Source organism: Lactobacillus melliventris, from assembly GCF_013346935.1.
Classification (GTDB): Bacteria; Bacillota; Bacilli; order Lactobacillales; family Lactobacillaceae; genus Lactobacillus.
Genome location: NZ_JAAEEB010000005.1, coordinates 57,672 through 112,143, shown reverse-complemented (window position 1 = coordinate 112,143; position 54,472 = coordinate 57,672). Strand labels below are relative to the sequence as shown.

44 protein-coding genes and 1 pseudogene (1 of these 45 running past the window's edge) are annotated in these 54,472 nt (G+C 37.5%); 17 read left to right on the top strand and 28 right to left on the bottom strand.

Translation table 11 applies throughout. The features are described from left to right. Positions 1–211 precede the first annotated feature (211 nt). Positions 212–661: a MarR family winged helix-turn-helix transcriptional regulator gene (locus GYV61_RS06260; protein ID WP_174795196.1), complete on the bottom strand. Its 450-nt coding sequence runs from the start codon at positions 659–661 to the stop codon at positions 212–214. A 169-nt stretch (positions 662–830) separates the two neighbouring features. Between GYV61_RS06260 and GYV61_RS06255 the strand changes: the two genes are divergently transcribed. Continuing rightward, complete coding sequence (locus tag GYV61_RS06255) at positions 831–2,186, top strand: threonine/serine exporter family protein (protein WP_174795195.1); 1,356 nt, start codon at positions 831–833, stop codon at positions 2,184–2,186. A gap of 178 nt (positions 2,187–2,364) precedes the next feature. Next, positions 2,365–3,384 carry an adenosine deaminase gene (gene add / locus GYV61_RS06250; protein ID WP_174795194.1) on the top strand — a complete coding sequence of 340 codons (1,020 nt, stop codon included), beginning with the start codon at positions 2,365–2,367 and terminating at the stop codon, positions 3,382–3,384. A gap of 42 nt (positions 3,385–3,426) precedes the next feature. On the opposite strand, the gene GYV61_RS06245 is transcribed toward add, so the two are convergent. The 3 genes from GYV61_RS06245 to GYV61_RS06235 are packed head-to-tail and all read right to left on the bottom strand — an operon-like array spanning position 3,427 to position 8,476. Then, positions 3,427–4,917, bottom strand: a complete 1,491-nt coding sequence (locus GYV61_RS06245) for a glycoside hydrolase family 43 protein (RefSeq protein ID WP_174795193.1) — start codon at positions 4,915–4,917, stop codon at positions 3,427–3,429. 27 nt (positions 4,918–4,944) lie between these two features. Then, on the bottom strand, positions 4,945–7,164 hold the full coding sequence (gene bglX / locus GYV61_RS06240; RefSeq protein ID WP_174795192.1) for a beta-glucosidase BglX: 2,220 nt from the start codon (positions 7,162–7,164) through the stop codon (positions 4,945–4,947). 55 nt (positions 7,165–7,219) lie between these two features. Continuing rightward, positions 7,220–8,476, bottom strand: coding sequence for a PTS sugar transporter subunit IIC (locus GYV61_RS06235; RefSeq protein ID WP_110446591.1), 1,257 nt, complete (start codon positions 8,474–8,476; stop codon positions 7,220–7,222). Between the two features lie 136 nt (positions 8,477–8,612). Between GYV61_RS06235 and GYV61_RS06230 the strand changes: the two genes are divergently transcribed. After that, positions 8,613–9,449: a helix-turn-helix domain-containing protein gene (locus GYV61_RS06230; RefSeq protein ID WP_174795191.1), complete on the top strand. Its 837-nt coding sequence runs from the start codon at positions 8,613–8,615 to the stop codon at positions 9,447–9,449. A 107-nt stretch (positions 9,450–9,556) separates the two neighbouring features. Here the strand turns inward: GYV61_RS06230 and GYV61_RS06225 are convergent, their stop codons facing one another. The 6 genes from GYV61_RS06225 to GYV61_RS06200 form a co-directional block, all read right to left on the bottom strand. Beyond that, positions 9,557–11,002 (bottom strand): vinyl phenol reductase, encoded by a 1,446-nt coding sequence (locus GYV61_RS06225; RefSeq protein WP_174795190.1) that lies wholly within the window; start codon positions 11,000–11,002, stop codon positions 9,557–9,559. 67 nt (positions 11,003–11,069) lie between these two features. Further along, the gene (locus tag GYV61_RS06220; RefSeq protein WP_174795189.1) at positions 11,070–12,932 is read right to left on the bottom strand and encodes an FAD-dependent oxidoreductase; all 1,863 of its coding nucleotides are present in this window, start codon (positions 12,930–12,932) and stop codon (positions 11,070–11,072) included. Positions 12,933–12,960: 28 nt separating this feature from the next. Next, positions 12,961–14,187: an MFS transporter gene (locus GYV61_RS06215; protein ID WP_174795188.1), complete on the bottom strand. Its 1,227-nt coding sequence runs from the start codon at positions 14,185–14,187 to the stop codon at positions 12,961–12,963. A 30-nt stretch (positions 14,188–14,217) separates the two neighbouring features. After that, on the bottom strand, positions 14,218–15,702 hold the full coding sequence (locus tag GYV61_RS06210; protein ID WP_174795187.1) for an FAD-dependent oxidoreductase: 1,485 nt from the start codon (positions 15,700–15,702) through the stop codon (positions 14,218–14,220). A 203-nt stretch (positions 15,703–15,905) separates the two neighbouring features. Continuing rightward, positions 15,906–16,817, bottom strand: coding sequence for a LysR family transcriptional regulator (locus GYV61_RS06205; protein WP_174795186.1), 912 nt, complete (start codon positions 16,815–16,817; stop codon positions 15,906–15,908). A 147-nt stretch (positions 16,818–16,964) separates the two neighbouring features. Continuing rightward, positions 16,965–18,767: an FAD-binding protein gene (locus GYV61_RS06200; protein WP_174795185.1), complete on the bottom strand. Its 1,803-nt coding sequence runs from the start codon at positions 18,765–18,767 to the stop codon at positions 16,965–16,967. 198 nt (positions 18,768–18,965) lie between these two features. Here GYV61_RS06200 and GYV61_RS06195 point away from each other — a divergent pair, with 198 nt between their 5' ends. The 5 genes from GYV61_RS06195 (at position 18,966) to lepA (ending at position 23,451) form a co-directional block, all read left to right on the top strand. Further along, a complete protein-coding gene (locus GYV61_RS06195; protein WP_174795184.1) occupies positions 18,966–19,379 on the top strand; it encodes a cupin domain-containing protein in 414 nt (137 codons plus the stop codon). A gap of 2 nt (positions 19,380–19,381) precedes the next feature. Then, complete coding sequence (locus tag GYV61_RS06190; RefSeq protein ID WP_174795183.1) at positions 19,382–19,699, top strand: carboxymuconolactone decarboxylase family protein; 318 nt, start codon at positions 19,382–19,384, stop codon at positions 19,697–19,699. A gap of 190 nt (positions 19,700–19,889) precedes the next feature. Beyond that, on the top strand, positions 19,890–20,858 hold the full coding sequence (locus GYV61_RS06185) for an asparaginase (RefSeq protein WP_174795182.1): 969 nt from the start codon (positions 19,890–19,892) through the stop codon (positions 20,856–20,858). A 90-nt stretch (positions 20,859–20,948) separates the two neighbouring features. Continuing rightward, entirely contained in the window at positions 20,949–21,635 is a 687-nt protein-coding gene (locus tag GYV61_RS06180) for a TetR/AcrR family transcriptional regulator (RefSeq protein WP_194240819.1), read from the top strand. A 1-nt stretch (position 21,636) separates the two neighbouring features. Further along, on the top strand, positions 21,637–23,451 hold the full coding sequence (lepA, locus tag GYV61_RS06175; protein WP_174795181.1) for a translation elongation factor 4: 1,815 nt from the start codon (positions 21,637–21,639) through the stop codon (positions 23,449–23,451). A 135-nt stretch (positions 23,452–23,586) separates the two neighbouring features. Here the strand turns inward: lepA and GYV61_RS06170 are convergent, their stop codons facing one another. The 5 genes from GYV61_RS06170 to GYV61_RS06150 form a co-directional block, all read right to left on the bottom strand. After that, positions 23,587–24,438, bottom strand: a complete 852-nt coding sequence (locus GYV61_RS06170; protein ID WP_174795180.1) for a DUF3037 domain-containing protein — start codon at positions 24,436–24,438, stop codon at positions 23,587–23,589. A gap of 17 nt (positions 24,439–24,455) precedes the next feature. Beyond that, positions 24,456–25,235, bottom strand: coding sequence for a HipA family kinase (locus tag GYV61_RS06165; protein ID WP_174795179.1), 780 nt, complete (start codon positions 25,233–25,235; stop codon positions 24,456–24,458). Between the two features lie 129 nt (positions 25,236–25,364). Continuing rightward, positions 25,365–27,911, bottom strand: a complete 2,547-nt coding sequence (locus GYV61_RS06160; RefSeq protein WP_174795178.1) for a glycoside hydrolase — start codon at positions 27,909–27,911, stop codon at positions 25,365–25,367. Positions 27,912–27,921: 10 nt separating this feature from the next. Next, positions 27,922–28,776: a glucose PTS transporter subunit IIA gene (locus GYV61_RS06155; RefSeq protein ID WP_174795177.1), complete on the bottom strand. Its 855-nt coding sequence runs from the start codon at positions 28,774–28,776 to the stop codon at positions 27,922–27,924. A 54-nt stretch (positions 28,777–28,830) separates the two neighbouring features. Further along, positions 28,831–29,796: a PTS transporter subunit EIIC gene (locus GYV61_RS06150; RefSeq protein ID WP_174795176.1), complete on the bottom strand. Its 966-nt coding sequence runs from the start codon at positions 29,794–29,796 to the stop codon at positions 28,831–28,833. A 110-nt stretch (positions 29,797–29,906) separates the two neighbouring features. On the opposite strand from GYV61_RS06150, the gene GYV61_RS06145 reads away from it, so the two are divergent. From GYV61_RS06145 to GYV61_RS06135, 3 genes and pseudogenes are all read left to right on the top strand, one after another. Further along, the gene (locus GYV61_RS06145) at positions 29,907–30,923 is read left to right on the top strand and encodes an AraC family transcriptional regulator (protein WP_174795175.1); all 1,017 of its coding nucleotides are present in this window, start codon (positions 29,907–29,909) and stop codon (positions 30,921–30,923) included. Positions 30,924–31,385: 462 nt separating this feature from the next. Beyond that, a complete protein-coding gene (locus GYV61_RS06140; protein ID WP_174795174.1) occupies positions 31,386–31,667 on the top strand; it encodes a type II toxin-antitoxin system RelB/DinJ family antitoxin in 282 nt (93 codons plus the stop codon). Then, positions 31,657–31,998: pseudogene (locus GYV61_RS06135) on the top strand (hypothetical protein); the annotation flags it as partial. The gene GYV61_RS06140 and the pseudogene GYV61_RS06135, both read left to right, overlap by 11 nt. 646 nt (positions 31,999–32,644) lie before the next feature. On the opposite strand, the gene GYV61_RS06130 reads toward GYV61_RS06135, so the two are convergent. After that, complete coding sequence (locus tag GYV61_RS06130; RefSeq protein ID WP_110446606.1) at positions 32,645–33,337, bottom strand: 2,3-diphosphoglycerate-dependent phosphoglycerate mutase; 693 nt, start codon at positions 33,335–33,337, stop codon at positions 32,645–32,647. A 158-nt stretch (positions 33,338–33,495) separates the two neighbouring features. On the opposite strand from GYV61_RS06130, the gene GYV61_RS06125 reads away from it, so the two are divergent. The 3 genes from GYV61_RS06125 (at position 33,496) to GYV61_RS06115 (ending at position 36,471) form a co-directional block, all read left to right on the top strand. Continuing rightward, positions 33,496–34,293, top strand: coding sequence for a DUF6612 family protein (locus GYV61_RS06125; protein ID WP_174795173.1), 798 nt, complete (start codon positions 33,496–33,498; stop codon positions 34,291–34,293). A gap of 340 nt (positions 34,294–34,633) precedes the next feature. Continuing rightward, positions 34,634–35,407, top strand: coding sequence for a DUF6612 family protein (locus GYV61_RS06120; protein ID WP_174795172.1), 774 nt, complete (start codon positions 34,634–34,636; stop codon positions 35,405–35,407). 98 nt (positions 35,408–35,505) lie between these two features. Further along, positions 35,506–36,471, top strand: coding sequence for a Gfo/Idh/MocA family protein (locus GYV61_RS06115; protein WP_174795171.1), 966 nt, complete (start codon positions 35,506–35,508; stop codon positions 36,469–36,471). Between the two features lie 142 nt (positions 36,472–36,613). On the opposite strand, the gene GYV61_RS06110 is transcribed toward GYV61_RS06115, so the two are convergent. The 10 genes from GYV61_RS06110 to GYV61_RS06065 all read right to left on the bottom strand — a co-directional run bounded on the left by GYV61_RS06110 (position 36,614) and on the right by GYV61_RS06065 (position 48,429). Further along, positions 36,614–37,420: an SLAP domain-containing protein gene (locus GYV61_RS06110; protein ID WP_174795170.1), complete on the bottom strand. Its 807-nt coding sequence runs from the start codon at positions 37,418–37,420 to the stop codon at positions 36,614–36,616. 228 nt (positions 37,421–37,648) lie between these two features. After that, positions 37,649–39,130 carry an SLAP domain-containing protein gene (locus tag GYV61_RS06105; protein ID WP_174795169.1) on the bottom strand — a complete coding sequence of 494 codons (1,482 nt, stop codon included), beginning with the start codon at positions 39,128–39,130 and terminating at the stop codon, positions 37,649–37,651. A 186-nt stretch (positions 39,131–39,316) separates the two neighbouring features. After that, positions 39,317–41,146 (bottom strand): cation:proton antiporter domain-containing protein, encoded by a 1,830-nt coding sequence (locus GYV61_RS06100; RefSeq protein ID WP_174795168.1) that lies wholly within the window; start codon positions 41,144–41,146, stop codon positions 39,317–39,319. 130 nt (positions 41,147–41,276) lie between these two features. Then, positions 41,277–42,437, bottom strand: coding sequence for an SLAP domain-containing protein (locus GYV61_RS06095; protein ID WP_174795167.1), 1,161 nt, complete (start codon positions 42,435–42,437; stop codon positions 41,277–41,279). 46 nt (positions 42,438–42,483) lie between these two features. Further along, complete coding sequence (locus tag GYV61_RS06090; protein ID WP_174795166.1) at positions 42,484–43,701, bottom strand: glucosaminidase domain-containing protein; 1,218 nt, start codon at positions 43,699–43,701, stop codon at positions 42,484–42,486. A 121-nt stretch (positions 43,702–43,822) separates the two neighbouring features. Next, positions 43,823–44,314, bottom strand: coding sequence for a sigma-70 family RNA polymerase sigma factor (locus GYV61_RS06085; protein ID WP_174795165.1), 492 nt, complete (start codon positions 44,312–44,314; stop codon positions 43,823–43,825). Between the two features lie 235 nt (positions 44,315–44,549). Beyond that, positions 44,550–45,392, bottom strand: coding sequence for a hypothetical protein (locus GYV61_RS06080; RefSeq protein ID WP_174795164.1), 843 nt, complete (start codon positions 45,390–45,392; stop codon positions 44,550–44,552). Positions 45,393–45,525: 133 nt separating this feature from the next. Next, the gene (locus GYV61_RS06075) at positions 45,526–47,388 is read right to left on the bottom strand and encodes an SLAP domain-containing protein (RefSeq protein ID WP_174795163.1); all 1,863 of its coding nucleotides are present in this window, start codon (positions 47,386–47,388) and stop codon (positions 45,526–45,528) included. A gap of 532 nt (positions 47,389–47,920) precedes the next feature. Continuing rightward, the gene (locus tag GYV61_RS06070) at positions 47,921–48,169 is read right to left on the bottom strand and encodes a DUF2922 domain-containing protein (protein WP_046325552.1); all 249 of its coding nucleotides are present in this window, start codon (positions 48,167–48,169) and stop codon (positions 47,921–47,923) included. 41 nt (positions 48,170–48,210) lie between these two features. Beyond that, complete coding sequence (locus GYV61_RS06065) at positions 48,211–48,429, bottom strand: DUF1659 domain-containing protein (protein ID WP_110446619.1); 219 nt, start codon at positions 48,427–48,429, stop codon at positions 48,211–48,213. A gap of 215 nt (positions 48,430–48,644) precedes the next feature. On the opposite strand from GYV61_RS06065, the gene GYV61_RS06060 reads away from it, so the two are divergent. The 3 genes from GYV61_RS06060 to GYV61_RS06050 all read left to right on the top strand — a co-directional run bounded on the left by GYV61_RS06060 (position 48,645) and on the right by GYV61_RS06050 (position 52,383). Beyond that, complete coding sequence (locus GYV61_RS06060) at positions 48,645–49,508, top strand: hypothetical protein (protein ID WP_174795162.1); 864 nt, start codon at positions 48,645–48,647, stop codon at positions 49,506–49,508. Positions 49,509–49,771: 263 nt separating this feature from the next. Then, on the top strand, positions 49,772–50,230 hold the full coding sequence (locus GYV61_RS06055; RefSeq protein WP_110446621.1) for a hypothetical protein: 459 nt from the start codon (positions 49,772–49,774) through the stop codon (positions 50,228–50,230). Positions 50,231–50,352: 122 nt separating this feature from the next. Next, positions 50,353–52,383 (top strand): KUP/HAK/KT family potassium transporter, encoded by a 2,031-nt coding sequence (locus tag GYV61_RS06050; protein ID WP_174795161.1) that lies wholly within the window; start codon positions 50,353–50,355, stop codon positions 52,381–52,383. Between the two features lie 185 nt (positions 52,384–52,568). Here the strand turns inward: GYV61_RS06050 and GYV61_RS06045 are convergent, their stop codons facing one another. Both GYV61_RS06045 and GYV61_RS06040 read right to left on the bottom strand, forming a co-directional pair. After that, positions 52,569–53,816 carry a CPBP family intramembrane glutamic endopeptidase gene (locus GYV61_RS06045; protein WP_174795160.1) on the bottom strand — a complete coding sequence of 416 codons (1,248 nt, stop codon included), beginning with the start codon at positions 53,814–53,816 and terminating at the stop codon, positions 52,569–52,571. Between the two features lie 144 nt (positions 53,817–53,960). Then, positions 53,961–54,472, bottom strand: the 3' portion of a protein-coding gene (locus GYV61_RS06040) for a M13 family metallopeptidase (RefSeq protein ID WP_174795159.1). 1,438 nt of this gene lie beyond the right edge of the window; the window shows 512 of its 1,950 coding nt (coding positions 1,439–1,950); its start codon lies off the right edge, out of view; its stop codon occupies positions 53,961–53,963.

Genomic DNA, 54,472 nt, shown 5'->3' with positions numbered 1-54,472 from the left:
CTGACTTAGCTTAGCAGGGCTGATTTGATAATCATGCCAAAGATGATAGATTTCAATTTTATCTTGTTTAGATAATTTAGACATAAAAATGACCCCCAAATTTGTCCTAAATTTGGGGGTCATATCATTAAAGCTCTTTTTTTATTAGAAATATTTTTGATCATTTTAGTCCCTTCTTTAATGTAGCATGCTACATTTTTGCTAATAATAATTAGAAATTTGCAGAAATTTTATTTAAGACTTGTTCAAGTTCTGAAATTTCTTGCTTTGACAAGTCCTTAGTAATGCGCTTATTAATGTTTGTCATAATTGTCCGGATCTTAAAAATATTTTTGTCAATTAAATTAAAGCCTTCATTTGAAAGTTCTAACACAATTTGCCTTTGATCATTTTCTAAACGCGAAGTAGCAATTAATTTATTTGCTTCTAAGCGTTTAACTATTCCTCGAATTGTAGGATGACTTAGCACAAATGCATCTGCCACTTCTTTTTGGGTAATTTGCCGTGCTTTTGATTCATATAAATAAATCATCAGAGAAATTTGGGCACCTGTTAAAGAATAATCTCTAAATATTTCTGCAAACTGCTTGTTTAATTCCTTTTCAATCAAAGTATTCGCAATTTTAATTTTGGGACCAATTCGGTTCAAAAAAGCTGTCATATAATTTCCTTAGAAGTAAATCTCATACTAATATTTTATCATACTGTAGTATACTACACTTTTTTTGTAATTAACATCTTTTTAAAACTCAATTCTATAAAATTGGTCCAACCACGAGTGTGGTAAAATTAAAACACTATACTAATAACAGAAAGGTCAAAAAGCAGTTATGAAAGACGAACAAGCTCCAGCATCATATCCCAAGATTTCTAGTAAGCATCACATGAAAATTCACTGGAAACAGTTTTTTAAAAGCTCTGATGATACTTTAGTCAAGGATATTACTCTGGTAGAAAAAGGATCTTTAGTCGGCAGAATCGGTATAATGCTGCTGCAATGTGGCACTGGAGCCTGGCGTGTGCGCGATTCGATGAATACCATTGCACGGGCACTCAAAATCACTTGTTCAGCAGACATTGGCTTAGTAACTATTAGCTATACCTGCTTTGATGTTGATAACAAGTCATACTCGCAGACACTTTCTTTGCCAGCTACAGAAGTCAATATGAATAAGTTAAATGAAATGGAAGATTTTGTCCGCAAATTTGAAACTGAAAATGATTATTGGACAATTGGAGCAGTTCACCATAAATTGAATCAAATTGAGCGCCATACTCAAAATTATCCTTTAATCATTTCCGCTTTGAGCGCCGGCCTGGCGTGTGCTAGTTTTATTTTTTTACTTGGTGGTGGCTTGCCAGAAATGTTTTGTACATTTTTAGGCGCTTTGGTTGGTAACTATTTACGTCAACTAATGGGTAAAAAGAAAATTACACTTGTTGCCAAAATAGCTGTCGGTGTGGCGGTTTCCTGCGCGGTGTATTTCCTTTGTTTTAAATTAGGAACAATAATTTGGGGTTGGAGTAGTAATCATGCTTATGGTTATATCGGCTCAATGCTCTACGTCATTCCCGGTTTTCCTTTTATCACTTCTGGTCTTGATATGTCAAAACTTGATATGCGTTCAGGCCTTGAAAGACTGGCCTATGCTATCTTAGTCGTTATGATTGCTGCCATGGTAGGCTGGGGTACGGCTACCATGCTCAACTTATCACCGGGTGCTATGCCAAAACTAAATCTTAATCCGGCTTTACTGACAGTGCTTAGAATAATTGCCAGTTTTTGTGGCGTTTTTGGCTTTTCAATTATGTTTAATGCTAAATTATCAATGGCAACAGTTGCTGCCGTGATTGGTGCTCTGGCAAATACCCTGCGTTTAAGTCTAGTTGAATTTAACCATGTTCCAGCCGCTCTAGCAGCATTCACCGGAGCATTATTAGCAGGACTAATTGCCAGTTTTGTCCGCGATAAAGTTGGTTTTCCCCGTATTGCGATCACTGTTCCCGCAATTGTTATCATGGTTCCCGGCTTATACATGTATCGCGCTGTCTTCAATTTTGGCATTACTAACATTAATGTCGGTGCTTATTGGATTATGGATGCTTTGATGATTATTACTGCCCTGCCAATCGGTTTACTTACCGCCCGCATTTTAACAGATGCAAAATGGCGCCATTGCGACTAAAATACTTAACTAAATTTTTAATTATTTTACCTGACTAGATTTTTAGTTAGGTATTTTATTAGGAACATATATGCTAATATTACTTAATTTGTTCGTTTTTTACTCTATTTTTATTATAAAAATTGTGCTAAACTAAAATAAAAAGCAAAAATTAAGAACATTGTCTAAGGAGGATTACATGAGTTCAGTCGTTACACCAGAATTTACCCGGGGCTTGCCTAAAGCCGAATTGCATTTGCATATCGAAGGAACATTAGAACCGGAATTGAAGTTAAAGTTAGCCAAACGTAATCATGTGGATATAGGACAAACTACAATTGAAGATGTCCAAAAGACTTATAATTACCATGATTTAGCATCATTTCTAGCCGTCTATTATCCAGCCATGAATGTTCTACAAACTGAAGAAGATTTTTACGACTTGGCCTGGTCTTATTTAACTAAAGCTGCCGCCAACAATGTTCGGCATGTAGAACTATTTTTTGACCCCCAAGCTCATACTAGCCGCGGTATCCCCTTCGAAGTTGTACTCAATGGTCTTTATCGAGCTACTGTTGATGCACGGGCATTAAACGTTGACGCTCACCTAATCATGTGCTTTTTACGTGATTTTTCTAAAGAATCTGCTAGAAAGACCCTGCAGGAAGGTCTCAAGTACCGTGATAAGATAATTGGCATTGGACTTGACTCTGATGAGCATAACAATCCGCCACTAAAATTTGCCCGCCAGTTTGAAGACGCAGCTGCGGCTGGACTGCACATCACTACTCACTGCGACATTGATCAAAAAGATTCAATTGAACATATTCGTCAGGCTTTAGAAATTATGGAAGTTGAACGGCTTGATCATGGCACCAACATTGTGGAAGACCCAGACCTGGTTGAACTAGCCGCCAAAAGACAGATTGGCTTAACTTCTTGTCCGTTATCTAACAGCTTTGTTTCACCGGAAATGAAGGGTAAAGAAGTAATCGATCTTTTGAATGCAGGAGTAAAAGTTTCCATTAATTCAGATGACCCTGCTTACTTCAAAGGCTACATCAGTGATAATTATTATGCTTTAGCACAAAAATTTGATCTGTCACAAGATCAAATTGTGCAACTTGCTAAAAATTCTTTTGAGACCTCTTGGATCAGTCAGCGCCAAAAGCAATTATATTTAGCTGAAGTAGACCAATTTGTAGCACAATTTAATTAAGTTTCGACTGTAAATATCACACAAAAAAAGGTAGAGTTTTTTCTACCTTTTTTTGCTACTACGATTTTCATACCTTAAATTAATTGAATTAAATTTAACGTCAGTTTGACCAATTGCTCTTAAACCGATTACTACACCTGTAAAAGGAGAATCACTAACTTCATTAGTAAAATGTCTGGTTAGCATACTGGTTTTAGCAATTTCAGTTTCATTATCCTTTAAAATCACACAATAATTTTCTTGCCTCATTTTTAAAATAAATCTGATTATTTTGCCTTTTAGTTTTACCTTTAGCTTCTGCTCAATTTTCAGGTCGCTATCTCGTTTGCCTATTTGAATTGTATTTTGCTCAGCATTATACAAAACTGCAAAATAATGTGTGTCATCTTTATACACAGTTAATCCGGCTAAACTCGCTCTCAGCTCTTCAGCCTTTAAGCAAAAAGAGAATTCACCGTTAAATTCAGTTTGCGCAAAACCAATAAAAGAAGGTACAAGTCGGCTCACCTGAGACATTTTAAGAGGCAGCATATTGGCCTTTAATGTTAATTTGTTTCTTACAAGCTGGTAATCAGGTAATCCCGCCACAGAAAGCAAATTATCTGCACTAAAGTTTTCCTCACTATGCGACTGCAAATTAGTTTTTAATGGCGTGGCCACATTAACTGTTGCCTTGCCCATTTTTTCATTTTTATTAACTTCAATTTTGTTGGCATCCCAATTGACAGGCAATAAAATTGTCTCACGTCCTAGTAAGGTACGATGAATATGGGGCGGCTGTCTGGTCGCAAGTGCAACCAGACAGAATCTTTCTTCATCTATTTGAACTATATCCGCATGACCAACGCATTGAAGCTCATTTTTATAATTACGGTTTGTCAAAATGGGATTATTTTTTACACTATGGTAAGGCCCATTAATGTTATCAGCAACTTGCATAGTTACCATATGGCCTGAACGAGTTCCTCCTTCTGCTAACAGGAGCCAAAATTTACCATATTGATAATAGATATGAGGGCCTTCAGGATCACGACCCCCAGTGCCATAACTAATTATTTTTTCCTCACTTAATATTTTTCCAGTATCCGGATCTAGCAAAAATTGCATTATTTTACCAGCTTCTGTCATTTGCAGATAACATTTATCATTCAAAAAGATTAAGGAAGGATCAATGCCGACTCCTTCTTTTAGCCAAATAGGCTGCGACCAGCCTTGAGTGGGAGTTCTGGTTTTGACAATAAAAGTGCCTCTGGGTACAAAAGCACAAACAATATAAAAAATACCATCATGAAAACGAATAGTAGGGGCAAAAGCGCCAAGAGAATTTTTAAGATTACTATACGGATAATATTTTGCAGTGCTTTTATCTATCACGTGACTTACCAAGCGCCAATTTAGCAAATCCTTGCTTTGATAGACCGGTAATCCGGGTAGAAACTCAAATGTTGAGGTAACTAAATAGTAGGTATCGCCAACTTTACAAATACTGGGGTCAGGATGAAAACCTCTTAAAACTGGATTTTGATATTTCATAGTTATTCTTTCTTAATTAACTTTTTACTAATCAACTAAGGTAAAACCCTGTGCCAAACAGTCCCGTGAATTACTACCGATATATAGAGAAAATTCTCCGTTTTCTAAAATTTTTTCACCTGTATTATCAAAGAAAGTCAATTGCTTAGGACTAATATTAAAGCTGACTGTTTTTTCTGTATGTGCCTTGATCTCGACCCTCTTAAAATCAATTAGCCTCTTTACCGGCTGCACAATCGTGGCTACTTTGTCGTGCATATAAAGCTGAACTGTTTCCTCACAATTCCAGTCACTATCATTTTTAAGCACTACTTTAGCTACAATTTGTTCATCATGATGCAGTTCTTTTTTATCTAACGTCATCTTTTCATAACTGATATGACCATAAGATAGGCCATAGCCAAATGGATATAGAGGTTCAGCAGGAGCATCCAAATATTTTGATAAAAAGCGGCCAACATGTTGCGAATCATGAACAGGACGGCCAGTTGACAAGTGATTGTAATAAAGCGGTTCTTGTCCTGAACTGTATGGAAACGACATTGTCAGCCTTCCAGAAGGATTGGCTTTGCCGAATAAAATATCAGCAATTGCTGCTCCACCTTCGGTTCCGGGGAACCAGCACTCAAGTATACTGTCAACTTTGTCTTTAACGTTCGTTAACACTAGTGGGCGGCCACTAATAATTAAGAGAACTACTTTTTTACCCAAAGCAGAAATTTTATTGATCAAATCTAACTGATTAGCTGGCAAAGAAAGATTCGTCTTTGAACCCGCTTCTCCGGCTTCAAGAGTACTTTCTCCCATTGCCAAGATCACAACATCTGATTCTTGGGCTGCTTGAAGTGCCGATTTGTTATTATTCTTTTCTTCCTCTTCAGTTGAAATGACCTGAGAAATTGCTTCATCAGAGGGAAAACCCATTTCTTTCAGCATCTGACGACTGCGATTAATATCTGTTCCTTTAGCGGTTTTAATATCGGGCACATAGCGTTTCAATCCCTCATAAATTGAAACGCTGTCTTTAGGTTCACCATGTACAGCCCACATTCCTAGCAAAGAATGTTCGGTACTGTATGGTCCTATCAACGCAAATTTCTCATTTTTGTTAAGTGGTAAAACGTTATTTTTATTTTGGAGCAGTACCACGGCTTCTGTAGCAATTTTTCTGGCCAGATTCCGTTTATCTTCGGATAAAACACTGGCCTTTTCTCTAGCAAGCGATGTTCCCCGATAAGGATCTTCGAACAAACCAAAGTCATTTTTCAATGATAAAACGCGCCAAACGGCTGCATCAATTTTCTTTTCGTCTAATTGACCATTAGTTACCAGCTGCTTTAAACCGTTAGCATAACACGGCGATTTCATATCTATGTCGACAGTAGCATTCAAAGCTTTATAGGATGCATCAACTGTATTTGCAGCAAATCCATGTTTAACCAGTTCATAAATTGAAGCATAATCGGAGATAATGATGCCCTTAAAGCCCCAAGCTTTTCTGAGCAAATTATCTAACAATCTCTTATCTGCAGTTGACGGAACGCCATTTAAAGCTGCCAAAGAAGTCATTGCTAATTTAGCACCAGCTTTTACTGCTGCTTTATAAGCAGGCAAATAATTCTGATAAAGGTTGCTAATTGACATATCAACGGTATTATATTCTCTGCCAGACTCAACTCCACCATAACCGGCAAAGTGCTTAAAGCAGGCTGCTACTCCTTTATTGTCCTCTATTTTTTCCTGAAAACCTTCAACCATTGCTTCAGCATATTTAGAATTTAGGTATGGATCCTCACCGGGAGATTCTAAGACCCTGCCCCATCTGGCATCATGCACGGTATCAAGCATAGGAGCATAAGCAACTTGAATACCAGCAGCTGAAGCTTCATCGGCCGCTGTAGCAAAAGCCTTCTTTATAATTTCTGGGTTCCAAGTTGCACCTAAGCCTAAGGGAATTGGATAAATTGTTTTATAACCATAAATTACATCAGACATAAACATGACAGGAATATGATGCGGCTGTCTGGCCATCTGTTGGTCCTGTACTTTTCGAGTAGCCTCAGCTCCCGCAACGTTGAGCACCGAGCCGGTTAAGTCGACCATTTCCTGTGAAATACCTAATTTATCTCTTGGACCGTATGAAATATCGTTTGCTTGAAAAAATTCCCCTGATAATTGAATTAACTGCCCAATTTTTTCGTCAAGGCTCATTTCCTTCAGCAACAGTTTTAATTGTTTTTCTTCCATAATATATACCTTCTAATGAAAAAGAGGTTGATTGCAACCTCTTCTATTATATAGTCTATTTAGCTGCATTTTGTTCTTGTGCTAAGGCTTTCTTATCGGCTCTTCTAAACCACGGGTACCATAGAATAGGCGAAATTACTAACTGAATCAGTAGAACCAAAATAACAATTGAAATATGTCCCCCTAATAATGCGTGCACGCCCAGTGGCAATCCAAATACTGCCTGAGCACCCGTACATCTGGCAACTATGCCTACTTTGGTTAATAAGCCAGCTATCATGACCACAATAGCATTATTTGTCACAAACGGCACAAAGAAATCAAAATTAAGAACTAATGGAGTACCAAAAATTACAGGCTCAGTAATTCCAAATAAGGCAGGCACAATTGAAATTTTACCCAAAGTCTTATATCTCTGACTCTTAGCAATAAAAAGCATTAGTAAAACTAGACCTAAAGCTGTTCCTCCCCAAGTGTAAAAATTAAAGAAGGCATAGCCATAAATGTTAGGAACAGGACGACCGGCTTTGTATGCTGTTAAGTTTTGCATATCAAGTGCCATCCAGATAGGAACAACAATTGGTGTAATTACATTTGTACCGTGAATACCAAAGAACCAGACTAATTGTTCAATTAAACAAATTAGAACCATAGCCCAGAATGAACCACCAATATGCTGTAAAGGTGCTTGAATAATAGTAAAAATTAGTTGATGAAAACTGCCAAATGGAGTCACACTAAAGCCTAAGGCAACAATTGCAAAGAATACACCTAATAATAAAGTAGGGATTAAAGCGGCAAAAGTATCAGATACCATTGGCGGAACCCCAGCCGGCATTTTAATAGTCCATTTGTGCTGCTTCATGTAAACATATGATCTACCCACAACAATACCAACTATGATTGCTGAAAAAAGACCATCTGCGCCAATCCAGGTAACTGGAATTGCTGCAACATTTTTGATATTTCCAAGTGGTGTAATGATCAAAAATGACATTAACGAAATTATACCTGCGCTGGTGCCGTCATCATCTTTGAGAAACATCTCCGCAATGTGTTTAGCCATCAGAAACGCAACATATAAAGCAATAGCACCAATAGTTACTGAATTGACAAAACCCATAATTTTTGCCAACTGCAACATTTTCCACTTGCTGGCATAAACGGCAATCAAAGTCGCAAAAGACCCGATGATCATCGGCCCTAAGGTAGCCATCATTGCGCCCATAACTGCTTGCAGGTATTTATTATTTCCTACCCTGTCAAACCACGGTTGCATTCTTTGAAAAAACTTTGTCATCTTTTCTTTCATAAAAAACTCCTCCTTTTTGCTCCCGTTATTTCATTAATTATGGTAAAGCGATTTCAGATGTGTTAAAATACATTTTCCAGAGGAAAAAGCTGTAAAATAATGACCTTCCATTATAACATTATGCGAGATGATAACAATGTCCTATATCCAACATGAAAAAATCAGCAATTCTAAAAAGTTGCCTTTTAAAATATTTAATTTTCACGCTCATAATTTGAATAGGGTAATTCCTTTACATTGGCACCAAAGTACTGAAATACTGTACTGTGCTCAGGGTAAACTCGAAGTAAAATTAAAAAATCAAAGCTACTTGTTGGGCAAAAATGATTTTGTGGTAATTAATCCCTATCAAATTCACTCAACAAAAAGCCCACAACAAAACTGGGTATTATGTATTCAATTACCACTGCCTTTTTTAAGCGAGATAACTAATAAAGAATTTTTACATGAATATGTTTTTAACGCTAATTCATGCATTGAAAAGTCAGAGAATGACCAAGAACTAATTGCAACATTTGCCAGCATTATTAGTTTACAAAATAAAAAAAGCAACTTAGTTACTAACCTCAAAATTATGACAGAGGTGATAAACGTCATTCGCATTCTGACTGAATACTATGCTCAAGAAAGTAAAACAATCGAAGAAGAGAGTAACATCAACTTTATAGAAGAGCTTACTAAATTTATATTAAAGAACTACCAGCATGAGTTACGAATCAATGATATTGCGCAACACTTTTGCTATTCAAATGGTTATACTTCAAGGCTAATAAAGAAAAATTTAGGTACTTCCTTTTCCGACCTTTTAAGATTAGTCAGAATTAACAAGGCAATTGATTTGATGAACTCTTCCTCCAAGTCTTGGTTAGAAATCTCTGAATTAACAGGCTTTATGACATATCGTAATTTATATAATGCTTTTTATTCCGTCTACCAAATATCACCTAGTCAATTTAAAAAGCAAAATAAGTAACATATTTTTTCATTTAACCAAAAAAAGACTAACTTATTCAAAACTGAAGTTAGTCTTTTAACTTGGGGGTATTATTTTTTTATTTTTAGGAATTATTTTTGGCTTTTTTATTCCTTAGCCGCAATTGCTTTGATTGCATTACGACCTGAAAAGATACAATAACCTGCATGTGTACCAGGAACATTAACACCATAAGTATCACCATACAGAACAGCAGAACCGTCACCACCAATAGCATATAAGCCTGCAATAGGTCTGCCTTTAGTATCAAGTACTTCATTATTGATATTAACACGAAGGCCGTCACCAGTAGTATAGGCACCAACACCTAATTCAATGGCGTAAAATGGACCCTTGCCATCAACTGGCAACAAATATTTGGCCGGTTTATGAAAATCGGTATCTTCACCGTTTGCCGCCATCTCATTGTAGTGTTTGACGTAAGCAACTAAGTTAGGAGTAGCAATTTCTTGAGCTAGTTCCTCCAGCGTTGCAGCTTTGTGCAAGTACTGGTGACCTTCTTTTTCAGCCTTGGCAATGTCATCACGCAAAGTTGGGTACCTGTCTTCTGGAACAAATGGCTTCATTGACCTTGGGTAAGATTTATCAGTAAAGTCATCCAAAATCTTTTGACTAAAGATGCAGAATACCCGATCTTGGCGGTTCATTGCGTTACCTTCGTTAGCCCAGTTTACAACTGCTGCACTTTCATCGACAAAACGCTCGCCTAATTCATTAACCCACATTTGCGGCTGGTCACAAACTGAACTCCAGATAGCTGTCCCCCATAACTTGAAAGATGGGACAGTCTTATCTTTTAGTTGGCCGCCAAACATCATTGCCATTCCGGTAAAGTATTTTTTAGCGCCCAGCTTCCAGGCCAATCTCAAACCGTCTCCCGTATTTTTACCAGAGTTAACTGGAATAATGTTATCAGGATTTTGATGAGGCGTACTTTCTAATAATTTTTGGTCGTTCAGATAACCACCTGTAGCCAAAACCACGTTTTTAGCAGTAACAACTTGAGTAGTTTTTTCTACTACATTAGTCAGAGTAACATCATAAGTGTGGTCAGCATTTTGTTTTAAGTCAGTTACCCTAGTTAAAGTAAGAATCGTGATGCCCTTTTTCTTAGCGTATGGCTCTAAGCCATTATGAATAGCATCATGACCCCTGCCTTTAAATAAATGCCAGGTCCGGGCACCGGAACCCAGGTTTGCTACCATACCAATTACGGCACCATGGTCTTCAAGCCAAGAAACATTTTTACCGGCATTGTCGATATATTTTTGCCACATTTTGCCGTCTGCCTTGTAATGCGAATAAGTCAGTTCTTCTTTAAGCAAATCTTCCTTGTTCAGAACCGCGTTATCCTTTTTTTGCAGTTCTGAATCAGCAGCAAAAACACCTTCAACATAATTGCCAGTGCCACCAGTTGTTTTACCTTTTTCAACCAGCAAAGTTTGCAAATTATTGTCAACAGCTTCATCTGCGGCAGCAAAGCCAGCAAGACCAGCGCCAACAATTACTACATCATATTTTTCTTGTGTCATATTCTCCTCCTCAAATAAAAAATTAAGTACAAACCAGTTTTTAAAATTTATACCTGATTATATAAAACTATTTACCGGCTTTAGCAGTTTCCGCCGCATCAATTCCGGCTAATCTACCAGAGATATAAGCAAAGCCTAAAGTACCACCTTCAAAGTCAACATAAGCCTTGCCATACATTCCAGATGCATCGGCACCAGCTACGTAAAGGTTAGGCACAGGTTCGCCTTTTGCAGTTAAAGCATGCATTTTTTCATCAATTGTGGCACCGCCAAGAGTTCCAAGGTTACGGGCAATAAATTTCACAGCGTAAAATGGTCCGTTTTCAACCGGAATCATTCTCTTGGTATCAGAGAAGAACAAGTCATCTTCACCCTTCTTCTTAGCGTCATTGTATTGCTCAACCGCTTTTTGCAGATTTTCTTTGTTAACACCCATTTTTTCAGCTAATTCAGTAATTGTATTACCAATAAATACAACGTTAGTTGCAGCCAGCTTATTTAACAGTGCAGTAAAGTCTGTCTTTTCATGTTCATGCTTAATATTTTCTTCAGTATCTGTTGGATAATTAAATTCCATGTAGAACTGGCGATGGTTCTTCCACTTGCCATAGTGATCTTCAATTGCAACTGTCCCACCTTCTTTGATCTTATCGAGCATTGCCTGATCAAAGACAACGAATTCAGTTTGTTGTGGTTGTTCTGACAATTCAGCTCCATGAACAGCAAAGTCTAATGCATGGGTTTCGCTGGCATAACGCTGACCACGATTATTAACACGCAAGTTTGGAAAGTCAGCTAGCGCATTAAGAGGCATCCAGTTGGGGCCGACAAGTTTAACCATTTCACCGATATCTTTATTGCTAAATGTTTGCCAGAAGTAATGAGTTGAGCCGTTGATATGATGAGCGGTTCCTGCATCCCAAGCCATGTTCAAGCCGTCACCGGTATTTTGCAAAACTTGTCCTTGCGTGCTGACATCACCCAAGTATTCCTTGCGCATTTCAGGGTTACCACCAAAGCCACCTGTAGCAATAACAACTTTCTTAGCATTAACGTGAAGAGTTTCTTCGTCGCTTTCAGCAATTAAACCAACAACTTTGCCATCATCTTGCAGCAGTTTTTTGCCAGCAAAGCCAAAGTACATCTTGCCGCCAATTGACTTGAATTTTTCAATCAATTTAGTTACTGCCTTAGTGCCGCCTTCTTGATAGCCATGAAGGGTAGCCGGCATACCAATGTGATCGTAACTGCCGCCAGTACCAGCATCAACCAATTTCATGATTGCGCCGTTTTCATTTAACCAATCAACGGTCTTACCTGATTCATCGATAATGCGGCGCACAAGAATTGAATTCATGTAGCCTTGAGAAGCGTCCATGTATTCGTCATAAAGCCACTTCTTGGAAACGACTGCATCTTGGTCTTTTTGTTGTTGACTGTCTCCTGCAAACATTCCTCCGGCAAACGTACTTGCACCAAGTGGAGAAATAGTTTTTTCAAATAAGGCAACGCTAGCGCCATGTTGCCGCGCAGCTAAAGCAGCTGCCACGCCAGCACCACCGGCACCAACTATGGCGACGTCAACGTCAATAGTTTCTTCTTTCTTACCGGTATTTTGACCACCATTTTCTTTAAGAGCATCGTAGTCAACACCGGCTTTATCAAGGGCTTCTTTTACACCCGCAATAATACCGCGAGAAGTTTCGGAAGCTCCAGAAACAACATCAACATCAACTGATTGCTGGTCAACAATCTTTTGGGCCATCTTCTTAAATGCATTGTCAGCCAAACTGTCTGGCGCATATTTATCCAATGGTTTAACATTAACGATTTTATCTGTGTCAACCTCAACTTCAAGGTTAATTTGACTTTCTTTACCTTGACCCGAGCCAGTGTATTTGCCCGGATTTGCAGTTATTTTTTTGGTCATTACAAAATTCCTTTCAAAATCAAATCAATTATTTACCACGCGGAGCATTTTTAGCAGCATTAGCATCAGGTAAAATACCGATAAAAATTGCTGTCATCATTAAAACAATACCCTGAATGATAAAAGTCAACATAAAGTTACGTCCAGCAATCATTGAGATAATAACTGGGATACAATATGAAAACAGTAACGAAACAGTACCGATCAAACCACCTGCTGAACCTGCATATTTTGGCCCAATTTCAGGGAATGTGATTGGCATTGCCTGCATCAAAGGACCGGTCATCGCACCGAATAATCCACCAAGTACTAAAGAAATGGTCAGTGGCAATCCTAGTGGAATGAACCAAGTAAGTGCAATTAACAGACCGGCAATCAGGGTTACGGTAATCATAATTGGTTTAGCTTTTTTAGCCTTGCCAATTAGTGCAGGACCAAATAATGAACCACAAAGACTACCAATGGTAGCTATAGCAGCGATATTATTTCCTTGAATGGTAGACATTCCTCTTGTGGCAAAAGCTGGTGGCATAATATTAGAGAAAGCTTCACTTGCTCCCATTCCGACACCAACACTGATAGCGACAATCCAAGTCTTTTTACTGTGTGCAGCTTCTTTAAAGAAATCAAGGGATGATTCAGCTTTTCCTTGCTTAACTTGCGGTTGGGGAATTTCTTCACCCTTAGGGGCATCTTTTATGAAAAGCAGCCAGCAAACTGTCAGAACTAATAATAAGCTTGCTGAAAATGTAAAGGCTGCCTTTACGCTTGGAAACAGAGGACTGGTAATACGAGTTAAGATAATACCTACACTAGCCGAAGCGAAGAACACACCCATAGCTAAATTAGTATCCTGCTTAAACCAAATACCAAAAATCTTGATAGTATTCGCATTTAAAAGTGCCATATACACGCCAAACAATAACAACATGATCATCATGGTGACAAAATTGGTGGCAATTATACGGCCATATGCACCGAACAAAGAAATAATAAGTCCTACTGAAACAATTTTCTTAGCACCGAATTTATCTGCAAGTGAACCAGCAGGAATACTTAAGAAAACTGCGACCAACATTGGTGCCATTGCCAAACTTTGAAACTGTGCTGTTGACAGATGCAAAGCCGGAATAATTTGAACAGCTAATGTTGAAATTTGAAATTGAATGTAATTACTCGTTGCATCAAGCAAAGCTACAATCGCTAAAATTACCCATCTATAACTAGAAAGCTTAGGTAACTGTTTTTCATCCATAATAAATTAAAACTCCTTTTGTGATTAAAATTAATTTTCAGCGGCGTATTGTCCAGCTAAACGGCCGAATGTTTGAGCATGGCTGCAAGTAAGACCTGGAACACGGTCTGGGTAACTGCCCCAGAAGAAACCACCACTGGCATTACCAGCCGCATATAAATGAGGAATTGGCTTACCCATCTTATCAATTACTTCCATCTTGGTATTAATACGCAAGCCATCTAGTGTTGCTAGCAGGCGGCCACCCATAATAACACCATAGTATGGCGCTTTATCTACTGGGAATAATCTGAATTTTTCTTTACCAAAATCAGTATCGATGCCCTTGGCACACATCTCGTTGTAGCGTTCAACACTATTAACCAAGTTATCTTTTGGTAAGTTCAGTTTTTCGGCCAATTCTTCAATGGTATCGGCTTTTTGAACCATACCATCATCAATTCTGCGTTGAATCTCAGCCTTATTTTCTTCAGTATTGTAAATACCAGGCCAGCCTAAACGTGAGCAGCCTTGAGTTTTGAACTGGGCCAAGTGATCCATGGTATCTTCTGACCAAATTTGTGCTTCGAGGTATCCCGGTTGTTTAGCCATTGCATTAATATCAAATTGATAAGGCACACTCTCGTTGCCAAAACGTTCACCGTTCAGGTTAACTTTAAGCATAGGATAGGCGCCCATCCAGAAATAGCCGGGACCTTTAAAGTCAATTTGATAATGTTCTTCAGCGTTGGTACCAACAGGAACAGCACCACGATCAAAAATAATTTCTGCTGGTTCTTCATCGCGAGCTGCTCCCACTTTCAGTCCTGCCAGAATACCGGAACCATCATCACGCGGACCATCAGAATAAACGTTCTTCTTGTAGCCAAGCGGATCCCACTTCTTCATTAATTCAACGTTGCCACCATAGCCACCTGTACAAATAATGACACCCTTGGTAGCCTGATACTCCGTTTTTTCACCGCTATCACGAGCGCTGGTAATCACACCGGTTACCGCACCGCTATCATCAGTGACAAGTTCTTCAAGTTTAGTATTGTATTTAAGAGTTACTCCTAACTCCTTAACTTTATCAATCACCCAATCACCATAATGAGCCCAACCATTGTCAGGTGTAGCAATTGCAAGTTCAGTGTTAAAAGCGGTGTTAACAACTGTTTCATAGTAAGCATCCTTTTGCGGTCTCAAGACGCCGCCATTTGGTTTTAGAATGTTATCTTCCAGCCAGTTCGCTGTTTCATCAGCATGATTTGCCCAGGTCCAAAGTAGACGCTCATCAACATTATCTTGGAAAAATAAAGTTAAAAAGTTCATTAATTTAGCTTTATCAACCTTAATACCTGCCCGTTTTTGAGCATTACTATTCAGAGCGGCAAAGAAAGACCGGTAGAGAAATTGTGAACTGCCCTGTTTATCAATTAACAGAACTTTAGCTCCTTTTTCTGCCGCGGCACATGCTGCCATACCACCAGCATTACTGGCACCGGCGATAATTACATCATAAGTATTTTCCATTTTTGTCCCTCACTTTTTAAAACTAATTTCTCAATCGCTTACATGATACTATGAATCAAGTGATTCTTTTCACGCATTTCAGAATTGAAGATTACAAAATGGAATGCAGATATTATGTTTTTGAAAGTTAACGCAAAAAAGCTTGCACTATCAACGTTTATAAGTTGACTGCAAGCTCTACAAAAATCACCTTCTGTTGTGAATTACTTATTTTTATTTTCAAATAAATATTCGTTTATTGCTGACTTCAATGTGCCTACCACTTTTTCAAGTACAGAATCATTGGTAAAGCTTTCCATATATGCAATACCGTAAGGCGAAATCTCATGATAATTAATGGGAATATATTTAATTCCCTCTGTTTGGTAATCTGCAATGAAATTAGGTAAGACACCGTAACCCCAGCCTCCACGAACATAAATATCCATTGCCAAAAAGTCTTGTACAAATTTAATATGATCCATCCCCAATTTATTGATTAGGGCAGTTTGAAAATTTAATTGCACATTTAATGAGCTATTTGGATCAAGTAAAAATAAATCCTGATCGACCAAATCAGAAATATTAATCTCAGCTTTTTCAGCTAATTTAGACCCCTGAGGACATGCTATGACTATTTTACCCCGAACCATTGGTTCAAAATTGATGTCTTCAATGATATCAACATCTTCTCGAGCAATTGCACATAAGTCTACATGATGATTGAGAAGCTCACCAATTGAATTATTAAGAACAAAAACAAATTGAATATTTAAGTTGCTTTCGGATTCCCGCAATTTACGCAAAAAGATTGGTAAGATTTTTTGCTCAAATGGTGTATCACAAACTCCTATCCGCACAAGGGTTTCTGGATCATTCTTCTTACTCTGTAAATAGGCAACGGTGTAGTCCATATCGTCTACTACGTTTCTGGCCACACGATAAAAATATTTGCCGGCGTTTGTTAATGAAATCCGATGATGCGCGCGATTAATTAAAGTTACCCCGATGGTATTTTCAAGATCTTTAATATTTTTAGAAACTGCTGATTGGGAAAAATTTAGCTGCTCAGCTGCGATAGTAAAACTTGAATTATCTATAGCCTTGATAAAACAACGTAATTGAGTAAAATTCATTTTTATTACCTCATTAAAAATCTCAATTTAATTTCTGTATATATTATACTAAAAACTTTTAATATAAAAATACGGGCTTTACTTTATCCAATTTGTTTTAGTGTATACAAAAAGGCCATTTAGCGCAAATGGCCTTTTTAAAAACTGTTACTTTATCTTACTTAGCGCATCATTAACCGCATCTTTGAGACCGCGTGATGAGCTTGAGGCACCGCTGACTGCATCAACATCAACGGTATTTTCCTGAACCATTTTGGCAGGTAAAGTCTTGATAGCTTTTAAGCCGTAGTCATCTGATTCAGCTTGCTTCAAAACTTCAATATTCTTTAAGTTCTTTTGTTCATCAACAGTTACCCGGACAACTATTTCATCACCCATACCTTTAGTTGATTTACCAATATATTGGTTTTCTCCTGTTTCATAGGTTTCATGTTTAAGATCCGAAGTCAAGTGCTTTTCAGGAATAGTAGCACCACTTGCTGCATCAGTTGTTGCAGCAACTTTTGGTTTAGCCGCATTTTCTCCTGCAATCTTGCCCCAAATTAAGCATTCTGCCAAATTATTGCCGCCTTGGTATTGGTTAGCACAGATACCGCCAAGTTCACCTGCAGAATAAAGATTAGGAATCGCTTTACCTCTGGTATCCAAAATTTCGGCATTCTTATTTCTTCTAGGACCACCTTGCGTATTGAGCATAGTTTGTTCTAGTCTGACAGCATAAATTGTGTTACCAGTAAATGCACGTAAAGTTGCTGGCTCTCTTCTAAATTCGGGATCATCTTGCTTTTGACATGCCTTATTGAAACGATTGAGGGTATCAGACAATACTGCCGGTTCAACACCAATTTTCTCGGCTAATTCGGAAACAGAGTCAGCTTTGATAATATTTTCTGTGTATGGTTTGTAATCGCCAATAATTTTATCGCTATCTAATTCATGCTTTTTAGTTTCATCAAAAATCAAGTATGGGTGCTCTTGATTTAGCGGCACTTTCCATTGACCATGATTCTTGATATGGCCGTGGCGGTTTTCTTCTGCTTCATTAAAGTATCTGGTACCGTCATCACCGATAACAAACGAACTACCGCTAGAAACAGCTTCATTTTGAGGCCCTAACATTAAGCGACCGCGTTGTCCTGCTGGTACCGCAAAAGCCATACCATGAAGCAGACCTAAAGATTCATAATTATGTAAATGCCAAAAATCAGCGCCAGCTTCCAGGGCCATTCTCAGACCATCACCTTTGTTGTAAAGGGTGCCTAAAGGTGCCAGTCTTTTGGCACCAATAAAGTCTTCAATCATTCTTTGATTATTTTCAAAACCACCGGTAGTCATGACAACACCATTTTTAGCCTGAACTTTGAGCAATTTGCCATCACGCTTAATCACTACACCGTAAATCTTTTTGGTTTGTGGATCTTGAATTAGTTCTTGCGCAGGTGTGCTGTACAAAACGTCAATTTTGTCTTGCCGTTTCACTACTTGCTCTTTTAAAATCTGCCATAAGGAAGCATCAAACCAATGTTTAGTGACAGTGGTAAAATCGTAGGACTCTGAACCTGGAAATTCTGGAAATTCCCTGAAAGCATAACTTTTGTCAGGGGCATATTCCTTAGCACTATTTGGTTTAACACCTAAATATTTAGAAACATATTCAGGAATGTGTACCATCCCGTCGACATAAGTATCAATCATCTCTTCGTCAAGTTCCATTGGCGCCGTTAGTTTCTGATAATACTTTTTCAACTCATTAAAGTCATTACCCGTACCAATTAATTGGGCAGAATACCGGGTATTACCACCTTCGTGCCCTTCAGGAGCTGCATCAACCAGCAGCACTTTAGCGTCATGATCAGCCGCAAACCGAGCAGCAGTGGCACCAGCACCGCCAAATCCTAAAACAACAACATCATAATTTGCATCCCATGCAAAATCTTTATGATAAATCATATAAATCTCCTTTTTATAAATCGCTTTCATTTATCAAATTAATTTTATCACATTATATTTTTCCAATATATACTATTCAAAAAACAATAGTTATCATTAATAAAACTCATTGAACTCATCTGTTAAAACAACTTGACTTAAAGTTCACGTTAAGGATTAAAGTAATCTTATTAAATCAAATATAAAGGAGTTAAAAAAATGGACGATCATAAAAGTGATGTGCAAGATGGTATTTTTGCTTTAGGTGCCAAAAATACTGCTTATCAAAAATATTTTAAAGGTCAAAGCTATCTGCAGAGTTTAGTCAGTGATCCTAATATTAATGTCAGCGTCTCAAATGTCAGTTTTGAACCCGGTTGTCGCAACAACTGGCATCAGCATATCGGTGGCTTTCAAATTTTACTGGCTACTGCCGGTGTAGGCTGGTATCAAGAAGAAGGTAAGCCAGCACGCAAACTGCACCCAGGAGATGTCGTCGTAGTTCATGACAGCGTCAAACATTGGCACGGAGCTACCAAGAACAGTTGGTTTGCACATATAGCTATTACTGCGGGAACACCTAAATGGCTGGAACCTGTTACAGATGAAGAATATGAGAAGCTGGAGGACTAAAAATGAAAAAACAAACAGCTGGTAGAGATAATTTAGGTGATTTTGCACCTAAATTTGCGGAACTAAATGATGACGTTTTATTTGGGGAAGTCTGGTCAAGAGAAGATAAATTATCTGCACGCGATCGTAGTTTGATTACCTGTGCTGCATTAATGGCACAAGGCGCTTTTCCCCAACTTAAATCACATATGATTATAGGAAAAAAGAATGGTATTACCAAAGACGAAATGGTAGAGTTGATTACCCACCTGGCCTTTTATTGCGGCTGGCCTAAAGCATGGTCAGCATTTGGTCTGGCGCAAGAGGTTTTCACTGATTAAAACTTTTAATATAAACGGTTGGTCTGTTTGCTCATATGACGGCCAAATTTGTCTTAAATTTGTGGTTCATATCACTGCTTGATCTAGCCGCTTTTTATGTCTAAAAACTTTGACCGTTAAAGGTGTCAGCAGCTGAAAATTTATGTTACTCTTGATGGGTATTAAAAGAAATTATGGGAGTATAACGATCATGAGCAAAAAAATTTTAATTTTACACACTGGTGGCACCATTTCAATGTCAGAAGATGAAAATGGCAAAATTAAGCCCAACAGTCAAAACCCATTAGCTGACTTGTCTTTAAACGTTGATGATGACGTGCAGTTAGTTACAGAAGAAATTTTTAATTTACCCTCGCCCCATATGACTCCTGAGCGTATGTTACAGCTCTCCTTGCGTATCCGCCAAGCTGAAGCAGAAGGCTTTTTTGGCGCAGTTGTAACTCACGGCACTGATACTTTGGAAGAGACAGCCTTATTTTTAGATCTAACTATCTCCAGTAAAATGCCTGTAGTAGTAACCGGGGCCATGCGTTCTTCTAACGAAATTGGCAGCGACGGCCTGTACAATTTCAGGACTGCAATTATGGTGGCAAGCTCTGATGCTTCCATTGGTAAAGGTGTTGTAGTAGTCATGAATGATGAAATTCACCCAGCCCGTTATGTCACCAAAACTCACACCACCAACGTAGCTACTTTTCGGACAGCCACTTTTGGTCCAATTGGCGTTGTTTCAGAAGGCCACGTCAATTATGTGCAAACAATTAACCCGCAACAACATTTGCCAATTGACCATGTAATTTCAAATGTCTATTTGGTTAAAGCATACGCTGGAATGGGACCAGAAATTTTGCAAGCTTTAAATAAACCGACAACTAAAGGAATAGTGATTGAAGCTTTAGGTGCCGGCAACATGCCGCCACAAACTCTGCCAGCACTGCAAAAGTTGCTTGATAATAATATTCCGCTGGTATTAGTCTCACGCTGCTTTAATGGTATCGCTGAACCAGTCTATGATTACGAGGGCGGCGGTGTCGGTTTAGCCAAAATGGGTATTATCTTCTGCCGCGGCCTTAATGGCCAAAAGGCCAGAATTAAACTCTTAGTGGGTTTAAGTGCCGGACTTCATGGTGAACAATTAAAGAAATACATTAATAAATAAAATATGTGTTCAAGCCAGCTGCAGGCGTAGCTGGTTTTTTGCTTGCAAAAATTAATGATTATTTGTAAAATGACCGTTGGTCATTATTGAATGAAAGGAGCACAAAATGTCATTATGTATGTCTTAACTCCCAGAGAAAAAGAAGCCAAAAAGCAGCTAATTGCGGCTGCAGCCAGTAAATTATTTCAAAAAAATGATTTTAACCAAATATCCATGGCGCAAATTGCACATGAATCAGGCGTAGCCAAAGGCACACTATTCAATTACTTTAAAACCAAAGAAAACATCTTTATGTATCTGCTGCTTTCTGGTTATCAAGACTACCTCAAAGAAGTACGCCAGCGTTTTCAAAAAGCTGCAAGTATCACTTCTTGGAATGACTTTACTGCTTTTTTATTAGAACAAAATCACCTGTTAATACGTGAAAGGCCCGATTTATTGCGGCTTAACGCATTACGGGGGCCAATTTTAGAAGCAGCGGCTGACAGAGAACAAACTTTGGCCGGTCGGGAAAAACTATATGAAATAAACCAGCAACTGGGACAGGCGATTGCTGCAAGAATTACACTATTAAGCGTTAAACAGGCCAGTCACCTTTTCATTATTCAGAGTGCCATAATTAGCGGTCTCATGAACATGATGAATCTGGACGAATTTCACCACGATCAATTGCCGGTTGATTTTAACGGCTTTCAAATCGACCTCGAACAAGAAGCCAATCAAATAATGTTGTTTTACTTACAAGGATTGCAACAAAAACTGGAGGGAACTAAATAAAATGAAACTCGTGAACATCAGAAATTTTGCCATAATTGCTCATATTGATCATGGTAAATCAACCTTAGCTGACAGAATTATGGAACAAACTGATACTGTGAGCAAAAGGCAGTTAAGTGACCAATTACTCGACAGCATGGAAGTTGAACAAGCTCATGGAGTAACAGTTAAGTCGCGCTCAGTGCGTAACTTTTATCAAGCTGACAATGGGCAGGAATATGAATACAATTTAATCGATACGCCTGGACACGTTGATTTTTCCTACGAAGTCTCTAAAAGCCTCGCCGCCAGCGATGGTGCTATTTTATTAGTTGACGCAACCCAAGGCGTACAAGCACAAACCGTAGCCAACTTACGTTTAGCTTTAAAGCATAACTTGACCATCATTCCGGTGATTAACAAGATTGACAATGCAGCGGCTGACGTTGCGGCAACAGAAGCGCAAATTCGTGCGCTGCGTCCCGAATTCGCAGATGTGGCTATTTTAAAAATTTCTGCTAAAACCGGCGAAAATGTTCACCAAGTACTAGAAGCTATTTATCAAAAAATTCCAGCGCCGCAGGGAAAACCCGCTGCACCTCTTAAAGCCTTAATTTTTGACTCGCAATATGATTCTTACCAGGGAATTATTGCGGACGTCAGACTAATTGACGGCACGTTAAAAAGCCAGCAAAAACTAGAATTAATGCAGAACGGCAGCACATTTAATGCTCAAGCAGTGGGAATCTTCACGCCAGATATGAAGCCAGTAAAGGAATTAAATGCGGGTGAAGTCGGCTATATTGTGACTGGGATTAAGGATGTTGCCAGCGTGCAGGTTGGCGATACCTTAACCGCTGCTGAAAATCCTACTAAAAATGCTATTCCCCACTTTAAGCCGGCGCAGTCAATGGTTTATGCCGGTTTTTATCCTAAAGGAGATACCAGCTATGAGGCTCTAAAGCAGGCTATCAGTAAGCTCGCTCTCAATGATTCAGCCTTTCATTACACCCCCGAACAGTCCGAAGCACTTGATGCCGGCTTTCGTTGCGGCTTCTTAGGTATTTTCCATTTGCAAATCATCCAGGAACGACTGCGCGATGAATATCAGGTCGAAGTGTTGACTACTGCGCCGAATGCTACCTATCACGTTTACCTCAAGCAGCCTCAGCCTAAACAGGAATATCTCACTATCACCAATCCGGCAAAATTTCCTGATTTTTCTGAAATTGATTATGTCACTGAATCATACGTTAAGGCCGTAATTACCACGCCCAATGAATACTTGGGTGCCGTCATGAAATTATGCGACCAGCATTTTGGGGAAATGGTAGACTTGGACAATCAACAAGATTTAGTCACATTAACATACAAACTGCCGGTATCTGAAATTGCCTATGACTTTTTCAACAGTTTAAAGTCAATTACTCATGGCTTTGCGACTCTTGATACGGAATTTTTGGATTATGAACTAGTGGATGTAGTCAAAATTCAAATTCAGATTAATTATGCTGCTGTCGATGCTCTCGATATTATTGTGCCGCGGCAAAAAGCCGATTTAATTGCCCATAAATTAGTTAAAAAATTGAAGTATACTGTGCCGCGGCGTTTATACCCCATGCCTGTGCAAGCAATGGTGGAAAACAAAGCAATTGCCAGAGTTGACGTGCCGCCTTTGCGTAAAAATGCGGCTGTTAATGGCGAAAAACGGAGTATCTCGAAGAAACAGCAACTTTTACGCAGACAAAGTTTAAACAAAAGACAAGCCGTTAAAAGTGACATTAAACTGCCGCAGAGCGTCTTTGATGCCATTTTAAATATTAATGAACCGGATTAGAAAAAATATCTATAAAGCAAACTAAAAGCCTAATATGTTAACACATTTTGGTGTTACTTATTAGGCCTTTGGTTTTAATTGATACCTTTTCTTCAACTCATATGATAATGTTCGAAATCAATTTTAATAACTTTTTTATAGCATTTCTTGAAGAGAAACAATTTGTATATTGGAATTATATTCAGTATTTAGCTGTTTGATTTCATTGTTAAAATCATCAAATACTTCTTGATTTTCCTTGGATTCGTATTTGTCTTTTTTACTAATATCCTCTGATACAATTATTTTTAAATTTTTGATTTTATCATCTTTCACTGCTGTCCTGATGTCAAATAATGAACTTTTTAATTCCTTAGCTCTAACACCATTTTCAGCATAATCAAACGAGGTCACTTTCAAATAATTTTCACCAAGTTTATAGTCAATTATTGACTTAGTATCGAACTTACCCTTTATTTGTGGTTCAGTTAATTCTTTATCCGTATTTTTGCTTTTCAAACTCTTTTTCAATAATCTTTTTGCTGCAGGAGTAGTAATGCGTTTAGATTTTGGACGATCATAATACAGAAAAGTTTTTTCCAAATTTTCCATATCAGTCTTTAAATTTCTCTCATCTGAAACAATGCATGCAACATCTCTAAACTGAAATTCATTAGCAAAATATTCAGTTTTTCGTCTCAAATAGTCAAAAGAATCCTTCTGTAACAAATCATCTTTCGGGAAAAAAACATTTATAGCTTGCTTAGTTAATTTTCCCGTTGTCGGAAAATCAAGATCTTCATGTAAAGCTTCCATAGTAATATCGAAAAAGCTTTTATCCCACTCGTCATCAAATCTAGCAATTCGCTGTTTATTACGTGCAGAAACAAATTTAGACATTTTATAGTTAGGGACATGAAAAGCAATTCCGACATTGAGACACTCGTGCCTAATTTGACTTGGTATATATTGCAAAACTGCATAATAAATGTTAATTTTTTGAGTCATCACTTTCATTCCCTTCATTAAAATTTAAAATGTTTCTTCAAAATGTTAATTATATCTTGATAACGGTCTAATTGAAAATAAATAAATTCTTTTGCTTCTTTTAAATCGCTTCTATCAATTCCCCAGCTTGATGGAATATCATTAAAAAAACTTTCTTTAGTTGCATCAGTAAGGTTCTTTACTTTTCTACTAATTTTAGAAAAAGCATGTTTTCTATTTATTTGAGAAATCATGTTTTTATAGATTGGACCATCTAAAGCATCTAATACCTCTAGTGGTGCCTTCATATCTTGTTCCAAGCTATACTTATCCCAAATTTGTGCAATTCTAAATATTGAGCCAAAATCAATTAGAGTTATTTTTTGGGTTTCCTTTTCGAACAGCCAATTTCCGGGATTTTCACCTCTATCAATGTTCATCAACAATTGATCAACAAACAAAATTCCCGGAAAATCATCTTTATTACTAGCATATCTAAAATAAGTCGGTAGTGCACCAGAAGTAGCTTTTATCCATTTTGAAGCAAAGCACTCTCCCGGTTTTGCATTTATATTTTGTAGCTGTTGATTTGAATCTATAATACTTTGTGGCAAACGAATTATTTTAAAAGCAGGAACTGGTAGTGAAAGTGCCTTAGATACTCGGTACCCAATTAATTCATTGAATAAAGCTTTCCCATTTTGGTATTTATTTTGACATTTCATGACTAACAATTCCGGTGAATTGCCACAATAAACTGTAATAGGTACAGTCGTTCCGATCTTTATTTTATTTTCAACTGATATTACTTTTTCCATAAATTAACCCTAAGTAAACGACGAGGGCATAAGTTTACATTAATACTAATACCTATAAAAATAATAACAAAAAGTTCACATTAAGAAAAGAAACTTTTGAAAATATTTAATTCTTTACCTTTCTTATTTTCAGCCTTGATAGATCTCTAACTTTACTGGCCCGATTAATCCAGCTGGTGGAATAATACCAAATTGGGATTCAGGGTCTTGAATTTTAATGGCCAAGTTATTTACGGTTTCAACTTCAATTTTATTTGGACCTACTTTTAAGAATGCTGTTATAGCAAAAGTTGAGTTTTGCTCAATTGTTCTTCCCACTAATTTGCCATTAACCTTTAGTTCAGCGACTTCACCGATTTGTCCTAGATTAATCTTGAATTCATCTAAAAGCTTCTCGACTGTTATAGTAGTTGAATAATTACTTTTGCCAGAGTAATTCTTAAAGCCTGGTAAAGAATTCACATCCCTTAAGTCAAAATTTTTGAAACACTGACCTGCAATTTTTAAATCCCAGTTTGAAATTTCTTTTTTTTCAATTAGCGACTTATCATGATGCTGCAGTGCATCATAGTCATTGTCAAAAAGAATAAAGCACGTATGACCAGCTGCTAATTTTAAATGGAATGTCTGAATTTGTTTACCCAATAATTCAAGTTTTAAAGTCATAGGATCAAAAGCATATACATCGTGTTTTTGACTTAACATTACTTCTTCATCAATGTTTTGGTGAATGTTCTCATTGAAAAAGAAGACACCATTATCATCACTACTCTTAAAACGATATAATCGCAAATTTTTATTATTTTTAAGTAGACTGATATCCGCTTTATCCTTAACAGTGCGCGCTATTTCTGCTAATGGCAATATTTTAGCTTTAGCTAATTCACCACTAATGTCGTTTAAGTTTTCATCACAACGTGGCAATTTGTTTACAAAAAATACCTGAATACCATTTTTACTTACCTTTTCTATAATTTGTGCTAGTTCGTTAGTTATATATTTAGTCTGCGGGATAATTAAACAAGTAAATTTATGATCATTGATTTGAAACGAGTTTTTACTTATTAAACAGTCTTTTAAATAATCTATTGTTACTAATTCATGCGGTATTTGCTTTTGATAAAGCCGCTTCGTAACTTTTTCAAAAGGCATAGCAGTGGCATCCAGCCACTCGTTTTCAGCATGATATAACACTGCGACCTGGCATAATTCCTTGCTATCAGACAGAATAGCACTTACACGGTTAATATATTTAAACAAGACAGGGTAATATTTTTGTTCTGGTTCATTACCATCAGCATAAAAATGCGGGGGACAATCTGGATCAGGGAATTTATTAGAGTTGAAAGCATGAGGTACAAAATGATTAATACCTCTAACCATCATATGATCAGCTATATATTTCATTAATGGTAGTCCTTCAGCCCAGCCATATGCTCCAAACAGTTCCACCATCGACCTTCTTTTTTTTCTAGGTTCCAGTTGAGCAGCAGAATTAGCTAAGTCAGCTAAACCATAATGGAAAAATTCACCATTCCAACCGGACTTAGTCATTGCCTGATAATATCCGGTATCAAGCCCTGGCATGATTTGGTTTAAAACCACGTCAATTCCCGCCATATCAAAGCCGGCCATGGCTTTAAAATAATGACCTGCGCCATATCCTAGTCGCGCATGTGCACCATTATCTTCAAGTAAATGGCCAATATGTGCAACACCATGTTCTTGACACCATTTTTGTAACACTTGAGCAAAATTTTCTGCATAGAGTTTAGAAACTATCGCCATATATTTGTATCTGATATTAATTTCTTGATGATGTACATCTGTTGTCGTGGTAAGTAACGGCAATAATTTATAGTCTGATGCAAAATAGGTTTCCAGCATGTCATCACGCCAAGGTAAAACCATATTGGTTTGTCCAATTTGACTAAAAGACCCGTGGGCATTGCCAAAGCGGGGTTCATCACTAAAAAAGCCTAATATAGTTGTGCCGAATAATTTTTGATAATGCTTATAGTGCTGCTCATAAACTTCATTAACTAAAACTTCTGTTGCTTCCTTAATTAAGGGATTCAAATAATTTTCAGTTTCTTTTTCTCCCCCATCATAAGTTTGCAGTAGAACAAAAATTCTGCTCTGCCCTGAAGGTAAATCAAGGGTCAGTATATTGTCCGTTAGATTATCCGTGATATCAGTAATTGTATTACTGTCAATTTGATTATCAGCAGTTTTTCGGGCAATTAAAACCTTTAAAATTTTATCAGTATCTTTTTTAGGAACAAAAACTCCAGCCGGATTGACATATTTAAGAAGAAGTTTGGCGTTTTTGACAGGACCTGCATAATCTAATTGCTTTATGTATAAAAACTTTTTCTGTAATGCTTGGGGTACCCGACCAGCCACATAGCCAGTGGGAAAATGGGAATCGTCTAAAATCCACACTTTCATCCCTCTCTTTTCAGCTTGCTCGAAGATGAAATCTAAATCCTCCCACCAGGTTTTGCCTAAAAAATCAGGATGGGGCCGTGACTCAATACAAAAACCCTTTATGCCGGATTTATAAATTGAGTCAATAGTTCTTTTTAATTTTTCCTTTGATTCATGGTGTAACCATAAAAAAGGAAAAATAGAATTGTTTATCTTATATTTAATTACATCGTTAATATTACTCATTAAATTAATCCTATCTAATAACCATTATCGGTGAATCCTTTTGTTTAATTTCATTAGTATTAGTATCAATTTGTTTAAATTCGTCTGAGTTAGTCACTATTACCATTGTGGTTGTATCATAACCAGCTTTTTGAATCTTATCCCATTCAACTTGTGCAATAGGTTGACCCTTTTCGACTTTATCACCTTTTTTGACCAGAATATTGAAATATTTCCCTTTTAAATTTACTGTATCAATACCCATGTGGATCAACAATTCCACACCATCATTTGAAATTAGTCCAATTGCATGTTTAGTCTCAAATACAGTAGATATCGTACCAGCAATAGGTGCTGTCACTTCTTCAGATGAAGGAACGACGGCAAAACCGGTACCCATAGAACCACTGGCAAATACTGGGTCTTTAACTTGAGTCAACTCTTCAATCTTACCTTGAACAGGTGAAATGATACCAAAATCATGTAAACTGATTTTAGTTGCCGGCTTTATCTCACTTGTTGTTTTGCTTTCATCAATGTCATCTTGCTTGGTGTAGCCAAACATCATTACCAAAATTAAAGTAACTAAAGCAGTTGCTACATTAGCTATGATATAAGCCCAAAAACTGGAATCTAATCCCTTAGGATTAATGTAAAGTGGTGCGGCGAAAATACCATTTGATCCAAAAGCATAGTTCTTGGCATTCATTAACGCCATAATGGCACCGCCAACACCACCACCAATAAATGACATGACAAAGGCTTTTTTATGTTTCAGAGAACAACCATAAATTGCTGGTTCAGTTACTCCAAGAATAGCAGTTAAAGCAGCTGCACCAGCGATTTCCTTATTTTTCTTATTTTTTGCTTTTAAAAAGATTGCCAAAGCCACTGCAAACTGGGCAAAAACAGTTACACCTAAAATGGCATTAATAGGATCTTAATGCATCGTAGTAATATTATTCATTAAAATCGGGATAAAAGCATAATGAAGACCAAAGACAACCATTACTTGCCAAAATGCCCCTAAAATAATTCCTGCTAAAACGGGGGCAAAATTATAAATTCCAATTACGGCAACTGACAATATTTTTGACAGGTATGATAAGACAGGCCCTGCTATTAAGAAAGTAGGAATTGTCCCAACTAGATATGAAAACAGTGGTACTAAAATTATTTGTGCTGCAGGTGTAATATGTTTTTTAAAATAGTGTTCCGCAACTGAAGCTAACCAAACTGCAAAGATTGCTGGGAAAAGCGATGAAGTATAATTTGCTAAAATTACTGGTATTCCAAATAAATTCATCGCAGTCTTAGCATTATAAGCATTAACCAGGGTAGGATAGACTAAACTTGCACCAATTCCTGCACCAATAATTTGATTTGAATGAAAGTGCTTGGCAGTGCTTATACCCACTAAAATTGGTAAGAAATAAAACATTGCATCTGCAATTGCATATAAAATTAAATATGTTGGAGACTTTTCACTAAGGACATTAGTCGATGTTAGAAGTGCCATTAACCCTTTTAAAATACCAGCAACTGCAATCGCTGAAATTGCAGGACTGACAATCGCCACGATTAAGGCCATGAAACGATTAAACCAATTTTTTTCTGCCTTAGACTTGATTTTTCCGTCATTTTTAGTCTGCTCACCGCTAATATCATATTTGTTCATAATAGCGTCATAAACTTTTTCCACTTGGTTACCAATCACAACTTGGTATTGGCCACCACTGCTTATCACCGAAATAACTCCGTCTAGCATTTCGATTGCTTTAGTATTAGCACGAGCTTCATCTTTTAGGTAAAACCTTAAGCGCGTTACACAGTGAATCAACCCGTTAATATTTTGAGTGCCACCAACATTTTTAATAATGTTGTCAGCTAATTGCTCTACGTCCATTTTCTACATCTCCTCATTCATAATCATTACATTGATAATAATATTTGTAAGCGCTATAATTAGCTAGAGCAAAAATTAAGTTTCTTTACAACAAAAGTTAAGGTTCAAAAATGAATATTGAAAATGAACTTTTTGAATTAAGCAGATCTGAACAAAAGCACAGAAAACACCATGATAAATCAATGGCTTATTATGAACATGTCAGAAAAATAAGAGTGAGAGGCAAAGAAGTTTACCTTTTCGCTTATGATAATTTACTCAAAAAGAATACCGATACGTTCAATTTGTCTTCCTTAAATGATAAGCCAGCAATTATTCTGCAAAGACACGTGAGATATTCATATGTTCCTTATCATGTTCATGATTATATTGAATTAACATACGTTTTGCATGGCAATTTTAGTGAAACTATCGAAGGAAAAAGTTTTCACCTAAAAGAGGGTTCAATTACTTTCCTAAATACTCATACCATCCATAAAATCGGAAAAACTGAGAAACAAGATCTGGCAATTAATATTTTAATTAGAAAAGAGTTCTTGAGTGACCAAATTATTAGTATCTTTCCTACTCAAACTCGTTTAGCAGCATTCTTCTTAAATTGCTTATCAGTTGAAAATGATAGACCTGATTTCTTTGTCATAGAAAAATGCCCAGACATTAAACCTATTGTTTTAGAAATGATGCGCGAGCAAAAAGAAAACAGTTCTAATAAGGTTGAAATTCTTGATATGTTAATGAAAATATTCTTTTTAAGGTTATTACGCAGTCAAACTTATGACATTTATAATTCAAAGAGTTCGCAAATGACTGACATTATTGACTATATAGCAGTTAATTTTAGAAGTATTACTCTCGATAAATGTGCAAAGCATTTTGGTTTTAGTTCAAACTACTTTTCGTACTTAATTCACACCAAAACTGGCAAAACTTTTAAACAATTAGTCTTAGAAAAAAAGCTTAAATATATTAATTACATGCTAGTGAATTCTATTCTGCCTATTCAAGAAATACTAGATAATGTTAACATTTCTAATTCGACTTATTTTTATAAGAAGTTTAGAGAATTAAATGGCTGTAGTCCAAAAGAATATAGGTTAAAACAAAAAAAGCAAATTATTGAAAAATAGGACTTACGCATTAAAAATATATATTAATGTGAAAATGTGTTAATCTTCACAGAACTCGAAACGCAATTGTAAAGCAAAAGAACGGATAAAAGTGATATACATCTTTTATCTTTTATTCGTTCTTTTCGTTATTATCAAATTTAAGACTCTATAATTTATCCTGTTGATGACTTAGCTGTTAATTGGTTTTTTATTGCATAAAAATGAGGTCATCTTCCTCTTGCTTCTGGTAAAAGTTAGTCTAGCCAGTTTATAAGTTCTTTTTTGAATTAAATAAATCTTTTAGCTATCAAAAATTTTGATTTTGCTAATAATCATTGTAAAAATTAATGATTAACTATCTTTCTCCCAAGCAGTAGCGAAGCGGTTAAAATTAAAGCAAAAGCCAAAAAGGCATAGAAATCGAAGTAGTACTCAAACAGTAGTACAATTAGAGTACTATTTGAGAGAGGCGAGACAGTCATGGCAGCTAAAGATAAAAAAAGAGTTCAAGTACAAATTGATAAAAACTTGGCTGAAAATACCGAAGCAGTTTTAAGTGAGTTGGGCCTAACACCCACCACGGCTATTAACATGCTTTATAAGCAAATCGTTGCAGATGGTGCTTTACCCTTTAAGCCAACTTTAAGTGAAACAGAACGAGCAGAGTTACGTTTTTTAAAGGCCACTGAAAATACTCCAATAGTGGAGTTTAAAGACGCTAAAGAAGTTGCTAATTGGCTAAATGATCCAAATGAAGACTAATGGCCTAATTAGCTTATACGTTAGTTATGTAGAAACTGATGGTGGTAAGCGTAGACCAGTATTAATTCGCAAAGTTTCGGCGCAAACAGTTGAAGCTTATAAAATTACCAGTAAGTACAAAAATGAATCGGCTTATATCAGGCAACAGTATTATCCAATTAAAGAATGGCAAGCTGCCGGTTTAATGAAACCCTCATGGGTCGATATTGGTAAGCTTTACCGCTTTCCCAAAAGAGGTTTAACCTTTAAGGGAATCGGTCATTTAAGTAAGCGAGATCAAAATGAAATTGCTGATTTTGCTATTGCTTTGAAATCCAAAAGAAAAGGCAAAAACTAAAGAACAAAACCGATCTGCCTAGTAATTGAACAGATCGGTTTTTAATATCTTTATGGTAAGGTCACTCTGATAATATATTGGTCAGCATATGGCGGGTAGCCATGTTTTTTACTTAGTTCTTTTATTTCATTAATAATCTTGTTTGTACTAATGTTTTACTTTTTTCATTTTAAAAGCTATATTAGTAGCTTTAAGCATTGAAATGTCGTTTAATACAATTTCTTATAAGGAATCAATTCCTGGAAAAAACTATACTTTGCACGGTATTGCAATAGTAGAAAATGTAAAAATTAATTTTTAGGCAAAAAGATAAATCAAGTATTTCTTTTGGAAAAGACTTGATCTATTTTTTTGCTTTTTTGTGCTGGAAAAAAGAACCGGATTGATAATCATGCTAAAGCCTAAAAGCAATAGCCTTTTCAACATATAGTGTTTTGAATATATTAAAGTACAATATGTTGCGGAGTATAAGTGATAAAAAGGAGAGTAGACTTTATTGAAAAAAATCAAACCAAAATTAAAAGAATATGCTGAACGATATGGTCGACAACTTGACGCTTCTGTCAAAATTGACAAATAAACTGCAGCTACAAAAAATTCCTAACCATGAAGGTTAGGAATTTTATTTTTTAACTTAAAATTAGTCGTCTAACTTCTCTTTGTTAGTGACATTCAACTTGTCATCAAAGGTGTAAACTACAGGTTCACCGGTCTTCATTTCCAAGTTCATAATATCAGCGTCAGAAATGTTTTCGATGTATTTAGTCAAAGCACGAAGTGAATTACCATGAGCGGCAATAATGACATTCTTACCAGCCAATAGGTCTGGTGCAATGTGATCTTCCCAGAATGGCATAACTCTCTTTAAGCAAACCTTTAAGTTCTCAGTCCGAGGAATAATGTGTGGGTCAAGATCAGCGTAACGACGATCGTGAACTTGACTGTATTTAGAGTCATCCTCAATCTTTGGTGGTAAAACATCGTATGAACGACGCCAAATGTGGACTTGTTCATCACCGTACTTGTCAGCAGTAGCCTTCTTGTTTAAGCCTTGCAAGCCACCGTAGTGACGCTCGTTTAATCTCCAGGTCTTAGTTTCGGGAACCCAAAGTTGGTCGCTTTCTTCCAAGGCATAGTGCAAAGTCTTAATGGCACGAGTTAAAACTGAAGTATAAGCTTGGTCAAATTTCAAGCCGTGTTCCTTAATTAACTTACCCGCATTCTTGGCTTCTTCAACGCCTTTTTCTGATAAATCTACATCAATCCAACCAGTAAATTTATTTTCAAGGTTCCATTCACTTTGTCCGTGACGAATCAAAACTAATTTTGACATGAAATATCTCCTTTGCAAATTAAATGTTTCACTTACTATTTTACACATTTACATTTTGTTTTCATAGGTTTTAGGGTTAAAAATCGTTTTTTAAATTCAAGTTTTAAGATACAATAGAAATAATAATGATTATAAGAAAAGAGATTATCTAACTCGTTATGAAAATTAAAAAACTAATGCTGGGCCTAAGCTTAATGGCGGCTTTAATTGCTGGTGGTTGCTCGAAGCCAAAAAAGCAAAGCGAACCAATTTTAACTAAAAGCCAAGTAATCAAATGTTCACAGAAATCTTTTAAGAGTGGGCAGGCAAAACAAGTCATCACTTTGGGTACTGATACCTCTAACCAAGTTGTTGCTACGACTGCCCTCTTTGGAGGCAATCCCACCGTTTTTCAACTTAATTCCCAAACACAGGTGAAAGGCAAAACCCAGTCTGCACAAGAATGGGTTGATAATTCCAATCATATCTATATTAATGGTGAAAGCAGTTGGTATAAGAGCGACTTTAACAAATTAACTGGTCATTCATACGTTGATTTATTAGACTCCATAGTCAACAACCCTATGTTAATGGATCCGCCTGCAGCTCTTACAAAAGCTTATAAAATGACGCGTAAGGGGCAAACATATACGCTAGATGCAACAGTTAAAGATCAAAAGACCATAAAGAAGGCGCTTGACCCTATCTTTGTCACTAATAATCAAAGCTCAAAGCAACAAACGATTTACCGTAAAATAGCCAAAATAGGTAAGATTCAAGGTATGACCGCAAAGCTAGTGGTTAAAAATAAGAAGCTTTATACGTTTCAATACTTAGTTAAAATTAAAGTAAACAAATTAATGCGCTTCAGTGCTGGTCAAAGTTACGGCAACATTGGCAGCAGAGACTTTTTAAAGATTCCCAACAATGCACTTAACGCTAAGCCATTACCTGAAACAAGTAAAAAGAAGAAATAACTATTATTAATGTGAACCCTAAAACCTGCAAAGTTTATGGGCTTCTAGTTAAGGACTTACTTCCGCTACTAAGCAGAAGCTAGTCCTTTTAATTTAGAAAAAATGTCGAATAATGAAATGAGTCCTGCAAATTAAGCAACTTGCGGGACTATTTTTATGACCGGATTATCTAAAAATCAAGCTCTACCACCAATGGCAACAGGATTATTCAGACTTTTATTTGGTCAAGACCTGTTGGGCAGACTAATATATATAATTTTAATAAAAATTTAACTAAAAAAGGTATACAAAATTTTTTTAGATATAAAATATAGTTATCTTAAAAAAGGAGATATTACTAATGAAATTTAAAAAACTAATTTCTACTGTATTATTATCTGCCGCCCTTGTTGGTGGTGGTTTGACTCACGCCAAAACAGTTGACGCAGCGTTAAATAAAAAGCAAGCTATTGCGATTGTTAACAATAAAAAGGCGGAACCAACCAGTGGCCAATACGTTTTCACCACTAAGATTAAAAGTGGTAAGCAAAAACTGGGTTTTGATGCCCATGGCACCTTCGTTACCAAACCTCAACTAGTGCAATCTATTACTACTGTCAGAGCTGGTAAAAACAAAGGTAAAGTAGAACAATGGGTTGATCTGACTTCTAACCGCCTTTACACCAAAGTAGATGGTAAATGGCAATATATACCTCTTGAAGACAGTGAAACTGCACAGCCGGACATGCAAAAATATGAAAGCACAATTAAGAAATTTACCAAGAGTGTTAAACATGATTTCAACAAGAATGCCCGTCTTAGTCATAAAAAAGGTGTTTATACTCTCAAAAGTAGCGTCAGCATGACTAAAGCAGCCAAACTTTTAAACCAGATTTTTAAAGATTATAAGGTAGACACCAAGTCTTTCAAAAAACACGTTAAACTCAGCAAATGCTACGTTACTTTCACTCTGAAAGACGAAGAAGTAACAGACTATGCTGTTTCCTTTAAGATGAATTATGATAAAAAGACACCAGCATCTTTCAAACTTAAAATGTTTGGCTTTGGTGGCTCTGACTCTTTAAGCCTACCTGACGAAGTTAAAAATGCGACCCCAGACCCCAGCTACAACTAAATAATCTAAAATGATAGGGTTCTCCAGATCTATTCGATGAGATAAAATAAGGGTGTTAACTCTTTTAAATATTTTCATCAGTAAAATGGAGGTCCAAAATGAAATTAGGTATTATTGGCAGTGGCAAAATTGTCCATGATTTTTTAACTACTGCAGCTAAAATTAAAAATTTGGAACTAGCAGCAATCTCTACGACTAAGCGCAGTCGCCATATCGCTGAAGATTTAGCTAAGCAGTACGGTATTAAAGAGGTCTTTGCGGATAACGATCAGTTGTGCAATGACGACAACGTAGACACCGTTTACGTCGCCGTACCTAACTTTTTGCATTATGACGTTGTTAAAAAAGCCGTTCTGGCTGGCAAAAATGTTATTTGTGAAAAGCCCTATGTTGAAACCGTTGCTCAAGCTCAGGAACTTAAAAAAATAGCTGATGATCATAATGTAATTATTGTTGAAGCTATTACCAATATTCATCTGCCAAATTATAAGGAAATCAAACGAAAATTAACCAAAATAGCGCCTATTCATATCATCTCTCTGAACTATACACAGTACTCTAGCCGCTATGATGATTTCTTGCAGGGTAAGATCGCTCCCGTTTTTGATCCAGCAAAAGACGGTGGCACCTTAATGGATTTAAATATTTACAACATTCATTTAGCCGTTGGCCTTTTTGGCAAACCGGAAAAGGTGCAATATTACCCAGTGATCCAGCAGCATATTGATACTTCCGGTATACTTAACTTAGTTTACCCAGACAAGCAAGCTGTTTTGATTGCTTCAAAGGACAGCTATACTACGCCAAGATCCTTTATTGAGGGTGAAAAAGGCACTATCTATTTTGAAGGTTCAACGGGCGTAATCAAAAACTTTACCATTGAACGAAGAAACGGTGAAAACAGTGAATTTAACTTTAACCAATTTGATCATCGGATGGCGAGTGAATTTACAGACTTTGTTAAAATTATTGACAATCACGACACTGTGGAAGCTGACAAATTGTATGATCACAGCGTAGCTGTAATGGCTGTTCTAGCTCAAGCAAAAGAGTCGGTCAAATAAATAAAATTAAAAGCGCAGTTACCTCTCATTTAGAGCAACTGCGTTTTTGAATATAAAAAGAGACCTAAAAATCCAGTAAGACATTTTAGTATTTATCAGGGATACCATTTAGGTCTCTTTTGCTAGTAATATTAAATATTATTTACTTTGAAGGAGTAGTATTAGCGGATGAACTGCTAGAACCAGTTGAACCAGCTGAGCCAGTGGAGCCATTAGAACCAGTTGAGCTGGTTGAACCGTTAGAACTGGTTGAGCCGGTTGAACCGTTGGAACTAGTTGAGCCGGTTGAACCGTTAGAACTAGTTGAGCCAGTTGAACCGTTGGAACTAGTTGAGCCAGTTGAGCCATTAGAACTAGTTGAACCGTTAGAACCAGTCGAGCCGGTTGAACCGTTAGAACCAGTCGAGCCGGTTGAACCTGTTGAGCTAATTGGCGTAACCTCTGTCTTGTCTTTAGCTAAAGCACTTACTTTAATGTATCCAGCTGAAGTTGAGTAATACTTCTTACCCTTAATTTTAACAGTACCACCATAAACGGTAACTTTTTGGCCTTTACGAACTTTGCTCTTCTTTAAAGCCTTACCACTTCTAGTTACCAAAACAGTGTTTTTAACTACTTGAACAGTTTTACCATCAACATTAACGGCTTTAATATATTGGTTTTTGCCAATCTTATAGTAAACCTTGCCTTTAACAGTCTTTTTGCCAAGAACACTAACTTTTTGGCCAACCTTAACTGTTACCTTAGTCTTAACTAACTTCTTGCCCTTTTGCTTGTAAACAGCAGAATTTGCACCAACTTTTTTAGTTTTATTAGCTTTTTTAGCAGCACTAACTTCAGTTGGAGTACTACCTAAAGCATTGACAGGCAATTGATTTACGCCAACTGCTAACAATGTTGCACCAGCTACAGAAACTATCATTTTTCTATAAAAACTATTTTTACTCATATTGAGCCTTCCTTTTTCCATTGACAACATTTTGACGTACTTAGTTAAAAATTAAGAACGCTATAACTCCTTTTGAGTTACATGGCTTATATTCTAGCACTATGAAAAAAGAATATAAATATTAATAAGTTAATTCTTTAACTTTATTTATAAGTCTGACTAAAAATGATAACACTGTTACTATAAATAATTTGCTTTGCCAGTAACTGAAATATCACTGTTATATTATCATGGCATCACAGCTACGGCCGAATAAACAGTAGTTTTCTCAAAGGCTGCTCCTAGGCCAATTGTTCTAGCAGCCGGATCAAGCAATATGTCCCGATATTTCCCGTCCCTAGTTATATTATTGTTAAGATATTCATAAAGAATGCTGCTGGCAACCTCTTCAGTTGATCCACCATCAAGTGCAAGTTCTAGCATGTTGGTAGTGCGGTTAATAGTCCACTCCCACGAAAAACTGGCAATACATTCTCCCAATATGGGATAATCAATGCCCTTTTCTTGAAAAGCCTTTTGTAAAATAGACGTTCCAGATTTATCATAAAGTCCAAAATTCTTGATTAAATCCTGGGCACGTTCTTGAACAATCTTGTCATAAGTAGGGTCTGCTGTTAATTTGCTTAAGCCCCGACTAACCCGCTCCTGATTAAGTTCCCTTAAAAAGACTTGTCTAAATTTACTAGGTGAAAACACCTTGGTATAAGAGGCTGAAACATTCTCACTAGCAGCACTAGGATCTGGTAAATTAGCGGAGGCTGTATCCTGTGCCGCATCATCAGAGGTATTCGGCTGATCGGGATTCACCTTATCTTCTGGTGTTTTAGATTCAGAGGTATTTTTATCATTAGTTTCAGTTGCTTCCGAAATTACATTAGCACAGTGTGCATCTGCAAGATTGTCCGCATTATGTGGATTTTGTGCAGTATTGCTATCATTAGATACTTCAGACTTATCAGAGTTTTCTGTCCCATTTTTACTGGATGCACTATTAATATGGTTATTATTAGTTTCACCCTGAGTAGTCTTATTTACATTAGGAGTAAAACTATTGCTTGGCGTATTATTCATGCTAGAGCCATTAAATGCCAACGTGGTGGCAGTTTGCGTCTTATTATCAGCAATACTTTTTGCCAATTCGTTAGTAATATTTACTGCAGGCGACAGAGTTTTAATCACCTGCTTAGGTGATTTCGCCGCTGAATTTATCTGGGCTAACACACTCCTTTTGATGTAACCGTGGCTAGTGGCGTAGCATTTCTTGCCCTTAATTACTTTTGGCGCACCAAAAATCCTGATTTTTTGTCCTTTGTGAATTGCTTTTACTTTTTTGCCATTTCGAGTATAAAGTACCGTATCTTTGGTTACTTGATAAATTTTGCCTTGAATGTTAACGGCTTTAACAAATTTATTTTTACCAATGCGATAAAACAGTTTACCCTTAACAGTTTTTTGGCCATAAATACGTACTTTTTGACCCGCCTTGATGATTTTCTTGGATTTAACCAGCTTTTGGCCCTTGCGGACATAGACAGCGGAATTGGTTCCCACCCTTTTTATTCTTCTAGTTCGACTACTTTTCTTAGCTGCACTTACTTTTTCCGGCATGGCATTTAAGACACTCGGCGGCGCTTGCTTTAAAAACCCTGTCAGTAAAGTCACAGTGGTCAAAGAGACGATCACTTTCTTGCAAAGATTATTTTTACTCATATCTAAACCTTTCAATATTTAAAAATTAAAATTATTATAACTATACAAGAGTATATTTTAACTGAGAATTAAAAAATGCTGACAGTCACTTCTTAATTTTTGTATTATTTTCTAACTGAGAAAAATTCTCAATTAAAAAAGACTGATTGTCAAAATCAGTCCTTTGTTAGTCAGTCTAATTAGTAATTATTTTTTGCCGATAACCTGGCGCATACGATCGGCCGCTTGATATTTTGCGGTGAAAATCAGTTCATCACCTAATTCAATGACAGTATGACCGTGTGGCACCAGCCACTCTTGCCCCCGGCGAATACGGCTGACGGTGATGTCATGAGCCACGTCCCAGTCCATCAGTTGGCGACCCGAGTACTGCGTATTACGGACGACAACAGAGTAAACCGCATTTTTAGTATCACTCAAGACACTATAGAGAGCGGGCGATTCGATTAGTGCCCGTAAGAGTGCGGAAGTTATATTACTCAAGTCAAAGACTTCCATACCATTCTTGCGCAAGTCCTTGACCCTGGCAATATCAGCACGCTTTTGACAAATAATAATGCGCTTGAAGTCACCCTGCTCTTGTGCCAGCTGCCCTAGCCGCAAATTAGTATCGTCAGACCTCATGGCCGCAACAAAAATATTACCAGTAAAAGCACCGGATTGTGCCAAGCTCGCACTGTCCAATTGGGATAATAATTTTAATTGTGGCACGCGGCTTTTATAAATATGATAGTGTTCGTTACTGGTAGTATACATCTTAACTGAATACCAGTTATCATGCAGGTCAAGCATTACGGGGACAGTCAAGGCATTCGTGCCCAAAATCACGACTTTTTCTTTAATGCGATCTTCTGCTTTCAATTCAAAAATGGCGTTAAATAAAATTGGGCACAGAATGCAGACGATCACAGCAGCCAGGATAAAAACATCTGATTGCAGCCGTGTAATAACGTTTAATTTACGTGCTACTGCTAAAGTCGGAAGCACTATAGTAATGGTAGTTGCAGTTAAAAAGCCCCCGGCAATACCATTTCTGCTGCCGAATTTTTGAGCGTAAACCAAAGCAACAGGTACTTTAGCTAAGAACAGAAACAAGATTAATATTGGTAATAAAATCAGTGATTTTGGGTGGACCAAAAGTGACCTTAAATTAAGTTTTACTCCCGTCATGATAAAGAAAATAGGAATGAAGAAACCATAGCCGATTGAGGTTAACTTGTCCGCTGTTTCCTGACTAGGTTCCAGCAACTTCATGACAATGCCGGCTAAAAACGCTCCCAGGATGTTTTCTACTCCTACTCTCTCTGCTACCGTAACCAAAGCAAATATTAGAAAGAAAGCTAAACGGACATCTAACTGAGTGGTTGATTTGGTCACCTTTACAAACCATAAGTAGGGCTGCTTAAAGCGCCACAATAATAAAATAGCAACGCCAAAGAGCAGGATAATCAGCCACAGCTGCTTAGTGTTACCGCCATTAATGGCTGCATAAACCGTTAAGAGCATTAAGGGAATTACTTCCCCTAAAACTGCAGTTAGTAAAATTGTCTGTCCGATGGGTCTGTTTAAAATATCCTTTTCCTTCAAGGTAGCAATCACCACGCCCAAAGCAACAGTCATAAAAATGATGGTTGCCAGCATGACGTCCCCAAATAAACCCAACACTTTTAACAATAATGCTAAGCAAATAGACAAAATTGTCACACCTAAAAAGGCGTTGAGTGCCACTTTAAAAGGAGCAATCTGACCCTTTTTTCTTTTGGTTTTTTGACCCGGCTTTAACAAGTCAAAGTTAATTTCCATCCCTGACAAAAATAGTAACAAGATCACGCCTAAATTTGACAGAAAAGACAGGTCATGGGTCGGCCGGACGAGATTGAAGCCACTTGCACCTAACACAATACCAATAATAATTTCTGCAACTGCAGTCGGAACTGCATTAACCCGCAAACGCGCCATTAATATAGGCACTACCAGCGCAAACAAAACAACTAAGAATAAAGACAACTGTGCCACAAGGAATGCCCCCTCATTTATTCTTAGTCGATTATACAAGAAATTGCCAAATGAAGAAAATAATACGGGTGAGAAATAACAAAATGACCCCCAAATTTGGGGGTCATATCATAACCTGTTTCTTTACTTGCTACTTAAAATTAGCTGCTTTGACAAAGCGGTTGGTATCAATTGGGTAGTACATTTTGCCACCAATATTGATGCGGCCGCCATAAGTGCGCACAGAAGTGCCGCGTAAAAGTTTTGCATTATCACTGCGAATTCCGGTAGTGTCATAAATATAAGCATTATGAGTTAAAATTCGCTTAGTACCAACAATGTTGCTGGCAACAACGTATTCATTTTCACCAATTTGCAAGTACTTTTTACCGTTGATAACTTTTTCTTGCGCCACAGTCACCACAGTACCTGCAGTTTTCAGTGCAGCGGTGGTGCGATTACCCTGGGCATCATAAGTATAAGCATCGTGCATTAAAGTCTTGTTGCCAGTCGGTGCTTGAGAAACGGGGTCAGGGTCAGAATCAGTATTAGAATCAGAAACCACCGGATCACTCGTGCCCACGTTATTATCGGGCACTGTGGTATTAGAGGTTTCAGCCGCCTGCATGTCATAATAATATTTGAGCAGGGAGAAGAAATCATTCATCGAATAGCCCCATTTTTGGAAATAGCCATCCGGATCGGTATGATTGGTACCACCTAAAAAGCGCGATACAGCGTGGTGCGACCAAATAGTTCCCTTGCCAGTATTTGAAGCATTCACGGGCGTGATGTCATAGCGATGCAATAACTTAGCGGCATAAATAGCATCATTATTGACGCTTTTAGCAAATTTGTTGCGCGTGTTTTCCCGACAAAGCTCAATTTGAATAAAGCGGTTGTTGGCAATTGCGCCCGCACCCCAGACACCGTAGTTGGGCGTCATCATTTGAATAACTTGCTTACTGTCGACAAAGGCATGAACGTAGGAGTACATATTCATCCATTCACGGTTGAAGTAAATGGCTTCGTTATAGGCGGAAGCTCCAGGGGTAGCAGTCTCATGGATGACAATACCCTCAGGTGTTCCTTTTCGATACTTGATTTTATTGCCTTTAGCATAAAATTTGTTATACTTGATATTCTGCGTCTGCAACATTTGATACAAAAATGTCTCGCCGACATAGCTGTTTTGTTTTGCGATTGAATTAATTGAGGCAGCTTCAACTACCTGTGTGTGATTAACATTAAAAATAGGTGCAACTAAACCTACTCCGATAGCAATAGTAGTTATTAGTTTCTTTATCTTCATCTAAATTTTCATTCCTTATTTCTGCTTTTTACCGTTTGACCCTGATCTAGAAATTGCCTTTCTTAATATACTGGTGAATACCAATTCTATAATACTTATGACCATAAATATTAATTGCACTGCCAAAGGTTGCGACTGACTGCCCCTTCTTCATCACCAGCTGATTGTCACGATTGCCGTAATCGTTATAAACATAAGCGTTCTTTTTTAATGGTCTCACTGTGCCATCAATATTGCCGCTGGCAATATACTGGTTTTCACCAATACGGTAATATTTTTTACCGTTAATAGTTTTAGTGCCGTAAGTCGCAATCACTTTGCCAGTGTTAGGTACCTTGATTGCCTTCAGCTTTTTAACACGTTTACCCTCAGAGTTATAGACATAAGAGTTGTGCATTAAAGTCTTGTTGACCTTTTTTTCACCCTTAGGGGCTTGCGAAGCAGGAGGAAGTGCGCTGCCCAAGTCTAAGAGCGTATCATTAACCCAGCCCTTGCCGGAGATATACATGCGCTTTTTACCATTATAATAGGTAATGGTCTTCGTAACAGTAACGGCATCGCCCTTAGCAACGGAATTAGTCTTAGCTGAAACCGAATGGTCAGTAGGCCACGCGTAAGTAGCGCCCGCTTTCTTGACGACATAAGACTTGCTGGTGTTTGAAACCGTAGGGTCATATTGCGTCAAATTGTAGTTAGCAATTCTGGCATTCAAGGTCGTGTTGTATTTGCTGTCAGTCGCATACGTACCAGTTAGCGCCTGAGTGGCATCTGTATAAGAAACGGCGTTTTCCAACCAAGCTCCTTGATAGCGCTCAGGCTGCCAAGTTACTCCTAAGCGCAGTTTCTTACCATTATCATCAAATGAGTCCTGACAAGAGTCGTATTTTCTAAACTTAGCGGTTACGTAATAGCTCTTGCCGTTCTTATCTTCTTCACGAGTCTTAGACGAGTATGTTGCTCCGGGCCAGTCGTCATTAGCTTTCATACCAAATAAGTTATTGGCATTGACTGCCAAGCCTGACTTACCCCAATTAGATTCTACGATTGCCTGGGCAATCATCACTGAAGGATATAAGCCGTATTTCTTTGATACCTTCTGTGCCTGCTTAGACATAGTATTTAAAAACGCAGTTTCAGCCGCAGTAGCTGCAGATACTTTCTCAGCACGTACTGGATAATTGGCAATTAAGTTGTTGGTAACCGGCATGACAACCGCTGAGGCGAGGACAGCTGTCGCAAAACCAGTGATTAGTCTTTTCTTCATAAATAATATTTCCTCCTTAACCGACACCTTTATTGTATCGGGCAATTAGACTATAAACAATAGCTGCACTTGAATTGTAGTCAAAAAGTAATATAGATCGTTTTTATATTACAAATAGTAATTATTTTTCTAAAATTTCACGTAAGTGAATTAACAAATTATGCTTGCTTCTCTGCAGCTGAACTCGGCTCACATGGGCTTCTTGAGCCAAGGCACTGATAGTTTGACCACCAATTAAGTGATTAATAAATAGCAATTTTTCTATCTCGTTCATACGAACAAGCTCACCCTTAAGAACCAGCTGGTTATTCCAGTTAGTTATTAATGTAGCTTCTGTGAGCGAATCAAAGGCAATTTCTTCTTCTGATTGATGCTGCCTTTTGCGCAACAGATCAATAGTGTGCCAGATAATTTTGCGAAAACTCAGCCGATCTACTTCTGGACGCTTCTTATCTGCTAACTTGGTTAACATTTCCGCGTATATTAAAATACCTTCTTGAAAAAGGTCCTCATAATTAGTATAGTCCACTCTGACGTGGGCGGCCTTTAATGCGCCTCTAACTAATTTTTGGTTATTCCATGCTGTTAAAAATGCCTGTTGGTTAATCTTCATTTGTGACGTTTCCTTTATGTCATTTTGTCACAAGCGCTTGTGCCCCCATAGATTAACAAGGTTTATTAAAATAGCAAAAACGTAAAATGAGGCGTTGATTATACTATCACTGCTTATTTTAATAAAATAAAAAATTTTCCTAATTATAGCTGCAGACAGCTTAATAACGGGCAATTTTTGGGTGAAAAAAGAGTTAAAAAAATACACGAATCAATTACTTAATTCGTGTAGCAAGCTAATATAAGCTGTCGGGTCTCTTGCTGGAATAGTAGGCCTTCTTATGTGCCTCGGTCATTTGGGGCAATTCATAAAAATCTGCCAAGTAGTTACCGTAACGTAGGTGCTTTTTATCCAGAACTTCCGTCATAATACTTTTGAGACTTAAATCTGCTAGAGATTGATGCGGATGAAAATTAGCCGGTTGATCAATCAGAGATTTGCCATGAAATTTCCTAACCCGCCAGCCTAAATTCTGCTCTAAATGGGTACTGTTAAGCACATACAGGGCATGGTTAAAGAATAAGCTGTTACATATCTTATCTGTTAAATGCCGGCTGCAGTTGCGGTAAGCAAAAAGGTATTTGTTGTTGCTAATACTGACAGTTTCAAAGACAAACATGTGGTTCTGCATTGGTTGATAGTCGGCCATTTGATGGAGCGCAACCCAGTCAAGATTACTGGTGTTGTAGCTGCGAGTGGAAAAGTAAGCCAGTTTGCCAGTAGCTATGACGTTGTGTCCTGCTAAACCAATTTGACGGGCAAATTCACGCTGAAACTCAAGACCGGCAAACAAGCACTTTTGCGCAAATGAAGTCAGATGAGATTTGGTACTACGACCACTTAAGACTATGCCGCACTTACTGTCAAAAATGGCGCTTTTGAACTTGCCCCACAGCGGCTGATTTTGAAACTGATACAGGGCAATGGTACTGGCACTAACACAGTATTCTTCATCAAACACCAGATAGTCTAAAATCTTCTTATCTTCTGCTATGCGCTGGCGCAATAACCTTTCTGACCAAATGGGATAGTCTTTACTTGGGGGTAAGTTGCAAATGGTATTATCTTCTTTTATCATTTAAGCTTCTCCTAATTTTAAAATTGATAAAAGCCATTATACCAATATTGTTATCGCTTGCATAGCTAAAAAAGGCAACAAAAAAACGGAAATGTAACACATTTCCGTTTTCGTGTAATTAACTAAGAATTAATTACTTAAAGTTAGCAACTTTAACGTATTGCTTCTTAGGTCCGCCGATACGGTAGTAAGCCTTACCATTCTTGAATGTGTAAGGTGAACCATAGGTAACAACAGTTGCACCCTTCTTCAATACACGTCTGTCAGCACGCTTCTTAGAGGTCTTGTAAACATAAGCGTTGTGTGACAATACACGAGAAGTACCGTCAATGTTGTCAGCCATTACGTATTGGTTGTCACCAATCTTGTAAGCAAGGCTGCCATCTGCAAGCTTAGTTGGAGTACCGTAAACATTTACAGTGCTGTAAGCTGCAAGCTTGTTAGTACCAACACGCTTGTGGTTCTTGTCGTAGATGTAAGAGTTGTGCATAACTGTCTTAGGTGTTGCAGGAACAGGTTTAACAGTACCGTCAACATACTTAGTTTCTACAAACAAGTTGGAATCAAGACCATTAATTCTAGTGTATGTCTTGTCACCAACTTTAACTGGATCACCAAATGTAGCAATTTGGTCACCATTCTTAATAGTTGTGGTAGTAGTAGTTACTACGTTACCTTCAATCTTGTATACTGGAATTGTATCAGTATCAGCTTGAACAGTTACATAAGTAGCACCCTTTTGACCAACAGTCACATAGAATGTAACCTTAGTAGTTCTACCTGCTGCATTAGTAGCACTAACTACAACTGGGTATCTACCAAGAACTTTAGTATTTACCTTGCTTGAATCAATACTAATTGGCAAATTAGTTCTGTCAGATGCACTAACTCTAGCTGTGAAGGCTGCACGAATAGCACCTTCATCTACATAACCATTTAATGGAATATAATTGAATGCTGCATCGCCAATAGAAGAAATCTCTACTGTACCTGCCATATCAGTCTTATTGTTCTTGCTTCCAGCATATTCAGTATAATCAATTTGTGGATATGTTTCATCACCAAATGATGGATCTGGAAGAACAGTTACACTAAATGTTCCAGTGTTATGGTTAGTAGCACTTACTCGTAAAGTAAGAGTAAATGGACTAGTTGGTCTAGCAAAACTATTATCAGCTCTAACAGTTATACCGGCAGCCTTAAGACCATCTCTTACGTCCTGCTCAATGTTTGTCCAGAAACTTGTAGCCGCATTATTACCTACTTGAGTAGTTGCAGGCACATATTTATCAGTGATTTTATTAATAAGACCACTAATTGTATCAGCAAATACTACTGAACCTTGGGTAACACGTGTTCCGTAAATGGTATTACCATTTTTATCTTGTGTATCCTTAGTTTTTACATATGGATAACCTTGTCTAGAAGCATCATTAATTGAGAATGCTTGACTTCCTAATACAAGATGAACACTTCTACTTGGAGAAGATGTAACTGCAGTAGTACTGTCGTTCACAAAATAATTGTGAGTAGCAGCTAAACCACTAATATCCATCGAAAGTACAGCAACATAAATGCCACCCTTATGGAAGTTAGTGACAGGTTGTGCACCATTATTTACAGTAGCTTGACCATCAGCCCCTACAGATACTTGTCGAGCATCATAAACTTTAACATCAGATACATTATTAACTTGACTTAATGCAAATCCGTTAGGCATATGATTCAAATTAATAGCAACACTTAAATTGCTGTTAGAAACTGCATCACCATCAACTACATTTGCAGCAACATCAGCAGATACAGTTAAGTTAAGGTGATCATTGTCACTTGTAGTTAAGTTGTTGCTGTTGATTTTAGCAGTCAGAGCTCCAGTATTTGCTGTAGTAGTTGTATTATCAGCTGCTGAAACAGTTGATACAGCGCCTGCAGCAACAGGAGCAACAGCTAATAAAGCAGCAGCAGCAGCGCTAACAATTCTTAAATTTTTCTTCATGTGGTCTTTCCTCCTTGTGTATATACAAAATAGTAATAGACTATAGGTTCAGTCGTTATGAGCCTACATTGTTACAACACCCTTCGAGCTGAAATCATAAGTTTATAACTCTTATGAGGTAGCCTTCAAGCTGAAGAACGCGCATGCGTACAGGCTATCGAACCTGAAGCATAGTTATTACTTACCACATTTCATATTGTACTAACCTTTTGCTTAAATTGCAAGGCATCCAATTATTTTACACACTTTTGTAACAAACGCTTACAGCTGTAAAATAGATATGTAAAGTTGCTATTCTTATAAAAACGTTGTGCAACAATGCTTTGCGGGTTTTCTGGCTAATTTTAGTTAAAAAAACTTTTTTATTTGCCGGTAAATTTTACAAAATAATAACAAAAAAACTTTTTATAAAGTAAAAAAGGCTGCACTTAACAATCTTAGTGCAACCCTTTCCTTTATTAATATTTACTCTCGTCTTAAAATCCGCCTGACTTTAGCAATCAGTTTGCTAATCAGTTTCAGTACCTGCAGATTACAGAGACTGATCCGCAGTATTATCAAACAAACTAGTAACAGTTCGTTCAACGTATGCAGCAGATTGAGGAGTTTGATATAGACTCACCCCTTCTTGTTCAAATGCATCAGCATTTGCTATTGTAGTCATTGCCGTTTTTACTTCCGCTCCGGTTAGGTTAGCCGCAGCGTTAGCCAAGGACAAGTTAACCTTTTTGCCTGCACCATTTAAAAATACTAATTGTAACGTCTTGGTTTTAGTTTCCATATTATCTACTCCTATCCCACTTAATTATTGGCTGACTAGTTTTAATCTCTTGCTAATGAAATGCCCTGCTTTTGAATTAAGGTTGCCGCTCCCAGTTCATCGCCTTGCAATTGAGCTAGTGCGTTTCCGACTTTAGCTAAACTGTCTGCTGCAACGCCCCGTTTAACATTCTTCAAATTGCGTGTTTTAGCACCTTGTTTGCCATACTTGGAGTTTAAAAATGTGTATTGGACTGCTTGATCTAATAATGCAAAATTCATAGTATCTTTCTTTCCTTTTTTAATTTATCTTAATGCTGTAATCAACCCGCGCGCCAGCTGTCTTACACTATTACTAACGAATTGGCGCCGTAAAATGTAACTTTTTAGTCGTAATTTTTTGGCTAAAACATGTGAAAAAACACCATTAAGTAGTCAAATCTGCTTAAACCATCTATAATTAAACTAAGTATGAGTAAGGAGGATAAGTTCCTATTATGAAAAAAACGACAATTGGTACGATTGTGGCAGTAGTAATTATCGCTATTGGTGGTGGCGTTTTTTATGCCACCCAAAAATCTAACAGTGATAAAGTTAATGCTTCCTATAACAGTGCAATGACTACCGGTAAAAATGCAGTTGCTGACAAAGACTACTCAGAAGCAAGCTCCGCATTTGCCAAAGCTTTCAGAATTAAGAAGACTGACCAGGCTAAAGCTTATAAAAACCAATCGGACAATATGGCTTCTGCAATTAAGGCTACCAAAAAGGGTAAATATGATGATGCCTTAAGCAAAACTGCAGATGTAATTCAAAGCAAAAATGGCTACTCCGTTTTAGTAAAACAAGGTAAAAGTCTTAAAACTACCATTAAAGATGTGCAGGATAATTACGAGCACGAAATTCGGCCTATCTTTCTTGCTGCATCCCAAGCCGAACTGAATAAGCAATACCTTAAAGCCGCTGACGAGTATCAAAAAGTTCTAGACCTGCCATATATCGACGGACAATACTACAGCCAATATAAGAAAGAAGCAGAAAAGGGACTGAAGAATAACCAAAAGGCTGCTAAAGACGGCACAAACGGTAACGCAGCTCAAAGCTACAAAGCTATTTCCGGTAAAGGACCAGACACGGGCAATGCTGGTAAGACCGGTGAAGGAGCAATGGGCAACCATAAAGTAAACGGCAAGACCGTTTCTAAGAAGCAGATTGCGCAATTGCGTAAGCGGGTAGCTAAGTTTGGTTATGACGCAACCTCTTGGAGTCCACAAGACCTAATCGACCTTTACAGAAAATCCGGCAGAACTAAACCAAGCAAGATTACCAGAAAAGACATCCAAGATTATCTGAGACCATAATCACGATTTTTAGATCTCTGAATTAGAATTAAGCAAAATCGCCTTGAACTGCTAAGCTGCAATTTAAGACGATTTTTGCTGTCAAAGTTTTAACTAGCAGCAATTTTTTGTGCGTAGGCAAAAATGCTATAATTTTATTAAAATTGAGAAAAACTACTATTATGTAAAGGGTAAATTGCTCCAATAGTTGCTTTTATAGTCTAAACTCTGTAAAATGACTATTGACTTTCACGTTTCCTATTTTTATTAAAGGAGTGTCTGCTTTGACTGATAAAGAAAATAATACCAAAGAGAAAGATAACGAAAAACAACAAGAAAAGGATAAAGAAAAAGCTAGAAAAGAAAAGGAACTTAAGGTTGTCATGCCTGAGGCTGAGTGGGCTACCATGCCGCAGAAAGAATTCGCGCAGCAGCCAGACTACCTTATAGTCTTCGCTGACTTCTACATCGCACAATTTAATCAACGCGACTTAGAAATCATGAACTTATACGATACTAATTCCAACATGGTGGATATTAATCACTATCTTCTTAACAACATTCACTTTACCCGCAAAGAATTAGTTAAGCATGTATTACAATATCATGCCCAAAATTTCCAAAATATAATTGATGAAATTGCGGCTAAAGATGGTGTTGAAGCAGAAAAAATGACATCATACAAGGATTGGGATAACTGGTACGAAGACCGTCGCAATAAAATTTCAGCTTCTTTATCATAATTTACTTGTACTAAAGCAAAAAAAAGAACAAAATAGATACTTGAATGAGAATGCCACAGTGACATTCTTTTTTACTTAAAAAATGAATAGTTCAATCTTGTCTATGGGAGTACATATTTACTATGGATAAAAAGAAGAAGCGGATTTCAGCTGCCGGTTTGTTAATTACCATCGGTATCGTTTACGGCGATATCGGTACTAGTCCGCTCTATGTAATGAAGTCAATCGTTACGGGTAATGGTGGTATTGCCAACGTTGATCGGGAACTGATCTTAGGTTCAATCTCGCTGATTTTCTGGACAGTCACGCTGTTAACTACTGTTAAGTACGTTATGATTGCGCTTAAGGCTACTAACCGTGGTGAAGGTGGTATTTTCGCTTTATACGCTTTAGTACGCAAAAGAGCCAAGTGGCTGGTGATGCCAGCATTGATTGGCGGGGCAGCGTTATTAGCCGACGGAACATTGACGCCGGCCGTGACCGTTACAACCTCAATCGAAGGACTAAAGAACATGCACTTTGGTTCCCACGTTCCCGTTCCTAACCAGAATGCCGTCATTATTATTACGATCGCCATCCTGCTGGTACTATTTTCAATTCAAATGCTGGGCACCAGCAGTATTGGTAAAGCCTTTGGCCCGATTATGTTTGTCTGGTTTACCTTTTTAGGTTTGATCGGTATCTATAATATGGCTAACGACTGGTCAATTCTGGAAGCACTGAATCCGGTTTGGGCTGTTAAAGTTCTCTTCAGCCCGTCTAATAAAGCCGGTATTTTCATTTTGGGATCAATCTTCCTGGCTACCACTGGTGCCGAGGCGCTGTATTCTGATGTTGGTCATGTTGGTAAAGGTAACATTCGGGGATCATGGCCCTACGTCTTTCTTTGTCTGTCACTTAATTATTTAGGACAAGGAGTATGGATACTGCAAAACCCGCACTACCAGACTAATGGTGGTGAACTCAATCCTTTCTTTGAGGCTGTGCCAACTAATTTGCGCTTGTTCGCCATCATCTTAGCCACAATTGCTGCCATTATCGCTTCTCAGGCTTTAATCACCGGTTCATTTACACTGGTATCCGAAGCAAGTGGCCTGAAATTCTTACCACGAATGAATATTAATTACCCTACTACCAAGCATGGGCAAATTTATATTCCTTCCGTTAACAAAATGATTTGCGTTGCTACTATTGCAATCGTCATTTTCTTCCGGACTTCAGAACACATGGAAGCAGCCTACGGTCTGTCAATCACGGTCACAATGTTGATGACTACCCTGCTTTTGTTTGAGTACTTGGGTTCAAAACACCACCCGTTGATATTGCGCCTATGCTTTTTACTTGCTTTTGGCTTTATCGAAGGCATGTTCTTAATTTCCAGTCTAACTAAATTCATGCATGGCGGTTATGTCACCGTCCTAATTGCCGGTTTCATTGGCGTTATCATGTTCATTTGGTACTTCGGCAATAAAGTCCGCGACAAGCACGAAGGTGCTCATTCCTACGTACGTTTAGATGAATACACTGATATGTTAACGGACCTAAGTCATGATGATGATTACCCTACTTATGCGACTAACCTGGTCTACATGGCTAAGGTTAAATACAACAAGTTTATTAAACGGGAAATCATGTACTCCATCTTGGATAAACGTCCTAAACGTGCTCAGGCTTACTGGTTTGTCACAGTCAACATTACCAACGAACCGTTTACAGCCAGATACGCCGTTAATACTTTTGGCACTAAAAATGTCATTAACGTGCAGCTGTATCTCGGTTTTAAGAAACAAACCAGTGTCAACGTTTACCTGCGCCAAATTGTTCACGACTTGATTAAAGACGGCACCATTGAGGCTCAACCGCAAGAATACACTACTACCCCAGGTCGTAAAGTCGGCGACTTCTCATTTGTAATCGTTAATGAGGTTGTCAGTCCTTTGACCAGACTAAAGGGCTTTGAAAAAGTAATGTTAAAAGCGCGGGTATGGTTACAAAACCTGTCTTCCAATCCTGCTTCCTGGTTTGGCTTGGAATACACTGACACGGTGGTCGAGCAAGTGCCTTTGATTTTAGGCAAGCCAAGACACAACTTGCACATTAAGCGGGTTGCACCACGCGACTATTCCAACTTAAAGAAAAAAGAAACTGAATAATATAAAATAGCACCTGTGAATTAATTTTACAGGTGCTATTTTTAGTCTTTTTATTATGTAAAGAGATTAGGAATAATTCAGATCAAAGACTAATTATCTTTTTATAGAATCTTCTTGCCTTAAACTGGTAAGCAAAATTATTTTTACACAACATATCAATTAGTCATCATATGCTATTTAAAATATTAGATTTGAGCCAGATTTTGTTCGATTACTTTTTGTCTCCTTTTAGTCCAAATAATAACTAAGGCGATAACTGCATAAATAGTAACTCTCAAAATGGTTCCCTGCCAGTCCATCATAGTAGGTTGCTCTGCAGATTTAACTGGATTGCCATATTCGCCGATACCAGCCTGAAGAAATAGAATAAAATCATATAAGCCATGATAGGTCATAATTAACAGTAGCGAATGTGTGTAAAGGTAAATAGCAGCAAGTACCAACCCCGCGCCACTTACCTCAAACATTTGGCGCAAAGTAGTTAATGGCGTTTGATAGGCAATGTTGGTGATATGCCAAAACCCAAAAAGTAGACCATCAAATAACACAATTAAGTATATACGATACTTACTGCTTTGAAAAATTTGTGCAAGAAGAGCAATAACTAAAAAACGCATTAGCCATTCTTCAGCAATCCCTGTTCGTATAGCTGACCCGATAATACCAAGATTAATTTGATCAAAATAGTAACTCAAAGTATCGGCAATGTTATCAACTTTGGCTAAAGGGGATAAAGCAATTAAAAGTAAAACTCCCGCTAAAAGCAAAGTTATTAAGCTGGAAAACAGAATTGAGTCATTCCGACTATATAGAAAGTGTGGTTTTTGTATTTTCCAACTGGTCATTACCAAAACAGTAATGATGATTAAAACAGGAATTCCAGACAAACCCGAATTATTTATCTGGTGCAATACCTTGTTGTACCGTAAAGTTCCGGCAATCTTGCTTACAACCCGGACGTCATAGACAACAAACATCAATAGCAAAATCCTGCCCCAATTATTGTTCACCCGACTTAAAGCTAATTTAGCCATTGGAATATACATGATAAGGGAATAAAAAGTAACCAAAAGCATCCAGAAAGTGCCATTGATCAAATGATAGTAATTCAGTAATTTTGTTAGCAAAGACAAACTAATTGGCAAAGTGTAACAAATTGCTATAGTTTCAATGTAATGGTTAATCAATTGCCATCTTTTCGGCTGTGCACTTTCAGTTTGCAATAAAGAAAATTGTAAACAAACAAAAATAAGAGAGAGTGGAATGGCAAGCCTTTGGTTTTGATTAAAAAGATTTCTATTAACAAAACTCAGAGTAGCGCAAATTAGTAAGATCAATATTTGTCCCACAGTTTGTGCTAAATGAAAAATTTTTATTATCCGATTTGTTTCTGATGTACGTGCTGATACAGCGTTTTGATTGAAATTCTTCATGGTAACTACATTATAGTAAATATAAAATGTGTTTCAATATATCTTTAATCCTTTTTTAAAATAAGTAAAATTATTATTTACCTTTACAAAAAAGCCATTGTTCTAAATGATTAGAACAATGGCTTTTTGATTTACTACTAATAATTACCAAATATGTACCCGCTTGTCTGGGTCGAGCCACATGCCATCTTCAGGCTTAACATCAAAGGCTTTGTAAAAGTCATCTTGACATTGGCTTTGAACGTTGGCACGTAATGGACCAGGTGCATGAACGTCAACAGCGGTTTGACTCTTAATTGATTCAGTCAGTTGCTTATTAGCCCAAATGCGTGCAAAGTTTTCAAATAATTTCTTTAAGTCATCATTTTCATTTTTTGCGGCTTCAACAGCAGCAGTTAAACCACCTTGGTCAGCAATATTTTCTGAAACTATTTGCTTACCATTAAGTTTAACCGGACCATATTCGATGCCATCAAACAAATCAATTTCAGCTTGTGTCCGCTTCTTGAATTCGGCATAATCCTCATCAGTCCACCAATTAGTCATGTTGCCCAATTCATCAAATTGTGCACCATTGTTGTCAAACGCATGAGAAACTTCATGAGCGATTACGGAACCAATACCACCAAAGTTAGCTGCTCTGTCTTGCTTCAAGT

What these genes read in the sequence shown, in the direction of transcription:
- GYV61_RS06260 (WP_174795196.1), bottom strand. Translation starts at nt 661, where the DNA reads ATGACAGCTTTTTTGAACCGAATTGGTCCCAAAATTAAAATTGCGAAT.
- GYV61_RS06255 (WP_174795195.1), top strand. Translation starts at nt 831, where the DNA reads ATGAAAGACGAACAAGCTCCAGCATCATATCCCAAGATTTCTAGTAAG.
- add (WP_174795194.1), top strand. Translation starts at nt 2,365, where the DNA reads ATGAGTTCAGTCGTTACACCAGAATTTACCCGGGGCTTGCCTAAAGCC.
- GYV61_RS06245 (WP_174795193.1), bottom strand. Translation starts at nt 4,917, where the DNA reads ATGAAATATCAAAATCCAGTTTTAAGAGGTTTTCATCCTGACCCCAGT.
- bglX (WP_174795192.1), bottom strand. Translation starts at nt 7,164, where the DNA reads ATGGAAGAAAAACAATTAAAACTGTTGCTGAAGGAAATGAGCCTTGAC.
- GYV61_RS06235 (WP_110446591.1), bottom strand. Translation starts at nt 8,476, where the DNA reads ATGAAAGAAAAGATGACAAAGTTTTTTCAAAGAATGCAACCGTGGTTT.
- GYV61_RS06230 (WP_174795191.1), top strand. Translation starts at nt 8,613, where the DNA reads ATGTCCTATATCCAACATGAAAAAATCAGCAATTCTAAAAAGTTGCCT.
- GYV61_RS06225 (WP_174795190.1), bottom strand. Translation starts at nt 11,002, where the DNA reads ATGACACAAGAAAAATATGATGTAGTAATTGTTGGCGCTGGTCTTGCT.
- GYV61_RS06220 (WP_174795189.1), bottom strand. Translation starts at nt 12,932, where the DNA reads ATGACCAAAAAAATAACTGCAAATCCGGGCAAATACACTGGCTCGGGT.
- GYV61_RS06215 (WP_174795188.1), bottom strand. Translation starts at nt 14,187, where the DNA reads ATGGATGAAAAACAGTTACCTAAGCTTTCTAGTTATAGATGGGTAATT.
- GYV61_RS06210 (WP_174795187.1), bottom strand. Translation starts at nt 15,702, where the DNA reads ATGGAAAATACTTATGATGTAATTATCGCCGGTGCCAGTAATGCTGGT.
- GYV61_RS06205 (WP_174795186.1), bottom strand. Translation starts at nt 16,817, where the DNA reads ATGAATTTTACTCAATTACGTTGTTTTATCAAGGCTATAGATAATTCA.
- GYV61_RS06200 (WP_174795185.1), bottom strand. Translation starts at nt 18,767, where the DNA reads ATGATTTATCATAAAGATTTTGCATGGGATGCAAATTATGATGTTGTT.
- GYV61_RS06195 (WP_174795184.1), top strand. Translation starts at nt 18,966, where the DNA reads ATGGACGATCATAAAAGTGATGTGCAAGATGGTATTTTTGCTTTAGGT.
- GYV61_RS06190 (WP_174795183.1), top strand. Translation starts at nt 19,382, where the DNA reads ATGAAAAAACAAACAGCTGGTAGAGATAATTTAGGTGATTTTGCACCT.
- GYV61_RS06185 (WP_174795182.1), top strand. Translation starts at nt 19,890, where the DNA reads ATGAGCAAAAAAATTTTAATTTTACACACTGGTGGCACCATTTCAATG.
- GYV61_RS06180 (WP_194240819.1), top strand. Translation starts at nt 20,949, where the DNA reads ATGAAAGGAGCACAAAATGTCATTATGTATGTCTTAACTCCCAGAGAA.
- lepA (WP_174795181.1), top strand. Translation starts at nt 21,637, where the DNA reads ATGAAACTCGTGAACATCAGAAATTTTGCCATAATTGCTCATATTGAT.
- GYV61_RS06170 (WP_174795180.1), bottom strand. Translation starts at nt 24,438, where the DNA reads ATGACTCAAAAAATTAACATTTATTATGCAGTTTTGCAATATATACCA.
- GYV61_RS06165 (WP_174795179.1), bottom strand. Translation starts at nt 25,235, where the DNA reads ATGGAAAAAGTAATATCAGTTGAAAATAAAATAAAGATCGGAACGACT.
- GYV61_RS06160 (WP_174795178.1), bottom strand. Translation starts at nt 27,911, where the DNA reads ATGAGTAATATTAACGATGTAATTAAATATAAGATAAACAATTCTATT.
- GYV61_RS06150 (WP_174795176.1), bottom strand. Translation starts at nt 29,796, where the DNA reads ATGGACGTAGAGCAATTAGCTGACAACATTATTAAAAATGTTGGTGGC.
- GYV61_RS06145 (WP_174795175.1), top strand. Translation starts at nt 29,907, where the DNA reads ATGAATATTGAAAATGAACTTTTTGAATTAAGCAGATCTGAACAAAAG.
- GYV61_RS06140 (WP_174795174.1), top strand. Translation starts at nt 31,386, where the DNA reads ATGGCAGCTAAAGATAAAAAAAGAGTTCAAGTACAAATTGATAAAAAC.
- GYV61_RS06130 (WP_110446606.1), bottom strand. Translation starts at nt 33,337, where the DNA reads ATGTCAAAATTAGTTTTGATTCGTCACGGACAAAGTGAATGGAACCTT.
- GYV61_RS06125 (WP_174795173.1), top strand. Translation starts at nt 33,496, where the DNA reads ATGAAAATTAAAAAACTAATGCTGGGCCTAAGCTTAATGGCGGCTTTA.
- GYV61_RS06120 (WP_174795172.1), top strand. Translation starts at nt 34,634, where the DNA reads ATGAAATTTAAAAAACTAATTTCTACTGTATTATTATCTGCCGCCCTT.
- GYV61_RS06115 (WP_174795171.1), top strand. Translation starts at nt 35,506, where the DNA reads ATGAAATTAGGTATTATTGGCAGTGGCAAAATTGTCCATGATTTTTTA.
- GYV61_RS06110 (WP_174795170.1), bottom strand. Translation starts at nt 37,420, where the DNA reads ATGAGTAAAAATAGTTTTTATAGAAAAATGATAGTTTCTGTAGCTGGT.
- GYV61_RS06105 (WP_174795169.1), bottom strand. Translation starts at nt 39,130, where the DNA reads ATGAGTAAAAATAATCTTTGCAAGAAAGTGATCGTCTCTTTGACCACT.
- GYV61_RS06095 (WP_174795167.1), bottom strand. Translation starts at nt 42,437, where the DNA reads ATGAAGATAAAGAAACTAATAACTACTATTGCTATCGGAGTAGGTTTA.
- GYV61_RS06090 (WP_174795166.1), bottom strand. Translation starts at nt 43,701, where the DNA reads ATGAAGAAAAGACTAATCACTGGTTTTGCGACAGCTGTCCTCGCCTCA.
- GYV61_RS06085 (WP_174795165.1), bottom strand. Translation starts at nt 44,314, where the DNA reads ATGAAGATTAACCAACAGGCATTTTTAACAGCATGGAATAACCAAAAA.
- GYV61_RS06080 (WP_174795164.1), bottom strand. Translation starts at nt 45,392, where the DNA reads ATGATAAAAGAAGATAATACCATTTGCAACTTACCCCCAAGTAAAGAC.
- GYV61_RS06075 (WP_174795163.1), bottom strand. Translation starts at nt 47,388, where the DNA reads ATGAAGAAAAATTTAAGAATTGTTAGCGCTGCTGCTGCTGCTTTATTA.
- GYV61_RS06070 (WP_046325552.1), bottom strand. Translation starts at nt 48,169, where the DNA reads ATGGAAACTAAAACCAAGACGTTACAATTAGTATTTTTAAATGGTGCA.
- GYV61_RS06065 (WP_110446619.1), bottom strand. Translation starts at nt 48,429, where the DNA reads ATGAATTTTGCATTATTAGATCAAGCAGTCCAATACACATTTTTAAAC.
- GYV61_RS06060 (WP_174795162.1), top strand. Translation starts at nt 48,645, where the DNA reads ATGAAAAAAACGACAATTGGTACGATTGTGGCAGTAGTAATTATCGCT.
- GYV61_RS06050 (WP_174795161.1), top strand. Translation starts at nt 50,353, where the DNA reads ATGGATAAAAAGAAGAAGCGGATTTCAGCTGCCGGTTTGTTAATTACC.
- GYV61_RS06045 (WP_174795160.1), bottom strand. Translation starts at nt 53,816, where the DNA reads ATGAAGAATTTCAATCAAAACGCTGTATCAGCACGTACATCAGAAACA.